The following is a 57,671-nucleotide window of genomic DNA, read 5'->3' as shown; positions in this document are numbered from 1 at the left end:
CGAACTCAGGTACACCCATGTTCACCGTAACTTCACCATCGTCTTCAACATCAAGAATCATCTTACCTTTCTTGGTGCTCACGCTGATGCTGTACTTGTTGGTCAAGCCTTTCAAACGGACGAAACGTGCGAAACAGCGAGCGCCATTACCACACTGCTCAACTTCACTGCCATCGGCATTAAAAATGCGATAATGGAAGTCGCTTTCAGGATCATAAGGCGCTTCAACCACGAGCAATTGGTCAAAACCAACGCCCGTGTGACGATCCGCCAAACGACGGATCAAATCTTGCGAGAAAAACACGTTCTGGGTAATGCAGTCGACGACCATAAAGTCGTTGCCCAAACCGTGCATTTTGGAAAAGTGGAAATGCATTTGTTGTGTGTTACTCCGGTAGAATCTGTTCCAGCTGCCACAAACTGGTCAGCTCCTCACGCTGGCGAACAAGGTGGCTTTGATTGCCATCCACCATCACTTCCGCCGCTCGGGTACGAGTATTGTAGTTCGAAGACATCACAAAACCATAGGCGCCTGCAGAGCGAACCGCGAGTAGATCACCTTCTTGCAGCACTAGTGCTCGATCTTTGCCCAAGAAATCGCCCGTTTCACAGATAGGACCAACTAAGTCGTAAGTCTGTGCTTCACCTTCACGTGGTGCAACAGGAACAATATCTTGCCACGCTTGGTAAAGCGCAGGACGCATTAAATCGTTCATTGCCGCATCGATAATCGCAAAGTTCTTGTGCTCTGTGTGCTTTAGGAATTCCACACGCGTTAGCAAGATACCAGCGTTAGCTGCAATCGCACGGCCTGGTTCGAAAATCAGTTCAAGGTCTTGATGGTTCTCAAGACGACCTAACAGCGCTTTCGCATAGTCAGAAGGCTGTGGTGGCAATTCATCACGATATACCACGCCCAGACCACCACCAACGTCCAGATGACGAATGTTGATGCCTTGTGCTTTCAGAGCATCAATCAACGCTAGTAGACGATCTGTTGCGTCGATGAAAGGTTCAATCTCAGTCAGCTGAGAACCGATGTGGCAGTCGATACCTTGAACGTTTAGGTTTGGTAGGCTCTGAGCAAATTTATATACCGCAGGCGCACGGTCAAACGCGATACCAAATTTGTTGTCACGCAGGCCAGTCGAAATGTAAGGGTGAGTCTTTGCGTCTACGTCAGGGTTAATTCGTAGAGAAATCGGAGCAACCACACCTAGCTCGCCCGCGACTTTGTTCAAGCGCTCAAGCTCAGGTTCTGATTCCACGTTGAAGCATTTAATGCCCAGTTCCAGTGCGCGTTTCATCTCTGCAGGCGTTTTACCAACACCTGAGAACACCACCTTCTTCGCATCACCGCCAGCCGCGATAACACGCTCAAGCTCACCACCAGATACGATATCAAAGCCTGAGCCCAAACGAGCCAGTGCGTTCAATACGCCAAGGTTTGAGTTTGCTTTTACTGCGTAACAAACAAGATGAGGATGCTGACCCACAGCGCTGTCAAACGCATTCCAATGGCGCTCTAACGTCGCGCGTGAGTAAACATAAAGAGGAGTGCCATGCTGCTCGGCAAGAGCTTGAAGTGAGACGTCTTCGGCCCAAAGCTGGCCATCATCCTGATAGTTGAAGTAATCCAAAATTTGCTTCCCTTAATTAATTCGACTGCTAAACCCTGATTTCACCCTAAGGGTGGCTAATTATTGTGACTGCTCGTTCTGCTGAGCGTCATCTGGGATGTAAAGTGAACCTGATTGACCGCAACCAGCAAGTGTCGCTGCAACCATCACAAACAACACAGTAAGTAATTTTTTCATTTTGCATATCGTGATTATTAAACCAATGCCCCCTATAATCGCACCACACTCAGGAAAAGCAATAGGATAGACGGATGAACGATACTGAATTTCATCAACTCGTGGATGCGCAGATGCAACTCATCGAAGAATCCATCGATGATTCAGGTGCAGACATTGACTACGAAGTCACTGGCAACGTAATGACATTAGAGTTTGAAGACCGCAGCCAAATCATCATTAACCGCCAAGAGCCAATGCATGAGATCTGGTTGGCATCGAAGTCTGGTGGCTTCCACTTCAAGCTAGTCGACAACAAATGGACTTGCTCTAAAACGGGCATGGAACTGTTTGAAATGGTGAAAGAAGAGTGTGAAAAACACGCTGGTGAAACGATCGATTGGGCATAAGCCAAATGGGTCTTCTTGACGACCAGTCACCTAAACGAAAAAAGAGCACCGAGGTGCTCTTTTTTGTTATTCATTTTACGCGTTCACCGCTTTGGTTGGGCGAGTCGGCGTATAACCATCATTACGGTAAGGGATAATGTAGGTGTTCCCTTCTTCTGGATGAATAATTTGGTAGTACTGCGGCAAATTAAAGTTAATAAACTTCGACGATACACGGTTATCATCTTTCACCGAGGTGTAGAAGCTGTTCACTGACGCAATCATTTCATCTTTCGAACCACTGAATTGATGATAAACCTCAACTTGGTTTGACTCATCCAATACGTAGATATTGAAACCATCGTCAGTGTCTTCAAAGAAGAACTGCACCAAACCTTCACTGGCAAAGCCATCCACTACTTCTGGTAGTTGGTACTCTTGTTCGCGGTCTAGCATCAACAGCGGTGAACCTTTCAGCTTGTTGGTTGAAATGCTGCGGTAGAAATCGACCGAGTTTTCCAGTTTCTGAACCGATACACCACGACGCTCAAAGAACAGACCGTAAGTTTGGTTAGCGAGACGCATGGCTTTAAAGCGACGGCGTTTCTCTTGCTCAACCGGCTTCAAACGTAAGTCGATACACTCTGCCAATAACTGATACACCATATTGCGCATCACGCCACGCATGTTCTTCGCGTAGCAGAATACATCCACCGACTCTGGCGGAATCGCATCTTGGTGCATTTTGCCAAGAATGGTCTTCAATGCATCCAACATCGCGGTTTCACCTTTGAAGTGCAGGGTTCGCACTTCGTGCCATGAGTTGCGATAAACCAAATCGACACTGCCGACCAAGTTAATTTGCTCAGGGCCAAAGCTGAAGATATCGGTGTTCTTCACATCCACTTTGAGTGAGCGACCAGACAGCTCTGCAGTCGGGTCATTTTCAAAGTTGATGAACATCGCCATCTGACTAATTTCGCACGGGCTACCCAACGCTTGCATAGTTGGGCGACGCTTGCGTAATGAGAAGGTGTTACGTAGATCGCTTACCATTTGGTAGAACTTGTCGATGTCTAACTGCGCCTCTCGCACCACCGCGTGCAAACGTGTTGACTCGGTAATCAAACCGTTGAAGAACGCCCAAGAAACCAACTTACTCAAGTACTCATGATGCTCAAGACAAGGTTGACCAAGAATACGGTGCGCAATCAGTGGTTGCTTGTACAAGTACCAACCTGACTTGTTTACCCCACCCTCTTTTACTTCAATAAAGCTTAAGTCGGGTTCGTGCAAATCTGGCGAGATCTGAGGGTTAAGCAAGGTAACTTTACCTGGCAGCACTTCGAATGCCGCGTACAGCTTACGAGCAAGAATGCTAATATCTTGCGGGCTGATCGCCGAAGTAATGTCGTTACGACGCGCAAACTGAATCAAGTTACGGTAGCTTTGCATCAAAGCATCCAACAATGCATGGTGCACCACTTTCACTTGCTCTACTTTCCAGTTACGGCGATCGTCGAGCTCTGCTAATACCGCTTCATCCCAATCCCATTTCGCAATCATGTCGCTCAAGGCTTCACGACGCCAAGCTACAGAACCTACATCAGGTTCGCGAGACAGTTTTTCATGGGTTTTAAGGTAGAAACAGCGGCGAACTAAATCCAAACGTGTGTCGTCTTGGATTCGCTCTAGGTAACGCGTTACTTTCTCTAGCATCAAGTAATACGCATCCATGCCGTACAAGTCAGGCTCGTGGGCAAAGAAGCGACGTTTGGTGTCGATACTAAGAAGTTGTGTGTGCGGGTATTCCCACGAGTAAGCTTCAAGCAGGATCGCTTTCAACACGGACTTGTAAGGGGAATCGATACTCTTGTACAGCTGCCACAAGTTCGAACCGAAGTATTCTTCAGCAGGAATGCGGTTAAGCTGACCAAAGTTGATCCACTCATCACAGTTGATGTAGCCATCTTTACAAAGCTGTGCAACGTACTCGTCGTAACACTCTTCCATTTCTGGTGGCACTATTTGCCACAACAAACGCTGTCCTGCCAGACGAACCGCAGAACGGTAGAATTCATCCAGCAGTAATAGGTGCTGAGAAGAACCACAGTTATCGCCGGTCATCTCTTCAGAACGGTTGCTACGAAAACGCTCTTCATCCATTAAGAAGAAGTTCGCTTCTACACCTTGGCTTTGTGCCCAATCGGTGATCAGCAAGCATTTGTTGGTCAGCAGTTCACGTTGGTCGTTATCCATCTCCGGTGAGATACACACCCAAATATCCAAATCACTTGAAGTACTTTGACCAATAGAAGAGGTACTGCCCATGGTATACAAACCTAAGATCGCAGGTTGCTCTGCCGTCTTAAGCGGTTGACCGATTGTCAGTTGGGTATCATCAAGGAATTGCTGTTGGAGATCGTTCAGCTCTAGACCAAACACACCATAAGGGACGTCTGCATCATAGTAGCCGGGAATAACAGGATGGTTGTAGTTCAACAAGGCAGGAATCAAGTGGAAGACTTGCTGGCTTTGCGAATCCATAAGCGCCAGCGCACGGTCGATCCGTTGCTGGTTCAGGTTATCTAATCGCTGAATAAGTTTTTGGGTGTAAGCCTGCAAGGGAAGTTCCTTGGTTGAACAATCACGAAAATCTGCTGATGTTTTAAACCAAAACGGTGTAAAAACGTGATCAATTTAACACTTTCATCAGGGTTGGTAAAGATTTCCACCCGCAAATAGTTGTGGTCTGAAAACCCCACACTAGTCGCAAAAATCGATAGCGCAGTAGTGTCGCTTGTATTCACCTATAACTAATAATAGTCCTTAGCCTAAATGAGAATCCAGTCACACTATTTTCATAACGTCATGTAATTCGATTCATGACACCAAGAGAAGCCTAACTAACATTAAGACTTTCACGCGTTGAGTGGTAGGATTAGGCAAAACTAAAACAGCATTGAGAAGACCATGACACAATCTACGCCAATTCGCATTGCAACTCGAAAAAGCCCTCTTGCCCTGTGGCAAGCTCACTATGTAAAAGACGCACTTCAAGCCGCTCATCCAGGTCTGGAAGTTGAGCTGGTTACTATGGTGACCAAAGGCGACATAATTTTGGATACACCGCTAGCCAAAGTCGGTGGTAAAGGCTTGTTTGTGAAAGAGCTAGAAGTGGCAATGCTTGAAGGTCGCGCAGACCTTGCGGTGCACTCAATGAAAGATGTACCAGTAGACTTCCCTGAAGGTCTTGGCTTGGTAACGATTTGTGAACGTGAAGACCCACGTGATGCATTCGTTTCTAACACTTACAACAACATTGATGAACTGCCACAAGGCGCAGTGGTAGGTACTTGTAGCCTGCGTCGTCAGTGTCAGTTAAAAGAATACCGCCCAGACCTAGTTATCAAAGAGCTGCGTGGCAACGTAGGTACTCGTCTAGGTAAGCTAGATGCAGGTGAATACGACGCAATCATTCTTGCAGCGGCAGGTCTGAAACGCCTTGAGCTAGAAGAGCGCATCCGTAGCTTTATCGAACCAGAGCAATCACTGCCAGCAGTAGGTCAAGGCGCAGTAGGTATTGAGTGCCGTGTGGATGACGAACGTCTACTTAAACTGCTTGAGCCACTAAACCACCAAGATACGGCAGATCGCGTACGCTGTGAGCGCGCGATGAACCTCACCCTTGAAGGCGGTTGTCAGGTGCCAATCGGCAGTTACTCACTGCTTGATGGTGACAACATTTGGCTACGCGCATTGGTTGGCGAACCAGACGGCAGCCTAATTGTGCGTGGTGAAATTCGCGGTCACCGCAACGATGCCGAAGCGCTCGGTGTTCAACTGGCTAACGAGCTACTTGAAAACGGTGCGCGCGACATCCTAACCAAACTGTACGCAGACCACGAATAATCATGGCAGTGTTGGTCACTCGTCCGGGAGAGCAAGGCATGGCGCTTTGCTCTCTGCTCGAAAGGCACGGCAAAACTGCAATTCATCATCCTCTGATCGACATCGTCACCGATCTCAGCGACACACAACTCTCCAAATACATTGAAACCGCTCAAATCATCATTGCTGTTAGCCAACATGCGGTGCAATGCGCAGAGCAAATCTTGCAGAACCACGCTAAATCATGGTCTAAGCAGGCTATATACCTTGCCGTTGGTCAAAAAACAGCACACTATTTGAGCAAATGTACCCAACAGAAAGTACACTATCCACAAGTCAGTGATAGTGAGCACTTGTTGCAGCTTCCCGAACTAAACAATGTAGAAAAACAAACAGTTCTGATCCTTCGTGGCAATGGTGGTAGAGAGCTGATAAAAGATGCATTGGTGAGACGTGGAGCAAAAGTTCACTATAGTGAGACTTATAAGAGAGAATTTATCCCATTCGATCCAGTAAGCTGTGTCTCACTATGGAAAACCCAACAAATCGACCAGATTATCGTCACCAGTGGTGAACAACTGGATTATTTGTGCAGCCAATTGACGTCAGAGCAATTGACTTGGCTTAATCAACAAGAGTTGTATATCCCCAGTCAGCGAATCGCTGACATCGCAATTCAACGGGGCTTCACTCAGGTCAGGTGCACAGGAAGCGCATCCAACCAAGAATTACTGGCTGCTCTCCAGCCCTAGCTACACAGGATATAGGCATGACAAGTAAAAATAACGACCAAAAGAATAACGATAAAAACCTTTCCGAAGAAACCACATCGGCACCGCTAGCTGAAAAAGACACGCCTAAGAAGGAATCTGAACCAAGCAAGGCAGAATCTAAGCCTGCTGAGCCAACCAAACCAGCAGAACCAAACAAAGTTGAATTTGAAGAGAAGCAAGGCAAACGCGGCGTGAAGCTGGGAACTGTCGCTATCGTCTTATCACTGATTTTTGGTGGCGGCCTCACTTACAAAATGCTTGAGCAGCAATCTGAATACCAAACTCAGATCGCACAGCTTCAAAGCCAACTTGAACAAGCTCAATCAGCAATGAAGCAAGAGCTTAGCCAAGTAAAAGAAGAAACCATTGAAAAAGCGACCACTGTCACTCATAAAGCAGAAGTGGTACTGGGTCAGCAACAAAAGAGCATCGAAAGCCTGCAACTGGCTGTCGCTGATGTGAAAGGTCGTCGTCCAAACGACTGGCTACTGGCAGAAGCTGACTACCTAGTAAAACTGGCAGGTCGTAAATTGTTCCTAGAGCACGATGTAGAAAGCGCGACTCAATTGATGGAAAGCGCGGACCAACGTATCGCCGCACTCAACGATCCAAGCTTGGTCGGTCTGCGTAAAGCTATGGCAAACGACATTACTAAGTTGCGTGTTGTTCCTTTAGTAGACCGTGATGGCTTGGTGTTGCGTCTAACCGCGTTACAACAGCAAGTCGACAAACTGCCACTTGCGAATGCTTTGCTACCAGAAGCAGCAGCGGTAGAGAAGCAACAAGTGTCTGAAGATATTGCAAACTGGCAAGATAACCTGATGACGTCATTAAAAGACTTCTCAGAAAACTTCATCACCTTCCGCACTCGTGACGGCAACGTAATCCCTCTATTGTCACCACAACAGCACTTCTACTTGAAAGAAAACATCAAAGCGAAGTTAGAGACGGCAATTAAAGCAGTTTACCAAGAGCAAGGTGAAATCTACACCACCTCTTTAGAAACAGCAGACAAGTGGGCAATAGCATTCTTCAACCAAGATGACAACTCGGTGAAAGAATTCAACAAGACACTGAGCCAACTGAGCAAGCAAGACATTCAAGTTGAATACCCTGCGAAGCTAGAAAGCCAAAACCAACTTTCTGACGTGATTCGTGAACGCCTACGTCGTGAAGTGACCACTATGACAGGTACGGAGGATAAGTAATGGTTCGTCTTATTTTCCTATTTGTTGTTCTTGGTGCTGGTCTATTCGTTGGCACTCAGTTCTCAGGTCAGCAAGGTTATGTCCTGATCTCAATCGCGAATACAACGATAGAGATGAGTGTCACTACTCTAGTGATCTTTGTGATTGCCGCGTTAGCAGCGTTGTTCTTCTTAGAGTACCTAGTCAAGAAGTTGGTGTACGCAAGCTCAAGCACTTGGAACTACTTTAGTGTGCGCAAAATGCGTCGCTCTCGTCGTTACACCAACGAAGGCATCATCAAGCTACTTGAAGGTGACTGGAAAGGTGCAGAGAAGAAAGTGACACGTTGGGCAAACCACCACGACATGCCTCTCCTGTGTTACCTAGTGGCTTCAGAAGCAGCACAAGGTCAAGGTGACAAAGCGAAGCGTGACCAGTACCTAGAGCTAGCAAGCCAGCAAGAAAATGCGCACCTAGCAGTAGAACTGACTCGTGCAAAACAGTTTATTCGTGATAACGAATTCGAATCTGCATTCGACACACTGCAAGCACTGAAAGGTCAGTACGCGAATAACTCGATTGTTCTTAACCTGCTTAAAACCACTTACATGCAACTTAAGCTATGGCAACCACTGATCGATCTGATGCCTCAACTAAGCAAAGCCAAGCTGGTAACAGAGGAAGAGCAAGCGGATCTGGTTCAGAAAGCACAATGCGGCTTGCTACACGAAGTGGCTCAGCAGCAAGGCAGCGAAGGTCTTATCTCACACTGGAACGGTTTGTCACGTAAGGTAAAACAAGACGCTCATTTGATCGGTTGTTTTGCTCACGAGCTCATCTCACGTAAAGCAGATAATGAAGCATTCACAGTAATCAAAGAAGCACTGAAGAAAAGCCCAACACCAGAGCTGTACCAGTTACTGCCAGAGCTAAACCTACCAGACAGTCACCCAGTCATCGTATTCTTGGAAGGTGTCTTGAAGCGTGAACCAGAAAACGCAGCGGCACAAAGTGCATTAGCGCACTTCTTCTTCCGCCAAGAAAAATGGCAAGAAGCACAAGAGCACTTCGAGGTTGCGCTAAAACTTCGCTCAGACGTTTCTGACTATGCTTACCTAGCAGACACACTAGAGAAGCAAAACCTGACAAAAGCGGCTCACGAGGTCTCTCGTAAAGCGCTAACGCTAGTTCAAAACAACTAAGCGATTCAGAAAATAGAAAGCCGGCAGTTTACTGTCGGCTTTTTTATTGCCTGCAATTCCTCATGCCCTATCATCGAACCAACTGGCTCCCCCAAGAGCAGAGAACCCTCTACTGCCTACACCTGATTAGAAATAAGCTTTAAAGCTTCTGTCGTTCATTCCAAGCTGCTCTTCTTCGTGTGACTAGGAACCCCGCGAGCACTTCCTACAAGATAGAGAGATTGGTTCTAAATGGTTAGTCCTTCAAGAACACAGTAAAGCGTAGTAATGGTAAAAGAAATAATTAGAGTAATGTTATGCACTCATTTCAATTAGAAAGGGCCCATACAGCGCTTGGATAGCGTTTGTTATAAGAGCTAGAGCAATGAGTCATGTTCATCGGTAGTAAGTATTAGAAGGAGCTCAGAAGCGCTAATACACATTGAATACTACAGCGAGTAGAAACTCTCTTTTGTTGAGAGGATAGGGATAGGAATGGCGAGGAGAAAGCTCAATCACTTTCGCTAGACGGTGGCTTCTATAACCCTTCAAGACAAAGAAAATAGAAGGCCTCAAAGTACGGCTTAACACTGGGCTGCTTATTGAGTGGAGAGCAGAAGCGCTAGTTTGGAGCTGTACTCGGTTAGGAGGTTGATTCAAATCGCTTCACCTATTTGCAAGCTCCAGAAACGACAAAAACCCGCTGATTTTTCAGCGGGCTTTCTTTGTAGTGACTGAGTTCGAGGACGATTAATCCTAAGTCGCGACTGACTTCGGACTTAATGCAAATCCCGTCTAATTCTCAAACGTCAGAAATGAAAAAAGCCTCGCTATTTCTAGCGAGGCTTCTTAATAGTGGCGGAGAGATAGGGATTTGAACCCTAGATACGCTATTAACGTATGCCGGTTTTCAAGACCGGTGCTTTCAACCACTCAGCCATCTCTCCACAAATTGTTACTAAAATTTAGTCTTACTTAAATAATGCTAAATCTCAGTTTTGCCTTTAGATTTTTTAAAATCTAAAAACAGTAAGCAAGCCTGGCGATGTCCTACTCTCACATGGGGAAGCCCCACACTACCATCGGCGCTAATTCGTTTCACTTCTGAGTTCGGAATGGAAATCAGGTGGGTCCAAATCGCTATGGTCGCCAAGCAAATTCTTTAATCTGGAAAGCTGTTTTTCGTTCTATTTACACATTCAATGTTCTTGCATTGAGTCCATCAAAACCCCTTGGGTGTTGTATGGTTAAGCCTCACGGGCAATTAGTACAGGTTAGCTCAACGCCTCACAACGCTTACACACCCTGCCTATCAACGTTCTAGTCTCGAACAACCCTTTAGGATACTTAAAGTATCAGGGAAGACTCATCTCAGGGCTCGCTTCCCGCTTAGATGCTTTCAGCGGTTATCGATTCCGAACTTAGCTACCGGGCAATGCGTCTGGCGACACAACCCGAACACCAGAGGTTCGTCCACTCCGGTCCTCTCGTACTAGGAGCAGCCCCCTTCAATCTTCCAACGCCCACGGCAGATAGGGACCGAACTGTCTCACGACGTTCTAAACCCAGCTCGCGTACCACTTTAAATGGCGAACAGCCATACCCTTGGGACCGACTTCAGCCCCAGGATGTGATGAGCCGACATCGAGGTGCCAAACACCGCCGTCGATATGAACTCTTGGGCGGTATCAGCCTGTTATCCCCGGAGTACCTTTTATCCGTTGAGCGATGGCCCTTCCATTCAGAACCACCGGATCACTATGACCTGCTTTCGCACCTGCTCGAATTGTCATTCTCGCAGTCAAGCGGGCTTATGCCATTGCACTAACCTCACGATGTCCAACCGTGATTAGCCCACCTTCGTGCTCCTCCGTTACTCTTTGGGAGGAGACCGCCCCAGTCAAACTACCCACCAGGCACTGTCCGCAACCCCGATTAGGGGTCAACGTTAGAACATCAACACTACAAGGGTGGTATTTCAAGGACGGCTCCACAAATACTGGCGTACTTGCTTCAAAGCCTCCCACCTATCCTACACATGTAGGGTCAATGTTCAGTGCCAAGCTGTAGTAAAGGTTCACGGGGTCTTTCCGTCTAGCCGCGGGTACACTGCATCTTCACAGCGATTTCAATTTCACTGAGTCTCGGGTGGAGACAGCGTGGCCATCATTACGCCATTCGTGCAGGTCGGAACTTACCCGACAAGGAATTTCGCTACCTTAGGACCGTTATAGTTACGGCCGCCGTTTACCGGGGCTTCGATCAAGAGCTTCGACCGAAGTCTAACCCCATCAATTAACCTTCCGGCACCGGGCAGGCGTCACACCGTATACGTCATCTTACGATTTTGCACAGTGCTGTGTTTTTAATAAACAGTTGCAGCCACCTGGTATCTGCGACTCTCGTCAGCTCCATCCGCAAGGGACTTCACCATCAAGAGCGTACCTTCTCCCGAAGTTACGGTACCATTTTGCCTAGTTCCTTCACCCGAGTTCTCTCAAGCGCCTTGGTATTCTCTACCCGACCACCTGTGTCGGTTTGGGGTACGATTCCTTACAATCTGAAGCTTAGAGGCTTTTCCTGGAAGCATGGCATCAATGACTTCACTACCGTAGTAGCTCGACGTCGTGTCTCAGCCTTAAGAGAAACCGGATTTACCTAATTTCTCAGCCTACGCACTTGAACCTGGACAACCGTCGCCAGGCCCACCTAGCCTTCTCCGTCCCCCCATCGCAATTGTAAGAAGTACGGGAATATTAACCCGTTTCCCATCGACTACGCCTTTCGGCCTCGCCTTAGGGGTCGACTTACCCTGCCCCGATTAACGTTGGACAGGAACCCTTGGTCTTCCGGCGAGGAGGTTTTTCACCCCCTTTATCGTTACTCATGTCAGCATTCGCACTTCTGATACGTCCAGCATGCGTTACCACACACCTTCAACCGCTTACAGAACGCTCCCCTACCCAATGCACAAAGTGCATTGCCGCAGCTTCGGTTTACTACTTAGCCCCGTTACATCTTCCGCGCAGGCCGACTCGACCAGTGAGCTATTACGCTTTCTTTAAATGATGGCTGCTTCTAAGCCAACATCCTGGCTGTCTGAGCCTTCCCACATCGTTTCCCACTTAGTAGTAATTTGGGACCTTAGCTGGCGGTCTGGGTTGTTTCCCTCTCCACGACGGACGTTAGCACCCGCCGTGTGTCTCCCGGATAGTACTTACTGGTATTCGGAGTTTGCAAAGGGTTGGTAAGTCGGGATGACCCCCTAGCCTTAACAGTGCTCTACCCCCAGTAGTATTCGTCCGAGGCGCTACCTAAATAGCTTTCGGGGAGAACCAGCTATCTCCAGGTTTGATTGGCCTTTCACCCCTAGCCACAAGTCATCCGCTAATTTTTCAACATTAGTCGGTTCGGTCCTCCAATTGATGTTACTCAATCTTCAACCTGCCCATGGCTAGATCACCTGGTTTCGGGTCTATATCCAGCGACTGAGTCGCGCAGTTAACACTCGCTTTCGCTACGGCTCCCCTAGATGGTTAACCTTGCCACTGAATATAAGTCGCTGACCCATTATACAAAAGGTACGCAGTCACACCACGAAGGTGCTCCTACTGCTTGTACGTACACGGTTTCAGGTTCTATTTCACTCCCCTCACAGGGGTTCTTTTCGCCTTTCCCTCACGGTACTGGTTCACTATCGGTCAGTCAGTAGTATTTAGCCTTGGAGGATGGTCCCCCCATATTCAGACAGGATATCACGTGTCCCGCCCTACTCGATTTCACTTTATATGCGTTGCCGGTTACGGGGCTATCACCCTGTATCGCACAACTTTCCAGAAGTTTCACCTGACGCATAAAAAGCTTAAGGGCTAGTCCAATTTCGCTCGCCGCTACTTTCGGAATCTCGGTTGATTTCTTTTCCTCGGGGTACTTAGATGTTTCAGTTCCCCCGGTTCGCCTCGCTGCGCTATGTATTCACGCAGCGATACTAGCTTATGCTAGTGGGTTTCCCCATTCGGAAATCCCAGACTCAAATGGTTTTTACTACCTAATCTGGGCTTATCGCAAGTTAATACGTCCTTCATCGCCTCTGACTGCCAAGGCATCCACCGTGTACGCTTAGTCACTTAACCATACAACCCGAAGGAGTTTCGAGTTGATGAACAAGTCACCAAAGTTGTCTGCAATTTTTATACATGATGCAGACTCGATTTTGCCGGACTCAAATTCCAAGAACACTTGAATGTGTTTTATTGGTGTTTGTCTTAAAGACAAACATTGAGAACTTTACAAACAATCTTAAAGATTGTTTTGTCAGCTTTCCAAATTGTTAAAGAGCTAGATTTTCTGATGAAAACCATTTTTAAACACACTCGTAAGAATGCTTAAAGATGGTGGAGCTATGCGGGATCGAACCGCAGACCTCCTGCGTGCAAGGCAGGCGCTCTCCCAGCTGAGCTATAGCCCCATCAAGGTATCGATACTGCATACCAACTTCAAAAGAAATTGGTGGGTCTGAGTGGACTCGAACCACCGACCTCTCGCTTATCAGGCGAACGCTCTAACCACCTGAGCTACAGACCCAGTATCGTCTCTTTTACTTATAAACCGTATCAATCTGTGTGGACACTCATCGTGTATAATCATCGTTTAAGGAGGTGATCCAGCGCCAGGTTCCCCTAGCGCTACCTTGTTACGACTTCACCCCAGTCATGAACCACAAAGTGGTAAGCGTCCTCCCGAAGGTTAAACTACCTACTTCTTTTGCAGCCCACTCCCATGGTGTGACGGGCGGTGTGTACAAGGCCCGGGAACGTATTCACCGTGGCATTCTGATCCACGATTACTAGCGATTCCGACTTCATGGAGTCGAGTTGCAGACTCCAATCCGGACTACGACGCACTTTTTGGGATTCGCTCACTATCGCTAGCTTGCTGCCCTCTGTATGCGCCATTGTAGCACGTGTGTAGCCCTACTCGTAAGGGCCATGATGACTTGACGTCGTCCCCACCTTCCTCCGGTTTATCACCGGCAGTCTCCCTGGAGTTCCCGACATTACTCGCTGGCAAACAAGGATAAGGGTTGCGCTCGTTGCGGGACTTAACCCAACATTTCACAACACGAGCTGACGACAGCCATGCAGCACCTGTCTCAGAGTTCCCGAAGGCACCAATCCATCTCTGGAAAGTTCTCTGGATGTCAAGAGTAGGTAAGGTTCTTCGCGTTGCATCGAATTAAACCACATGCTCCACCGCTTGTGCGGGCCCCCGTCAATTCATTTGAGTTTTAATCTTGCGACCGTACTCCCCAGGCGGTCTACTTAACGCGTTAGCTCCGAAAGCCACGGCTCAAGGCCACAACCTCCAAGTAGACATCGTTTACGGCGTGGACTACCAGGGTATCTAATCCTGTTTGCTCCCCACGCTTTCGCATCTGAGTGTCAGTATCTGTCCAGGGGGCCGCCTTCGCCACCGGTATTCCTTCAGATCTCTACGCATTTCACCGCTACACCTGAAATTCTACCCCCCTCTACAGTACTCTAGTCTGCCAGTTTCAAATGCTATTCCGAGGTTGAGCCCCGGGCTTTCACATCTGACTTAACAAACCACCTGCATGCGCTTTACGCCCAGTAATTCCGATTAACGCTCGCACCCTCCGTATTACCGCGGCTGCTGGCACGGAGTTAGCCGGTGCTTCTTCTGTCGCTAACGTCAAATAATGCAGCTATTAACTACACCACCTTCCTCACGACTGAAAGTGCTTTACAACCCGAAGGCCTTCTTCACACACGCGGCATGGCTGCATCAGGCTTGCGCCCATTGTGCAATATTCCCCACTGCTGCCTCCCGTAGGAGTCTGGACCGTGTCTCAGTTCCAGTGTGGCTGATCATCCTCTCAGACCAGCTAGGGATCGTCGCCTTGGTGAGCCATTACCTCACCAACTAGCTAATCCCACCTAGGCATATCCTGACGCGAGAGGCCCGAAGGTCCCCCTCTTTGGCCCGTAGGCATTATGCGGTATTAGCCATCGTTTCCAATGGTTATCCCCCACATCAGGGCAATTTCCTAGGCATTACTCACCCGTCCGCCGCTCGACGCCGTTATCGTTCCCCGAAGGTTCAGATAACTCGTTTCCGCTCGACTTGCATGTGTTAGGCCTGCCGCCAGCGTTCAATCTGAGCCATGATCAAACTCTTCAATTTAAGATTTTGTTCGGCTCAATGAATACTGAACATTACATAAGTAATGTTTGAATTGACTGTGCTGAATCTTTCGATTCAATGGTCACTTCGTTTCATTGAAACCTAATTTGATACCGCTTTCCGTTAAGAAAGAAATATCTAATTGGATTATCATCAACGAGTGCCCACACAGATTGATAGGTCTATATTGTTAAAGAGCTTGCTTATCGAGAAGTTTTTCTCTCAAAGCGGAGGTGCATTCTAGCGATATAATTGAGAGTGTCAAACACTTTTTTCAATTTATTTTCTCAGAAGCTTTTCACCTCTCCGACCCTGCTGAAGCCTTATCGCGTCTGCCGTGTCGGTGGATGCGCATTATAGGGAACTCAGATCCGTTCGCAACCCTTTTTTGAAAAAAAATGGAAAAAACTGACTGTTCGATGACTATTTCATCAAAAAAGCAAAAAAGAGGGTAAAAAACCCTCTTTTTCTGCCTCAAAAGCCGTATTTAAATGAATGCGTACGCGTCTGCGAACATACGTTCGCTCTTCGCTTTCTTGTTCTGAGTGAACTGTTCACGTGCTGCACCTGCCATTTCAAAGCGGCCTGCAATATAGATATCGTAGTTTTCTAAGCTTTCAAAATCTTCAGCTACTGCTTGTAGCACGTTACCAACCTTACCTTGCCAGTCTGCAGGTGCTTCTTCTACTACTGGAACAAAGTGAACGTTAGCAAACTTATCGGCAATCTCGGCCAGTTCTTCTTTAGCGTAAAGCTGGCAATTGTCTCGTGCACCCCAGTATAAATAGATTGGGTTGGTTTTGTTCTGTGCAACACAGTGATCCAGAATCGAGCGCACGTAACTAAAGCCAGTACCACCAGCAATCAATAATAGCGGGCGTTCGCTTTCTTCTTGAACCCAAGCATCACCATGTGGTGCATCAATCTCGATATGACCATCAGTTTCTAGGGCTGCTTGCATTGCTTCAACAACTTCTAGTGCATAAGCATTGTGTTCCGCCGCACCGATGTGCAGTTCAAGCTCACCTTCATGACGACAAGGACTGCTCGCAATAGAGAAAGGACGTTTGTCTTTTTCACCCATCACGACCATTAGGTACTGACCCGCTTTAAAAGGCACTGGTGATTCTGGGTGAAGAAGGATTTGGTAAGTATTACAAGCTAACGGCTGAATAGACTTTACTTTACATTGGATGGTCATGGTGTTCCTCTCGCTTACTCGTCAAAAGTAAGCACTAAATTACTTTCTGTATAGGCTTGGCAAGGGAATATCCAGCCTTGCTGTTGCTCTTTTTCGGTTAGCATAGGTTCGAGGTGATAGCTCACCTCTCCCGTTAGCTTTTTACACATGCACATGGCGCAAGCGCCAACTTGGCAACGGTGCGGGAAGCGAATATTGTTGTTGAGCGCAGCTTCCAACACCGTCTCCCCTTCTTTTACTCGGAACGTAACGTCCATTGGTAGAAGGTGGATTTGATGACTCATAGAATACCTAACTGGTCCCAAATCTCATCGACTTTAGCCACAAGTTTAGGATCTTTTTTGATAGGCGTGCCCCACTCGCGCGTGGCTTCAGATTCAAACTTATTGGTCGCATCGAGCCCAAGTTTAGATGAACTACCCGCCTTACCACGAACTTGAGTGGTATCTCTGTCTGGATCCATTCGAGTTGTCACAGCCCAAATGATGTCATTCCAATCTTGTGCATTGACGTCATCGTCGCACAAAATAATGAATTTGTTATCCGTGTACTGAGCAAAGAAGTCCCATAAGTATTCCATCAATGCTTTAGATTGACCGGCTTGGTCTTTCTTCATTGTTACAACAGCAAATTGGTTGTTTGCTGTGGCTGGTAGGTAGACATCGACAATTTCAGGACGCAGCTGTTTCAACTCATTCAGCTCTGCTTCGGTAATCGCTTTGCTGTCTCGTTCAGTGACCTCGGTTCGTGTCGCCAGCTCGGCATCCCACTTAATGGTTGCATCTAAGCCCATTTTGGAGCCAAGCCCAACCACAGGTGAAGCAAAGTCGAGCGAGTCGATTGGCGTGTTATCTATCATCAAAGTATCACGCACAGGATCCATATGCTCTGACATGGCTTTCACGACATCATTCCAATCTCGTGCGTTTACCGATTCATCGCACACAATAACAAACTTGGTATACATGAATTGACGCAAGAAAGACCACACACCCATCATTACGCGCTTGGCATGTCCTGGGTACTGCTTCTTCATGGTGACGACTGCCATTCGGTACGAACAACCTTCTGGCGGTAGATAGAAGTCTTCAATCTCTGGGAATTGCTTTTGCAGAATCGGCACAAACACTTCGTTTAATGCCACACCCAATACAGCTGGTTCATCTGGCGGACGACCTGTGTAGGTGCTGTGATAAATAGGGTCTTTACGCATTGTAATGTGCGTAATGGTAAATACGTGGTGCTTTTCTTTTTCGTTATAGTAGCCAGTGTGGTCACCGTAAGGGCCTTCATCAGCAAACTCGTTCGGGTCGATATAGCCTTCCATCACGATTTCCGCGCTCGCTGGCACTTCCAAATCATTACTGACTGACTTCACGACTTCCGTTTTGCTTCCACGCAGCAAACCTGCAAATGCGTATTCCGATAGCGTATCTGGCACTGGTGTTACTGCACCAAGAATGGTGGCGGGGTCTGCACCAAACGCGACCGAAACGGGGAAAGGTTTACCTGGATTGGTTTCCATCCAATCGCGCAGGTCAAGCGCACCACCTCGGTGGGCTAACCAACGCATGATGATTTTGTTCTTGGCAATTTTCTGTTGACGGTAAATGCCTAGGTTCTGGCGTTTTTTGTTTGGACCTTTGGTTACGGTTAAGCCCCAAGTAAGCAGCGGCGCAACATCTTCTGCCCAACAGCTCATTACCGGAATCTTATCCAAGTCGACTTCATCACCTTGCCAAACAATGTCTTGGCATGGTGCTTTACGTAAACGCTTAGCCGGCATGTTCAATACTTGCTTGAACACAGGCAGCTTTTCTAAAGCGTCTTTGAAGCCTTTTGGTGGCTCAGGTTCTTTTAAATAAGCCAGCAGCTTACCGACTTCTCTTAATTCTTTAACGTCTTCGCGTCCCATGCCGATTGCGACACGCTCTGGCGTACCAAATAGGTTCGTCAAAACAGGCACGTCGTAGCCGATTGGGTTCTCAAACAACAATGCAGGACCACCAGCACGCAAAGTGCGGTCACTGATTTCTGTCATTTCGTAAGCGGGATCGACGGGGTGAGTGATGCGTTTAAGTCGACCTTTCTGTTCTAGGTGGTCGATAAATTCGCGTAAATCCTTAAAACTCATAGGCCTTCATGCTGGCTGATTAAACTGTTTGCAGTATAACAAATAGGAGGACGCTAAGATCCTCCTATTTTGTGTGGGTATGTGAGCTAGATTGCTTCAATAGAAACAACACGAAGAAACGGTCTTTTGAAGTGTCATTACTTCAAGAATTCCTGAATTTGCCGCGCCTTCACTTGGCGATTGCTTGAGACAAGCTCTTCCAACCAAGATTGATGCCCTTGCTTCGCTAGCTCCCTTGCAACCAAAGTAGCTTCTTCTGAAAGCGCCATCTTGGCTACTAGGAATTGTTTTACGTTCGGAGTAAGTGGATTGGATCTTGTGAGCAACTCAATCGCGTAAGGTTTTAAGGTTGGATTGACGGTGGCATTCATCAATTGTTGTAGTGAGAACTCATCGCTCACCTCAGCCAGTCTTTCAAGCTCTGTCTGACTATTGTAATCTGCGCGCATTCGCCATAGCAGATCATACATGGCCTCATCTTGGCTGACTTGCGCCAAACGCACCACTACGGCCGTTGAAGGTAACCAGCTGGTGACGTTTGCATGGGTTAACTGCTTGGTGAGCGCTTCAAGTGCGTTGGGAGACAAGCTGTCTAGCTCGCGAATAAGTAACGCTTCTCTGGTTTGCACTTGCTGTGACGTACCAGTAAGCCAATCTTTCAAATCAAGCTCTTGTCGCTCTGCCGCTAAAACAAACTCCAACGTACTTTGGTCTTGCTTCCAGCGCTTAATCAGACGACTGGCGATCGCAGGGAAATTAAACGCAGGCACACTAAACTCGTAACCATCGCCACGTTCAAGTACTTGGTAAGTCGGCGTAATACTGATCTGAGATTCGACAAAAATAGCCATTCTCGGCGTGAGGATGATTTCTTGCTGCTCTAGTTTTTCGAGCAATAGGAAACGAACGACTTCTTGTTGAGGAAAAGCCAATCGGTCGAGGGCGAATTTGAGAGAGTCGACTTCGTCTCTGACTGCATAATCGAGCAATTCAGATACTTTGGTCTGTATATGGGTATCCTGAAGCCACTGTTCTACTACGGTTTCCTGCATTTCCTTGGCAGATAACGTCGCGGGTATTGTGATAAGTGACAAGCTCAGGAGTAATGACGACAACATTCCTTGTTGCATGTTAACCTCCCGATAACATTTCCTTCATTCTGATACTTCTATCGGGAGAAAGCAATAAAAAAGCCACCGATATACGGTGGCCCTTCGCAGAATTACTTATCTGAGACTACTGACGACGCATTGCATCAAAGAATTCGTCGTTAGTCTTCGTCATCGCTAGCTTATCGATTAGGAATTCCATTGCATCGATTTCGCCCATTGGGTGAACAATCTTGCGTAGAATCCACATCTTCTGAAGCTCTTCGTTCTTAGTTAGAAGCTCTTCACGACGTGTGCCACTGCGGTTGAAGTCAATCGCTGGGAATACACGCTTCTCTGCGATCTTACGGTTCAAGTGGATTTCCATGTTACCAGTACCCTTGAACTCTTCGTAGATAACTTCGTCCATCTTCGAACCAGTATCAACTAGAGCAGTAGCAAGGATAGTTAGGCTACCACCTTCTTCTACGTTACGTGCTGCACCGAAGAAACGCTTAGGACGGTGTAGTGCGTTTGCATCCACACCACCAGTTAGTACTTTACCTGATGAAGGCACTACGGTGTTGTATGCACGAGCTAGACGAGTGATAGAGTCAAGCAGGATAACCACGTCTTTCTTGTGTTCAACAAGACGTTTTGCTTTCTCGATTACCATTTCCGCTACTTGTACGTGGCGAGAAGCTGGCTCATCGAACGTTGACGCTACTACTTCACCTTTAACTAGACGCTGCATCTCTGTTACTTCTTCTGGACGTTCGTCGATAAGAAGTACCATCAACTCACACTCTGGGTGGTTGTATGCGATGCTTTGAGCGATGTTTTGCAGAAGCATTGTCTTACCCGCTTTAGGCGGAGCAACAATCAGACCACGTTGACCTTTACCAATTGGCGATGCCAAGTCTAAAACACGTGCTGTGATGTCTTCTGTAGAACCGTTACCGCGCTCCATTACCATACGCTCGTTAGCGTGTAGAGGCGTTAAGTTCTCGAATAGGATCTTGTTACGAGCGTTGTCTGGTTTGTCGTCGTTAACTGTGTTGACTTTTAGCAGGGCAAAGTAGCGCTCACCGTCTTTTGGTGGGCGAATTTTACCAGCAATTGAGTCACCAGTACGTAGGTTGAAGCGACGAATCTGACTTGGCGAAACGTAGATATCGTCTGGACCAGCAAGGTATGAGCTGTCCGCGCTACGTAGGAAACCAAAGCCGTCTTGCAGAATCTCCAGAACCCCATCGCCAAAGATGTCTTCGCCGCCTTTTGCGTGCGCTTTAAGAATTGCGAAGATGATGTCTTGTTTTCTTAGACGAGCTAGGTTCTCAAGACCCAGGCTTTCGCCAAGCTTTACAAGGTCAGACACAGGTCTGTTCTTCAGTTCAGTAAGATTCATGGTGGTGGATGCTTGTTTAGTCAAAATAAGATCTGTTTTCTAGTTAAGATGGATTTGGTCTCAGGATCGACCAAGAAGAGAAATTTGTTCAATTAACGCGCGATAAGTTAGCACTAATTAATATTCTAGTCCAGAGTTAGAAAAACAAAACCGCGCATTGTCATATTGCACGGTTTTGTTTGTAATCACTTGGTGATTATAGGTTTGCGTCTAGGAACTCTTTTAGTTGAGTCTTAGACAAAGCACCAACTTTCGTTGCCGCTACGTTACCGTCTTTGAATAACAGTAGCGTTGGAATACCGCGAATGCCAAACTTAGGTGGTGTACCTGCGTTATGGTCAATATTTAGTTTACCGATAGTGAGTTTGCCTTCGTACTCGTCAGCGATTTCGTCCAGGATAGGAGCGATCATTTTACAAGGACCACACCATTCTGCCCAAAAATCAACTAGAACCGGGCCTGCAGCGTTGATTACATCGTTTTCAAAACCGTCATCAGTAAGCTGCAAAATCTTATCACTCATCTTCCACTCCAATGTGTTTTTCGAAACTGGTTGGATGATAACCAGTAAATAGATGCCCTATTGGAATGTATTTACTTTCTTATTGCAAGCTTTAGCTGATATTCTATCGCTATGAAAAAGACGCATATCACAGAGCAAAAGTTCGCCGATTTGGATTTAAAGCCCCAAGTTATTGAAGGATTGGAAAAAAAAGGGTTCGAATATTGTACCCCTATCCAAGCCTTGGCGTTGCCGGTACTGCTCACCGGCCAAGACATTGCAGGCCAGGCCCAAACGGGTACTGGTAAAACCCTCGCGTTTCTTACTGCTACCTTCAACCACCTTCTAACGACACCAGAGCACGAAGGCCGCAAGCCAACTCAGCCGCGCGCGATCATTATGGCACCAACGCGTGAGCTAGCGATTCAGATCTTTAACGATGCTGAACCTTTGATCGCGAGCACAGGTCTTAAAGCCGCTTTAGCTTACGGTGGCGAAAGCTACGACAAGCAACTTGCTAAACTGCAAGATGGTGTAGACATTCTTATCGGCACCACAGGCCGTATCATCGATTTCTACAAGCAACGCGTATTCAACCTAAACAACATTCAAGCGGTTGTTCTGGATGAAGCAGACCGCATGTTCGATCTTGGCTTTATTAAAGACATTCGCTTCTTGTTCCGTCGTATGCCTGAGCCAAAAGAGCGTTTGAACATGCTGTTCTCAGCAACGTTGTCTTACCGCGTACAAGAATTGGCATTCGAACACATGCACAACCCTGAGCATGTTGTGGTTGAGCCAGAGCAAAAAACCGGTCACCGCATCCAAGAAGAGCTTTTCTACCCTTCTAATGAAGACAAGATGGCACTGCTTCAAACGCTTATTGAAGAAGAATGGCCAGACCGTGCGATCGTTTTTGCTAACACAAAGCACAAGTGTGAGTCGATTTGGGGTCACCTAGCAGCTGATGGTCACCGTGTTGGTCTACTGACTGGTGATGTACCACAGAAGAAGCGTGAAAAGATTCTTGAGCAATTCACTCGTGGTGAAGTTGACCTACTCGTAGCAACCGACGTTGCAGCTCGTGGTCTACACATCCCTCAAGTAACACACGTATTCAACTTCGACCTACCAGATGATTGTGAAGATTACGTTCACCGTATCGGTCGTACTGGTCGTGCTGGCGCAAGTGGTCACTCTATTAGCTTTGCTTGTGAAGATTACGCAATCAACCTGCCACCAATCGAAGAATACATTGAGCACGCAATTCCAGTTTCTGATTACGATGCTTCGGCTCTAATCCAAGACTTGCCTGCACCACTTCGTATGCGCGCGCCTCGTACTCAGCAACGTCGCACCAACACAGGTGGCACTCGCTCTGGTAACCGCAAGCCGCAAGGACGTCGTCCTCGTCAGCCGCGTCAATCAGCGCCAAAACAATCATAAAAGGAAACTGAAGTCGTTTATGAGTCAAGCAGGATCATCACCGCTATACGCCGCCATCGACCTCGGGTCGAACAGTTTTCACATGCTCGTTGTGCGTCACATCGATGGCAGCGTTCAAACTATGGCTAAAATTAAGCGCAAAGTTCGTCTAGCCGCGGGCTTAGATGAACATAACTCTCTTAGTATGGAAGCTATGCAGCGAGGATGGGACTGCTTAAGTCTATTTGCAGAACGCTTGCAGGATATTCCTAAACAGAACATCCGCATTGTGGGTACCGCGACATTGCGTACCGCGACCAATGTGGATGTTTTTCTAGAGAAGGCGAACCAAATCTTAGGTCAGCCTATCGAAGTGATTACTGGCGAAGAAGAAGCCGCCACTATATATAAAGGTGTTGCTCACACCTCCGGTGGCAGCGGTCGTCGCCTTGTGGTCGATATCGGCGGTGCGAGTACCGAACTGATTATCGGTGAAGGTTTCGAAGCCAAAGCACTAACCAGTCTAAAAATGGGCTGTGTGACTTGGTTAGAGAACTTCTTTAAAGACCGCCAATTAAATGCACGTAACTTCGAAGCCGCAATTGAAGGTGCGAAGCAAACTCTGATGCCAATCTTAGAACAGTACACCAACCTAGGTTGGGATGTGTGTGTTGGGGCATCGGGTACCGTTCAAGCACTACAAGAGATAATGCTAGCGCAAGGTATGGACGAAGTGATTACTCACTCCAAACTTAAGCGTCTGCAAAAGCAGGCGATGCTTGCTGATCACTTGGAAGAGCTCGATATTGAAGGCCTTACCCTAGAACGTGCTTTGGTATTCCCAAGTGGCTTATCCATTTTAATTGCGATCTTTGAGCTACTAGAAATCGATGCTATGACACTGGCTGGCGGCGCGCTACGTGAAGGCTTGGTGTACGAGATGGTTGACGAGCTTCGTCAAAACGACATCCGTGCACGCACTATTTGCAGCGTACAAAGTCGTTACCAACTCGATTGCCATTACGGCGAACAAGTCGCAAAGCTTGCAGGCAAACTACTTGAGCAAGTTGGCGGTGAAGCGTGGGTTACAGAACCTCAAGGTAAAGTGCTGCTAGAAACAACAGCGAAGCTGCATGAAATCGGTCTGACGATCGATTTCAAAAAAGGTGGTGCACACAGTGCTTACCTGCTTCAGCACTTGGATTTGCCTGGTTACACGCGCGCACAAAAGTTCTTTATCGGTGAAATTGCTCGCCGTTACCGTGAACAGCTAACCTCACTGCCGGAGCAACATGCTCTGTCAGGCACCAGTGGTAAACGCGTGCTGCGTTTATTGCGTCTCGCGGTTCTACTCAGCCATCGTCGTAACCCTGATCTGGAGCCAAATGTGACTCTAACAGCAGAAGGCGACAAACTGATGCTCAACATTGATGCGCAGTGGCTAGAGGCAAATCCACTGACTGCCGCTGAGTTGGAAATTGAATCCAACCGTCAGACAGACATCGGCTGGCCGTTAAGCGTCGTAGCAATATAATCGACCACTTCTGTCATAACGTATTAAGCCCAAGCACTCGCTTGGGCTTTTTGTATCGAACTTTTACCCCAACAAAACGTGCTGCTCAGCAAAAATCTTAGCTTCTCCGCTCTACATCGAAAAACAGCCATGCTTTATTGATAAATACGATTTAGCCAACCAAGATGCACCATAATGAAAACCGTTTTAATGACTGGCTTAACTGGCACCCTCGCCCCTAAAGTTGCTCATCAGTTCCACCTCCGCGGCTGGAATGTATTGGAATGGAATCACCATCAAATCCCGCCGGATGATCTACAGCAAAGTGAGCAATTTTGGCAACAGCACCATATTGATGCGGTGTGCCATATGGCGATGGGGAGTGAAGCGTGGGCAGCGTGGCTTGGTGAGCACTGCAAACAGCGCAACATTCCTTACCTATTTGTCAGTACAGCAATGGTATTTGATGCCCCAAAAAATGGGCCTTATGGCATCTTTGAAGAAAGAAACACCCAAGATGATTACGGCAAATACAAAGTTCGTTGTGAAGATGCAATCTGGCAAGCAAATCCAGATGCGATGATTGCTCGAATCGGTTGGCAACTCCATCACCAAGCAGAAGGCAATAACATGTTGGCGCATCTCGACCGCCAACATGAAGAGAACGGCGTTATTACCGCTAGCACGGCTTGGTATCCCGCGACTTCTCATATGGACGATACTGCACTCGCCTTTTTGCAGCTTATTGAGCGGAACGAAGCCGGTTTATATCACCTTGATAGCAACTTAAAGGATAAGTGGAATTTCTACGAACTCGTTTGTGCACTCAAGCAGCATTACAACAAGCCATGGCAAGTGCTGCCAAGCAATGACTATCACCATGACCAACGTCTAACAGATGAACGAATTGCCTTGCCGCCATTGAGTGAACGTTTCAACAAGCCAGAGCAAATCCAGCAAGCCGGCATCATAGGAATCAACTGGGGACGCACGCACATTCCCCACTATCGAAACAATGGTGTTGCGGTCACGACGTTATGTGCCAAGCAAATAGAACCGCTTCAGCAAGCGTGCAGTGAAGAAGCAATCCTAAAGGCAGAAACGAACGTCAGCGCACTCAAACAACTCGATGTCGTGACAATCGCGACACCTGCGCATACTCATGCAGAGATCATAAAGACGTTGGGTTCAACCAAGCTGATTTGTGAAAAGCCCTTGGTGGGATTGAATTTCGACATCACTCACTGGCAGCAACCGAACGCCAACCTATTGGTTAATTACGCCTTTGCTCAGCTAGAGACAGCCAAGACGATAGAGAAGTGGCTCACTTCGCAAACCCAACCCTGTGTGGTCAATCTAATCACCCAAGTAAACCTACCGGGCACCTTCACACTCAAAGAGTGGTTTCTTGAAACAGCCAGTCACCCTATTTCTTGGTTGCTGCACTGCTTCGGAGACTATTCTCAATCAACACTGATTGAGGAAAACGGCCAACTGATCGTTGAGCTGCAATGTGGCGACCACCAGCTAAGGTTTGTATTTGAATTAACAGGTGAGCCGGGCATCGAGCACATTCTAACGATTCAATCCAACCAGACCTTAACCAGTAAAGGCTACTACCGTGTCGGCGAAAAATGGCGTTTCGAGCCCATTCTCGTTAATGGCAATGCAATAAATAATGGAGAGTACAGCGAATCTGATTGCTGGCAGGACGCCAATCAACGCAGTGTCGGTTTGATGTTGGCGATGTTCAATCAAAGCATCAGTTGGGAGAACGGCCTGCAACTTGGCGCCTTCGATGCGCAAAAAGCCATTTTGATTGAGAAGATGCTCCGTTAGCCATTTCACCAGCGAACTTCCTCTACGTTCCGTATCTTCGATTAAAAGGTCTCACTCGGGACCTTTTTTATTGCTCATTTTTACCTTCGTACAGCTTAGGGAGCTTTTGGACACTCATGATCTAATTACTCCCCACGCTGTACAAAACGCTCTAAACCCAAGTAAACAGGTACAAAAAAGCCGCTTGATTTAAGCAAGCGGCTTTCGGGGTTCCCACTGATATTAAGACTGAACGCTTGTCGTCACCTTAAAGTCAGGGTTCACCGCAGTCAGCTTCTTAATTAGGTAATTCAGTAGTACGCCATACATAGGAACGAAAAGACCAAGACTGATAATCAGTTTGAAGCCGTAATCCACCAGCGCGATTTCCGTCCAATGCTCCGCCATAAATGGATCTGGGCTTTGGTAGAACGCAATGGCGAAGAAAGCGATAGTATCAAGTGCATTACCGAAAAGCGTTGAACACGTTGGTGCCACCCACCATTGCTTCATTTGACGTAGGCGGTTGAACACGTGCACATCCATGATCTGACCAAGTAGGTACGCCATGAAGCTAGCAATCGCGATACGAGCAACGAATAAGTTAAACTCCCCTAGGTGACCAAAACCTTGGAATTGACCTTCGAAGAACACCACCGATAAGAAGTAAGACACTGCCAAAGCAGGCAACATCACTAAGAAGATAATCTTACGCGCCAACTGAGCACCGAAAATACGCACGGTTAAGTCAGTCGCTAAGAAGATAAATGGGAAAGTGAATGCACCCCAAGTGGTATGGAAACCGAAAATAGTAAACGGTAGCTGAACTAGGTAATTGCTAGATGCAATAATGACTAGGTGGAATAGAACCAGATAGATAAGGGCGTTGCGCTGCTGCGCAGGGGTAAAGTTACTCATGCGATACCTTTTTAGTTTGGTTTGGGGGTGAGGGAACCCAAATCGAGTCACTGAATAGAGTGGCTCTTACCAACAATGTAAAATGAAAAATAAACTGGCTTGGCTCATTCTGAGCGAAGCGGTGGGCGATTATACATTAACCACTTTTCGCCGCAAGTCGTCTGTTTTACGCAAACGTTTGAGCATAAAAAAGGGTGTTTCATGTGAAACACCCTTTCTAAAAAAATTCTATTTTTAGAAGCCGCGCTGGAACAATCCTGCAAGATAATCCAACTCTTCCCTGCTCTCTTCAATCGCTAACGCTTCAAACCAAATCGCTTCGCTGTAATGCTCTGCTTTCATAAACAGTTGGCAACCTTCAAAGTCGATCAGCCAAGAGTGAATGTCCGCATCCCATTGCTTTTCCACCACAGTTGCAGAAAGCAAGCCGACTAAACGCTCACCTAAGGCAGGAAAGCTATCAAGGTCAAAGCTCGGCGCGGTAATGATTAAGCGCCCTTCTTGTGCCAGGTAGTCCGCTAAGCCAAATTCCTTTTGCATCTTGGTTCCTTATCCGTGGTGAGTAATATGTTCTTGAATCAAATCGAGGAATGGGTCGGCGTACTTCTCCAGTTTGCGCTGACCAACACCGCTAACTGCCAGCATTTCGCCGTAAGACGTTGGCAGAATTTCCGCCATATCAATCAGAGTCGCGTCACTGAAGACCACGTATGGTGGCAAACCATCTTCATCAGCAATCGACTTACGCAGCTTACGTAACTTAGCAAACAGCTTTTTGTCGTAGTTCTTGCTGGTCAGTTTATCTGATTTCGCCGCACGTGCTGCAGTGTCTAAACGCGGAACTGCTAACTCCAGAGTCACATCACCACGCAACAGCGGACGCGCCTCTTCAGTAAGTTGCAGCGTTGAATTGCGCGTAATGTTTTGGAACAGCAGCCCTTTGTGAATTAACTGACGGAAGATACTCACCCAGTAATCGTGGCTGTGATCGCGCCCTATCGCGTAGGTAGAAATCTTATCGTGCCCGTTTTCACGTACACGAATGTTTTGCATACCACGTAGCACCTCTACCACGTAGCCCATACCAAAGCTCTGATTAACACGGTACACACAAGACAACGCCTTACGTGCTTCTTCCGTGGCATCAAAGTGTTTCGGTGGATCTAAGCAAATATCACAGTTGCCACATGGCTTCTCGCGATACTCACCAAAGTAATTCAGTAGCACCTGACGACGACAAGTCTGCGCCTCAGCAAAGGCACTCATCGCATTCAGTTTATGGGTTTCCACCTGCTTCTGTGGACCATCGTCTTTCTCATCCAACATACGGCGCAGCCAACTGATGTCCGCTGGGTCATACAACATCATGGCTTCCGCAGGCAAACCATCACGCCCTGCACGACCCGTTTCCTGATAATAGGATTCGATATTGCGCGGGATATCAAAGTGAACCACAAAACGCACGTTTGGTTTGTTGATGCCCATACCGAATGCCACAGTCGCCACTACGATTTGGATGTCATCACGTTGGAAAGCTTCTTGAACGTAAGCGCGCTCATCGGCGTCCATACCTGCGTGATAACCAGCAGCACGAATGTGGTTGTTGCACAGCTTCTCGGTCACCATCTCAACTTTCTTACGGCTACCACAATAGATGATGCCGCAATTACCTTTTTGGGTTTCAAGATAACGAACGATTTGCGAAACCGGCTTGTGCTTCTCAACTAAGTTGTAGCGAATGTTAGGACGGTCGAAGCTGCCTAGATAAACCTCTGGATTATTCAGTTGCAGACGCTCAAGAATATCTCGGCGCGTTGCGTCATCCGCCGTCGCCGTCAGCGCCATAAATGGCACATGGGAAAACTGCTGCTTAAGTTGACCAAGCGCGGCGTATTCGGGACGGAAGTCGTGTCCCCATTGGGAAATACAATGCGCTTCATCGACAGCAATCATCGATAGCGGCAAGTTTTCCAAGCGCTCAATGAAGTCACGCATTAATACGCGTTCTGGCGAGACGTACACCAACTTAAGATGACCAGTGTGCATGCGGTTATACACGCTGAGCAGCTCTTCACGAGGCATGGTCGAGTTAATGCACTCAGCCGCTACACCGTTGGCTTTAAGCTGGTCCACTTGGTCCTTCATCAGCGAGATAAGCGGAGAGATCACCAAAGTAATGCCAGAGCGAACCAAAGCAGGAATTTGATAACACAGCGACTTCCCGCCACCAGTAGGCAGGATAACTAAGCTGTCGCGACCTTCTACTGCAGCGTCAATCACCAACTGCTGACCATCACGGAACTCTTGGTAACCAAACACATCCTCCAACACACGTTGAGGCGTTACAGGCGAGTCTGATTGTTCGGCTAACAAGGTAGAGGTCATGAAAAATCTCAGATTGGGTCTTAAAAAGAGGTGCTTATGCATGCCACTAGCACGCAAAGTGAGGGCACATTGTAATGGGGTTTCATGGTGAATAAAACCGCAAATTGTTAGGTGATTCAGCTCACGACTCGTATACTGATTTTCTGCTCTATAAAAACTCAATTAGGTGACATCCCATGACACCAGAAGAACAACAACGCTCACGGCAAGGCGTCTTGCTTGCTATTGGCGCGTACACCATGTGGGGCATCGCACCCATTTACTTCAAATCGATTGCTGAAGTCTCGCCACTAGAGATCTTAAGCCACCGAGTGATTTGGTCTTTCTTTTTGCTAGCCGCACTCCTCCATTTTGGTCGCCATTGGCGCTCGGTTCGCGACATCATTAAAAACAAAACCAAGATGATGTTTCTGGTTTCTACTGCCATTTTGGTCGGTGCAAACTGGTTGATCTTCATTTGGGCGGTGAACTCGAATCACATGCTCGATGCCAGCTTAGGTTATTACATTAACCCACTGATCAACGTCTTACTCGGGATGGTCTTCCTTGGCGAGCGTCTACGTAAGCTTCAGTGGTTCGCGGTTGTCCTTGCGGCTTGTGGCGTATTGGTTCAGCTGATCGTCTTTGGCTCGGTGCCTGTGGTCGCTATAGCGCTGGCAATGAGTTTCGGCTTTTATGGCTTGCTGCGTAAGAAAGTCAGTGTGGAAGCACAAACCGGACTATTCATTGAAACCCTGGTGATGTTACCTGCTGCAGCAATTTACTTGCTGTTTATTGCGAGTTCACCGACGTCCAACATGCTAGATAACCCAATGCAGCTGAATACCTTGTTGATTGCTGCAGGCGTGATCACTACCCTGCCGCTACTGTGTTTTACTGGCGCAGCAACCCGTCTAAAGCTATCGACGTTGGGCTTCTTCCAATACATAGGTCCGAGTTTGATGTTCTTGCTTGCGGTGCTGATTTACGGCGAACCGTTCACCAGCGATAAAGCCATTACCTTCGCCTTTATTTGGGGTGCTTTGGTGGTGTTTAGCTTTGATGGTCTGCGTAATAACCGCAAGTCACGCAAAGCGGCTCAAGCAGCCTGATCGTTTTTTACAAGACATTTAAGAAATTGATGGATAAGCTTGGTCATAATGTGACCAAGCTTTTTTTATTTAATGGAACATATTCAGTACTACGCAACCGACCATGACAACTTGAGTCTGATAGAGGCGAAATACCAGAAATTTGCTTTTCAAAGGCATTACCACCTGGATTTTCATCTCGGTCTGATCACGCATGGTGCGCAGAAGTTCCAATACCAAGGTAACAGCCACCAAGTTGGTCACGGGCAAATTGTGATAATGCCGCCAGATGAGCTGCACGACGGACAATCTAAGCTCGAAAGTGGCTATGAAGTGAATGTATTTGCGATCGAACCTCACCTATTGAGCGATCTGGCTGATCTTAAGCAAGACGGTCAAATAATACACTTCAACGAACTGATCATCTCGGATCCACAGATATTTTCACAACTTAGTAACTTACATGGGCTACTTCGTCGTGAAAACCTCAGCCAACTCACCAAAGATTGCCTTCCTTTTGAAGGATTTAACCAGCTTTTTGATCGCTACGGATCGCTTGAGCGACAAAAAGTTGTGCCGTTAGGAAATCAATCACTTGGAACGTTAAAAGATTATCTAATGGCAAACCTTGACCAAGCAGTGCGTTTGGATTCGCTATCAGAACTGTGCCAACTGAGCCCAACTCAGTTCCAGCGCCACTTTAAAGCGCAAACTGGCATGACGCCTTATGCATGGTTCGCACGCCTGCGCCTTGAGCAAGGCATGAAGTTACTGCAATCAGGTCAATGTGGTACCGACGTCGCCCATCAGATCGGTTTCTACGACCAAGCGCATTTCAGCAAAGCGTTTAAGCAGACCTACGGTGTTTCCCCTTCTCAAGTGACTCGTTAATTTCATTTACCGAGAAAGCTGTCAGTTTTTTACAAGCGCCACAGGTGACTTGCCACGACAATAGCCGTATTGGTTATATTTGAGATGTGTTATGAATGAATCCACCATATTGCTGACGCTCGCCAGCATTCACTTTATTGCCCTAATGAGTCCCGGTCCCGACTTTGCGCTGGTCGTACAAAACGCGACGCGTCATGGTCGTCAAACTGGCTTGTACATTGCGCTGGGATTGTCTGTCGGTATTTTGCTGCACTCTTTGTTCAGCCTGACAGGCGTGAGTTATATCGTCCACCAGCACCCAGTGTTGTACTCGGTGGTGCAACTGCTCGGTGGTAGTTACCTGCTCTACTTAGGTATTGGTGCATTGCGCGCCGTGATCTCAATGATCAAAAATCCAATGGCGGATCAACCTAAGAAGCAAAACAACCTAGTGATCAGCAATAAGCGTCAGGCATTTGCGAAAGGATTTGCAACTAACATCCTTAACCCGAAAGCCTTGGTGTTCTTTATCAGTTTGATGTCGAGCTTAGTCCCTGCAGGTATGTCGATCACTGGCAAAGGTATTGCTTTGGTCATCCTGTTTGGCTTGTCGCTATTCTGGTTCTCTAGCCTTGCATGGATGCTGTCGACGCAGCGCTTACAACGTAAATTGCAACAAGCTGGCATCTACATCGACGGTCTGTGTGGCGTGGTATTTACTCTCGTGGGCGGCAGTATTTTGTACCAAACCATCAGCACTTTTATCGGATAAAGTACTGATTTAAAAGCGTAGCACAATCGACATTTCTAAGATTGCTGACTCGACGTGACTCTTCATGACTGCCAAGCTGAAAGCACAAAACTGGCAACATGGAGAGTCATCATGCATTGGACGTTCAACCGACTCGTGACCACGGGTCTTTTTCTTACTTCCCCACTCGTCTTATCTACCTCAGCCTTTGCTAACCAAGCAGCAGATGCCGTTGCGCCGGAGCACAGCACTGGCTTCGAGCAAAAGCAATTGGTCAAAGCCAAAGACTATATGGTCACCGCAGCCAACCCACTTGCCACCCAAGCCGGGGCGGATGTCCTTGCTCAAGGCGGTAATGCTATTGATGCCATGGTTGCCGTACAACTGATGCTGGGCTTGGTAGAACCGCAATCTTCAGGCATTGGTGGTGGCGCCTTCTTAGTGTATTGGGACAGTGAGAAACAAAAACTGACTACGTATGATGGACGCGAGACTGCACCGCTCGCCGCGACACCGAAACTCTTCCTAGATGACAAAGGACAACCTCTGCAGTTTTACGATGCGGTTGTCGGTGGGCGCTCCGTTGCCACTCCTGGCACTGTGAAACTACTGTGGGACACGCACCAGAAATACGGCAAGTTGGAATGGAAAAAGATCATCCAACCTGTGATTACCTTGGCTGAGCAAGGTTTCGAAGTAAGTCCTCGCCTCGCGAGTCTGATTGAGAAAGATGCCAAGCGCCTATCACGCTTCCCTGCGACTAAGGCTTACTTCTTTAATCCAGATGGCTCACCAAAAGCCGAAGGCACATTGTTGAAGAACCCTGAATACGCGCAAACTCTGACGGCAATTGCAGAACAGGGGGCAAAAGCTTTCTATCAAGGCGATATCGCCACAGACATCATCAAGACAGTACAGAATGCACCGGGCAATCCTGGCGTATTGGCACAACCTGACTTTGATGCATTCCAAATCAAGCAACGTGAACCGGTTTGTGCGGCTTACCAAAGCTATGACATCTGCGGCATGGGACCACCTAGCTCTGGCGCATTGACGGTTGGGCAGATTCTAGCGATCACCGAGCAATACGATCTGAAAGGTTGGGGAGCCGAAAGCGCAAAATCATGGCAAGTGATCGCTGATGCATCTCGTCTTGCGTTCGCGGATCGCGGTAAATACATGGCTGACCAAGATTATGTACCAATGCCAACCGAAGGCTTGCTTGATAAAGATTATCTCAAACAACGCGCTGAGCTCATTCAAATCGGTAAAGCATTGAGTAAGGTTGAAGCCGGCAATCCTCCTTGGTCACACGCGATGAACCTAAGCATGGACCAATCAATCGAGCTGCCTTCCACCAGCCATTTCAATATCGTTGATAAGCAAGGCAATGTGGTTTCAATGACAACGACCATTGAGAACGCTTTTGGCTCACGCTTGATGGTGCGCGGCTTCTTGCTCAACAACGAACTGACCGATTTCTCTTTCCGCACCCATCAAGATGGTGTGCCAATCGCGAACCGCTTAGAACCGGGCAAACGCCCACGTTCATCCATGGCTCCGACCATTATGATGAAGGATGACAAACCTTACATGGCAATTGGTTCACCGGGTGGCAGCCGTATCATTGGTTACGTCGCACAAGCCATTATCGCCCACACGCAATGGGATATGGACATCCAAAGCGCGATTAATCAGCCACGATTACTGAACCGTTTTGGTACCTTAGATATTGAGCAAGGTACCGCTGCAGAAGGCTTACAGCCTGAGTTGGAAAAGATGGGTTTTAAAACTGATGTTCGCGATTTGAACTCTGGACTGCATGCGATACGTATAACAAAAGACGGTCTTGAGGGCGCAGCCGATCCAAGGCGTGAAGGTGCAGCTATCGGGCAGTAAGAGTCTTTCGCTCGACCCCTTGTGCGAGATCTCTCACAAAGGGTTGAGCAAACCTCTCTTTTTTAATGGTAAAACCGTACAACAAAGAACATAAGTCATTGAATTTAATATTTATGTATCTTTTTTGAACGCAAGGAGAGTGAAAAAATGTGAGATTAGCCCGTTGTTGGAAATCGTTAAACACGTAATATTAAACCTGTCGGAAGGATGCTGACACGGAACAGGAAACACCACGGACTTGGTGAACTTCAGGAAGAAGAAACGGTTGTTCAGGATGAATAGTCGGGCATGGATTGCAAAATTGGACATTGAACGGAATCAATAGTGACTAGGATGGTTGCTACTAAGGACGGGAAATGGACACCTCTGGACGAGGCAAGGATTTGAACATCAGGATGATGTCAGGGACACCGCTCAGGGAACAAGTGATGAGAGCTAACGAGGATGGTTAGCAGACCAGGATAAGGTCATTAAGGACACCGCTAGGAAGGCGACGTAAGGATTAAGCTGACGGATTCAGCACACTATCATGGATTAGATGCATGGAGCACTCTTAGTAGCCGGATTGCTGCGAGTAAGACTATAACCCCGATGGGCGCAAGCCCTCGGGGTTTTTCTTTGCCTAAAATTTTTCTCAGCAGCTAGCTCTGCTGAAAACAGACATTCACCAACAACACCAAACTTTCCCTTCAAACAGCATCGTTAAATCGCGCTTTCGCACTCCATTTATCATTCCATTTTTTACTGCATTAGCGACACAAAAACAGCACAAACAAAAAGAGCCGCCGAAGCAGCTCTTAAGTTGATCAGTTTTGGTCAAGCCTTACAGTTTCTCTAGTCGTGCGTAAGCAGTCACCAACCATTTGATGCCCTCACCATTAAAGGCAATCTGTACGCGACTCTGTGGACCACTGCCTTCGAAGTTGATGATGGTGCCCTCACCAAACTTAGGATGCATCACACGAGAACCTAGCGTAAAGCCAGTTTCATTGAAGCTCTCTTTCACCGCCGTTTGGCTAAATCGACCACTACTTGCAGGGCGGCTAACTTGCGCCTTCATGCGTACTTCGTCTAAACAAGTTTCTGGCAGTTCACGGATAAAGCGAGACGGTTTATGGTACTTATCCTGACCGTACAAGCGGCGCATTTCAGCATAAGTGATGTACAGTTTCTGCATCGCACGGGTCATGCCTACGTAACACAGACGACGCTCTTCTTCTAAACGCCCTGCTTCTTCTGCCGACATTTGGCTTGGGAACATGCCTTCTTCTACACCAACCATAAACACCAACGGGAACTCCAGACCTTTCGCACTGTGCAGCGTCATGAGCTGAACCGCATCTTCAAACTCATCCGCTTGTCCTTCGCCCGCTTCTAATGCTGCGTGGGTTAGGAATGCCGTCAGCAAGGACATGTCTTCCGCTTCTTCTGGTTTCTCGAATTGGCGAGTTGCGGTCACCAATTCCTCCAAGTTCTCAATACGCGCCTTAGACTTTTCGCCCTTCTCTTGCTCGTACATCGCGAACAAGCCCGAGTATTTGATCACATGGTCAGTTTGGTGATGCAGTGGCATCTCGATGGTGTCGTCTTCTAGTGCCGTAACAAGCTCGATAAAACGGCTCAGAGCACCAGCAGCACGACCTGCAAGCACCTTCTCATCCAACATAGCCACACTCGCTTCCCACATGGTGCAACCACGGTCACGAGCCGCAAAACGGATGGTTTCAAGCGTCTTATCACCCAAACCACGCGTTGGCGTATTCACTACACGTTCAAATGCCGCATCATCATTACGGTTGGCAATCAAACGCATGTAGCTCAAGGCATCTTTGATTTCCTGACGTTCGAAGAATCGCATGCCGCCGTAGATACGGTAAGGCAGACCAGCTTGGATTAGTGCTTCTTCAAGAACACGCGACTGGGCGTTATTACGGTAAAGCATTGCAGCGTCATTCAGAGCACCGCCCTTGTCTTGCCACTCTTTGATTTTGTTTACCGCAAAACGGGCTTCGTCTAGTTCGTTGTAAGCGCTATAAATCGAGATAGGCTCACCGACAACGCCATCTGTCCAAAGCTCTTTCCCCATACGCTCGGTGTTATTCGCGATCAGAGCATTGGACGCTTCTAGAATGGTCTTGGTTGAACGGTAGTTTTGCTCAAGACGAATGGTATTCACGCTTGGGAATTCCAGCGTAAACTTCTCAATGTTCTCGACTTTTGCACCACGCCAGCCGTAAATCGACTGATCGTCATCACCTACGATCATCACGTGACACTCAGGCCCCGCCATCATACGTAGCCAAGCGTATTGGATGTTGTTGGTATCTTGGAACTCGTCCACCAAGATATGCTTAAAGCGTGCTTGGTAGTGTTCACGAACGAACTTGTTATCACGCAGTAGCTCATGTGCGCGCAGCAAGATTTCCGCAAAATCGACTAAACCAGCACGATCACACGCTTCTTGGTAAGCGGTGTACAACTGCAGATATGTCTTGGTCACTGGATCGTGGTACGCATCAATGTGCGAAGGGCGCAGACCTTCGTCTTTCTTACCGTTAATCCACCATGCCACTTGGCGTGCCGGCCACTGCTTCTCATCGAGGTTTTGCGCTTTGATCAAACGCTTTAGTAGACGCTGTTGGTCGTCACTGTCGATGATTTGAAAATCTTCCGGTAGCTTGGCATCAAGATAGTGCGCACGCAGAATACGGTGACAAATGCCGTGGAAAGTACCATTCCACATGCCGCCTGCACTGCCCATCATTAGCTCTTCGATACGTCCACGCATCTCTGCCGCCGCCTTATTGGTAAAGGTTACCGACATGATTGAGAACGGAGATGATTGCTCGACCGACATCAACCAAGCGATACGGTGAACAAGAACGCGTGTCTTACCACTCCCTGCACCAGCAAGGACGAGCAAGTTTTCTAGAGGTGCTGCAACGGCTTCACGTTGTTTGTCGTTCAAACCGTCGAGTAATAGAGATGGATCCATCATGATGAGAGCTACTGGTTATTTATACATAAAAATAGATTATAACCTAAACAACCTCTTCAGATTAGACAAAAATTCATAAAAAATTCGTCGTTTTTTTACTCTACACATCAATAAGTTATATAAATTCCATTCTTTAAAACCATTTGTTTCGAAAATTTTTCTGAAAGTTTTTTAGCCAGTTTCCTATCTTTTAAGTTAAGCAAGTTGATAACAAAAACGCCAAAACAGGCGATTCATCTTGCCAACTTAAAGTAAAGGAAATCATTCAGAGGAATTTATTATGAAAAAGTCGAATCTAGCTGTTACTGCTGCTGTTACTGGTCTTCTAGCTCTTGGTGGCACAATGCTAACTGCAGCTCCAGCTGTCGCTGCTGATAAAGAGAAGTGCTACGGCGTTTCTAAAGCAGGTAAAAACGACTGTGCAACGAAAAGCAGCTCATGCGCTGGTACTTCTAAAGAAGATAACCAAAAAGACGCATTCGTAGTCGTACCAAAAGGTCTATGTGACAAGCTCGTTGGCGGTAGCACTTCTTCTTCATAATCTTTTATCGCTAGCTACTGCAAGGATGCGTTGACGCTCAACCGGCGCATCCTTATCTTCCCGCCCGCTTTGAAAAGGAGTTTCACGTGAAACACCACACCTTCCACGACCTTGTTGGAGTTGGATTGAGAACCCCTCACCTCGATTACTTTAGCCAAAACAAACCCGTGTTATCTTGGTTAGAAATCCACAGTGAAAACTATTTTCAGCCCAACGCTGCAGAGCGCAATCAATTACAAGCGTTACGCGAGCAGTATCAAATTAGCTGCCACGGCATTGGTCTGTCACTAGGTTCGGTGGAACGTGTGAATCAAAAGCACCTTGCTCAACTTAAAGCGCTGATTCACTCAATCGACCCGATTCTTGTTTCTGACCATTTGAGTTGGAGTGAAAACGGCGGTCACTACTTTAATGATCTGCTTCCACTTCCGTATACGGAAGAAGCGCTCAAAGTGTTCACTCGTAACGTAAATGAAGTGCAGGATTATTTGCAACGCGAGATCTTGATAGAGAACCCATCTAGTTATGTGAAGTTTCAACATTCGACCATCAGCGAATGGGAGTTCCTTACCGAAGTGCAAAAGCGCACTGGCTGTCGTTTATTGCTCGATCTAAACAATGTTTATGTTTCGGCATTCAACCACGGTTTTGATTGCGACACATACCTAGATGCAATTCCAGCCGACAAAGTGGATGAGATTCACTTGGCAGGTTTTACCATCAAACAACTCGACAAAGGTGAGATATGGATTGATACCCATAGCCGCCCAGTTAGCGATGAAGTTTGGCAACTGTTCGCGCAGTGGACAAAAAAACATGGTCCACGTCATGCATTGATTGAATGGGACTTGGATATCCCCGCGCCAGAAATCTTATTAGGAGAAGCGCAGAAAGCATCGCAACTGCTGTTGCAAGGCACACTTCCAAGTGAACAAAGCGAACCAAGGAAGGCATCATGAATCTAGCCACCTTACAAAGCCAGTTTGCTAAAGCCCTACACTATCAAGCACTCGGTGAAGATTGCGATATTGCCAATGATGAGTTTACCGCTGATGAACGCATGCAGATTTACCGCAATAACTTTATCGTCAGCTTAAGCGAGGTGTTATCCGCGACCTACCCGATGGTTGAAGCGCTGCTTGGTGAAGAGTGCTTTGAACAGATGGCTCGTCAGCACGTTCTCACTTATCCATTAGAAGAAGGAAATGTGGTGCATTATGGCGAAGGCTTTCAAGACACCATCATGCAGTTTAGTCAGGTGATCGCACAAGCACCTTACAGCCCTGAAGTCGCACGCTTCGAGTGGCATATCGACCTCGCTCGTCAAGCACAGTATGAACAATCCAATGCGGCACAATTAAAACCGCTTGCGTTACTTGGCGAAGTGAGTGAAGAGCAACAACCCGCTTTGGTTTTGCACCTTAAACAAGGCTGCCGCAGCTTTGACTCCAGCTACGCAGTATTTGATTTGTTTAGCGCGATTCAAACTGGGCAATTCGAACAACTTAATATCAACCAATTACAGCAAGGTGTCATCTCGATTCAAGCCAATGGAGAAGCCTTGTGTCACGCACTCGATGCCGATGTGTTCCAACTGCTGCAATGTTTAGAGCAGAAACAGAGTTTGAGCGAAATACCTGAAGTTTTACTCGCTCATCTCAATAGCATCACGGCACTCGATCTCGTTGACGGCTTTACATTGAAATCAATCTAAGGAGCACTCTATGACGGATACGGTTAAAAACTTAGTGAATCGGTACGACGATTTAATCAGTACCCTACAAGCTGGCTTTGTCCCTTTACTACTTCTCTTTTGTCGCTTGTGGGTTGCATGGGTGTTCTTCAATTCAGGGCTAATCAAACTCTCGTCTTGGGATAGCACACTGTATTTATTTGAGCTGGAATACCAAGTGCCAATACTGCCATGGGAATTGGCGGCTTACCTAGGTACGGCTGCGGAATTGGTTCTACCGGTGTTCTTGGCACTAGGATTGATTACCCGTCCGATGGCTGCGATTCTGTTTGTGTTCAACATCATCGCCGTGGTCTCTTACCCACTGTTGTGGGAGAAAGGTTTCTATGATCACCAACTTTGGGGATTGATGATTCTTGTAGTGATTGTGTGGGGACCAGGGCCATTGTCCCTCGACCACATACTGAAGAAGAAAATCACTCACTAAAAAAATCCCCGCATGATGCGGGGATTTTTTTATTATTTGTTCAAGTAAGCCAGTAGCTCTTCAGCTGAGATACCTTGCTTCGCGAGGTCTTTTGCCATCTGCTCTACTTGCTCGCCTTTACGTGATTCAATCACTTGCTGAAATTGATACACAAGATCACGTAATACCGGCACTGGAACTTGTTTTGCCGCGCTACGAATGCGCTCAGAGCTTTGGTTACCTAATTCGTTAAGCAACTTACCAAACATCACCTTTTCTGGTGACTCTTCCATTTGCTCTAGGATACGAGCCATTTCATACGTGGTTAACGACATTACTTTATGAGTTCCGTTATGGTGTCGAGAAAAGTTTGAACGACAAATATACACGCGTTAGGTACATTGGAAAATACTAAATTACCGAGTTTTACGCATTCGCCAATTTCGCATGCCAGTTCTTACCTGCTTTGCTAAACAGAATCACCAAAGCTGGAAGCAATACCCACATATGAATCGCGATCAGAGTTTGTGGATCCAGTGATAAACGCTGTAGCGTACCCACCAACAAACCAGATCCACTCATTTGGAACAAACCAAGTAGTGCAGCCGCAGTACCCGCTTTATCACCAAACGGTTCTAACGCTTTACCAGCTGCCGCGCCAAGAATCCAAGCAAAGCCAACCGATGAGATAAAGATTGGTAGCATGAAAGACAGCGCCGTGTTGTGCTCTTTCATCACCATCATGATCACACCAGAAATCGCCAGTAAGCTGATACCAACAACCAGTGAATTGTGTGTGCCCCAACGATCCATGAACTTAGGCGCAAGCATACAAGCCGCAATGTTGAACGCTGCATTCAGACCAAACCAGAAGGTGAATTCATTCATCGACAAGCCCATGCCTGTCATTAGAACGCCAGGAGCTGAAGTCACGTAAGCAAGAATGACTGCCATCGCCATCAAACACAGTGAAGCGTGGAAGATGAATGATGGTGTGCTCAAGACTGCCCAGTAGCGGCTTAGTTTAAATACCGCCTGCTTTTCTGTTGCAGGGTTGGTTTCCTTCATTCCAAGGAACATCATCGCACCCGCAATCACAGCGAAACCGGCCATAAAGCTGAAGTTTGCACGCCAATCAAATTGTTGGGTTAACCAGCTACCAAGAATCGGTGCCAGTGCCGGGATAAAGCAGATCGCGCCGTTAAGGTAGCTGATCATTTTGCCGCTTTTTTCCGGACCAAAGATATCGCGAACTGTTGCAAAGGCTGCTACAGATGTTGCACATGCACCTAAGCCTTGTAGCAAGCGAGCCGCCAACATCCACTCAATATTTTGAGCACTCCACGCCAATAAAGCGCTCAATGCGTAGATGGTGATGCCTCCCAATGCAACAGTTCGACGTCCGAGTTTATCTGCCAAGGGACCAGCGAATAGCTGACCAACACCCATAGCAAATAGGAACCAAGTGATGGTGTCTTGTGCCAATGCATTTTCTACCTGAAAAGTGGACGCGATAAGAGGCAAAGCAGGTAGATAGATATCAATCGCAAGCGGACTGAACAGAACTAACATGGTCAACAGCGCCATCTGTTTTTTGCTATTTGTAATATGGCTAGACACAAAACACTCCAAATTGAACAAGAACTTTTGAGCAAAGCTTAATCATCTGATGATATGAATGGAAATGATGTATACTCATGACCATTATTCCAATAGGGAAAATCACTGTGAACGTAGAGAAACTGGCACGCATCGACCTCAATTTGCTGGTCTGTTTTAAAGTGCTGATTGAAGAGTTGAATGTCACCCGAGCCGCCCACCGACTGTGCTTGAGTCAGTCTGCTGTAAGCAAATCCTTAGCGAAATTACGTACCCAATTTGATGATCCCCTATTCACTCGAAACTCACACGGATTGACGCCAACACCGCGCGCATTGTTCCTTAAACCGAAACTGGATCTGTTGATAAACCAACTTGAGGTACTGACTCAACCCGAAGAGTTCTCGCCACAAAGCAGTGAGTACCGTTTTCAAATCGCAGCAGTGGAGAGTGTCTACCCGCTCATTCTGCCCCACTTCTTGCCAGCAATATTCCAACAAGCACCAGGCGTGACCATAAGCACCCACTCTTGGTCGGAACAAACGTTCAAGATGATTCAACGCGGTGAAATCGATTTAGGCATGACAGGTCGAGATATCGACATCAACGACGCTAAGCTGACTATGCTGCCGCCAGATGACATTTGTGAACAGGAGATCTATCGTGACCACCAAATGTGTATCGTGCGTAAAGACCACCCGGCTTTGCGTGGTAATTGGAACTTAGAGGCTTATCTAGCCCTGCGTCATGTACAGGTGCGTTGTGATGGCAACGACCGTTGGTTGCTCGACTATCGTTTAGCCGACATTGGTCGCGAACGTGATATCGCAGTCACCGTACCGGACTTTAACAGTGCCGCCAGTTTGTGTTCTTACACTGATTTTGTGTTTACCGCGCCAAGCCACTTTGTGAAGCTGGCTGCCAAACAACACGACATGGCATTACTACCGCTGCCACTCGAATTCCCGCCAATGGCTTACACTTTGTTCTGGCACCGAGACAGAGAAAATGACCCAGCTTTAACTTGGCTACGTACCATGATCACGCAAAAAACCGATCATCTTAGATAAAAATCCCGGACGTGATTTGCGCTCTTACGGTAAAATGAGTAGCTTAACAGTCGATAGTCCTTTTTGGCTCATCTATGGCCTGTTGTACTCCGACTCTATTGAAGTGATTGCGAACCTCAATGGAATCGTAAACTGCATGAAGCAGATGGAAACAGCTCCCACACCTGAGCATGAAGGAGCGGTAATTTGAAGGAATAACACAGATGCACAACGATACCCAAAGCCGCGTGAATGCAATTCGCGAATGGCTAGCACAACATAATATTGATGCCCTACTTGTCCCACATGAAGACGAGTACTTGGGCGAATACGTACCAGCGCACAACGAGCGTTTACACTGGCTAACTGGTTTTACCGGTTCTGCTGGTGCTGCGGTGATCACCAAAGACAAAGCCGCTATCTTTGTTGATGGTCGCTACACGGTACAAGTCACTAAGCAGGTTCCTGCTGATCTATTCGAATACCGTCACCTGATTGAAGAGCCTGCACTAGATTGGATTAAAGACCACCTTACAAAAGGCGCGTCTGTTGCAATCGACCCTCGCATGCACAACTCTGCTTGGCTAGACATGGCACAAGCAAAACTTGCAGGTGCACTTGAGCTTAAGATTCTCGACAGCAACCCAATTGATGAGCTGTGGCACGACCGCCCTGCACCTGTGGTTTCTGATGTTCGCCTAATGGCAACAGAAGCGGTTGGTCAATCAAGTGAAAGCAAGCGCCAAGAAATCGCAGAGCTCGTGAAAAAAGCCGGCGCAGACAGCGCAGTGATCACAGCACTTGATTCTATCTGTTGGTTGCTCAACGTTCGTGGTCTTGATGTATCACGCCTACCAGTTCTGCTTTCTCACGCGATTCTGCATTCAGACTCAAGCGTGGAATACTTCCTAGATCCAGCACGTCTACCTGCTGAGTTTGACGCTCACGTTGGTTCTGGCGTAACAGTTCATCACCCAGAAGCATTACAAGCACGACTAGAAACTCTAACTGGCAAGAATGTACTGGTTGACCCTGCGACAAGTAACGCATGGTTTAAGTTGGTTCTACAAAATGCTGGCGCATCAGTGGTGAGTAAAGCTGACCCATGCCTAATGCCAAAAGCGGCGAAGAACGCAGTTGAAATCGCAGGCATGAAAGCATGTCATATCCGTGATGGCGTTGCGATGAGCAAGTTCCTATCTTGGTTAGATGCTGAAGTCGTTGCTGGTAACCTGCATGATGAAGCGACGCTGGCAGACAAACTGGAAGCGTTCCGTAGCGAAGACCCGACACTTATGGATCTTAGCTTCGATACCATTTCAGCTGCGGGCGGCAACGCGGCAATGTGTCACTACAACCACGAAAACCAACCTGAACCTGGCAAGCTAGAACTGAACACACTTTACCTAGTGGATTCAGGCGGTCAGTACCTAGATGGTACGACAGACATCACGCGTACAATTGCGATCGGTCAGCCTTCACAAGAGATGATTAAACAATTCACTCTCGCACTAAAAGGTCACATCGGTGTTGCACGTGCACGTTTCCCGAAAGGCACTCGTGGTTACCAAATCGATACGCTAGCTCGTCAGCACCTATGGGCGGAAGGCTACGATTACGATCATGGTACTGGTCACGGTGTTGGTCACTTCCTAAGTGTTCATGAAGGTCCAGCGAGCATTTCGAAGAAGCAAATCGATGTGCCTCTAACAGAAGGTATGGTGCTATCCAACGAGCCAGGTTACTACCGTGCAGATGCGTTTGGTATCCGTATCGAGAACCTAGAGCTTGTTGTTGAAACTCCGACTAACGGTGACTTCCCTGTTCTATCATTTGAGTCGCTAACACGCTGTCCAATCGACAAGCGCAACATCAACGTTGATATGCTAACTCGTCCAGAACTTGCTTGGCTGAATGATTACCATCAGAAGGTATGGGATGAGATCAGCCCGCTAGTTGAAGGTGATGTGAAAGAGTGGCTTCGTCAAGCAACGCTACCAGTAGCACACAGCTAGAAGCTAGAAGCTAGAAGCTAGAAGCTAGAAAAAAGTAGAGGGTTGATGTTTTGCATCAACCCTCTTTTTTTGCCTATGTTTCACGTGAAACATAACGATGACCAGTGGCTTTCTTTGCTACTTAACCAGAATACGCTGAGTGCCAATCTCGCCATACTGGGTCAAATCCTTTCGCTCGAATCATATCTTCCACAGAACCCGCGCTTCGCTCATCGCTGATCTCAAACTGCTCGAGTTCAACATCATCCATCGCATAACCACCCGGCTGAGTTTTCGATGCCGCAGACATACTGGTAATACCTAACGGTAATGCGTTGTCTCTGAACTTCGGTGATTCACGAGTCGATAATGACAACTCAACTTCTGGATTCAACAAACGATAAGCGCAAATCAACTGAACAAGCTGCTTATCCGTCATGACTGATTTTGGTTGGAGCGCGCCCTCACAAGGACGTAAACGCGGGAAAGAAATCGAGTAACGAGTCTGCCAATATGTGCGCTCTAGATAGTCCAAGTGCGCTGCCACATAAAAGCAATCGGTACGCCACTCTTCCAAACCTATCAAAGCACCGATACCGATCTTATCAATACCCGCTTTTGCAAGACGATCGGGTGTATCCAATCGGTATTCGAAATCCATCTTGTTGCCACGCAAATGGTGCTCGGCGTAAGTCGAAGGATGATACGTTTCTTGATAGACCATCACCGCATCCAAACCCAATGTCTTGAGCTCTGCGTATTCGCCTTGATCTAGCGGCTGCACTTCCATCGCCAAGTAGTTAAAACGCTTCTTAATCATCGGCACCATTTCGCGGAAGTATTTCATGCCCACTTTGGTTTCGTGTTCGCCAGTCACCAGCAATACGCTATCAAACTTCATGCGCTTGATGGCTTCAACTTCTGCTGCCACTTCGTCCCGATTCAAGGTACGACGCTTGATTCTATTCTCCATTGAGAAGCCACAATAAGTACAAGCATTGGCGCACAAGTTAGAAAGGTACAGTGGAATGTAAAGCGACATGGTATTACCAAAACGCTTGCGAGTTGCCGAGTATGACAGCTGCGCCATTTGCTCTAAGTACGCTTCAGCCGCTGGTGAAATTAGCGCTTTAAAGTCTTCCAAATCACGCTTGGGTTTATTCAATGCTCGCTCGACATCTTGTGCCGTTTTCGCGTAGATCGACATCGAAATGTCATCCCAATTCAGCTGCTTAAATTGTTCAACGAAGCTCATGTTTTCCTCGCTTAATAGCTAAACCAATCTAGGACTAAAGCTCATCTAGGAATGACGTCAGTGGACTGGACGCAACCGCATGAGAAACCTTACCAGCAAGTCCGGCTTCATAAGCCATACGCCCCGACTCTACCGCCAACTTAAATGCCTTTGCCATCGCAACGGGATCGCTCGAAGCTGCAATCGCAGTATTGACGAGCACGGCATCCGCTCCCATTTCCATCGCACGCGCGGCATGTGAAGGTGCACCGATACCCGCATCAACAACCACTGGAACATTAGCTTGGTCGATGATGATCTCTAGGAAATCGTGAGAAACTATCCCTTTGTTGGAACCGATCGGCGCACCTAATGGCATGACCGCGGCACAGCCTACTTCTTCCAATCGTTTACACAGAACCGGGTCAGCATGACAGTAAGGAAGGACGATGAAGCCTTCACGAACCAGTTGCTCAGCGGCTGCAAGTGTCTCAATTGGATCGGGCATCAAGTACTTCGGGTCTGGATGAATTTCCAGTTTTAGCCAGTTTGTACCTAACGCTTCTCTCGCCAATTGTGCTGCAAACACAGCATCTTTAGCATTCTTTGCACCTGAGGTGTTCGGCAATAAGTTCACGCCCGCTTGTACTAACGGCAGCAAAATATCGTCTTGTTGGTCGTTCACATCCACACGCTTCAACGCCATGGTCGCAAGTTGAGAACCCGATACTTGAATCGCTTCTGCCATTAATCGGCTGTTGGCAAACTTCCCTGTTCCCGTGAACAGTCTTGATTCGAATTGTTTATCACCAATTTTAAGCATCGACTTTAACCCCCTGCGATCGCTTGAAACAAAGAGATGCTATCTCCCTGTGAAAGAACTGTGCTAGCCCACTCACTGCGCGGCACAACATTGTTATTAATTGCAAAAACACAGCCCATTTCAGGCAGCGCAAATTGACTAATGATTTGCTGTAGATTTGACTCACTGGCAACTTGATGTGACTGGTCATTGATGACAATAGTGATCACATCTAAGTCAGCAGCGGTCATTTGTGTTGTTTGTTGTTCTGATAACGTCATCGCTTCCAACTCTCTTAATTCTGCCCATTACTCGTAAACTAAATCTGAGCACACACTTGGCACTGTTTATCTTTACTTATCGCCATGGTTTGCCATTGCAGCTTCAATCCATCGAACAGGTGTAACTTGGCCGTCTCGACATGAAACTTTCCCGTCGCCAGTTTTTGAATTGCCGCTATCGCTTGGTAGTTGCCAAGTGTACCCACCACCGGACCGACGACACCGCTCTCACTGCACTTTTGCGTTTGCGGTAATTCGTCGAACGGATACAAACAGCGGTAACAGGCTTTACTCTGCGCTTCTTGTTCACTTGGTGTTTGGTAATCAAAGACAGCGAATTGGCCTTGCCAACCAATTGCCGCCGCCGAGATGAGCGGCGTATTTTGCTCGAAACAAACTTGGTTAATTAGCTGGCGCGTTGGCATGTTATCGGTGCAGTCGAGCACCACATCCGCCAGCATCACCTCAAGCTGGAGCTGTGCTTTGTCTAATCGCTTATTGAGAGCACGAACTTGGACCATAGAATTAAGTTCATTGAGTTGCTTTACAGTCGCTTTTGTTTTCGCAACTTGGAGGTCTTGTTCACGATAAATGATCTGACGTTGTAGGTTACTGCTATCAACTTCATCGTCATCGACCACAACCAATTTACCAACACCCGCTGATGCCAAGTACAAACTCGCTGCGCTCCCTAACCCACCACAACCGATGATCAGCACATGCGATTTGCTCAAACGCTCTTGCCCAATTTCGGCAATTTCAGGCAGAGCGAGTTGGCGCTGATAGCGAAGGAACTGCTTATCCGTGAGCATGCTCGCCTCTCTTGGTATCCGCCAATTCACTATTCTGATCAGTAAACGTTAGCTGTCTTTCCTTCATCAGTTGTGCGAAGAACTCGATGACCGATTGAGGTGATTCTGCCAACGTAATAGCACGCACAACTGCCAAACTAGAAACACCTGTTTGCCAAACTTGGTTTGCATTAGATTGGTCAATGCCACCAATCGCGACCGTCGGAAAGCCAAGCACATAGTCACTATCTGCTTTTTCTTTTGCAGGATGGAAAACCGACTCTGTGTTTCCGTAAGGAATGCTATCAATCAGCTTTTGATAAAGTGCCAAGCGCACCAAGCCTTGTGGTTTCGATGGCATCTGTTTTGTGGTGGTTGGACAAATATGCCCTAGCGCGATGTAGCTAGGATGAATTTGTACGATGCGCAGTAGTTCGTAATAACCATGAGTAGAAAGACCAAGACGAATACCGGCTTTAGTTAGCTGAGCCAAATTCGATTCTTCTATGTCTTCTTGTCCTAGGTGAACGCCATAAGCGCCATGCTTGATTGCCAACTGCCAATAGTCATTGATGAACACTTGTGCTTGATACTGACGACCTAGCTCAATTGCTCGAATGATCTGTCGTTCTAAATCGGCTTGTTGTGGGTTCTTGATTCGCAGTTGAATAGTGTTGATGCCTAGTGGCAATAGACGTTCAATCCAAGCAACATCATCAACGACTGGATAGAGCCCTAAACTTTGCTTAGTCAGAGTTGGAAAGCTAACGCTCTCGCCTTGTGCAGACCAACCAACTTGAATACCTAGTCGGTTATCTTCCAGTACAGGTGTGGGGAAATCATCAAATTGGTCAGCCCACTGAGTAGATCTTCCCTCGTCAAGATTGTCATTCAACAGTGTTTCACGTGAAACATTCGCTTGTTGAGTTAACATTCCTCGAGCAAGTGTTAACGCATCTTCGATAGGAAAATCGAGTACTGTCAGCGTTACTATCCAAGCAAGGTGATATTTGGGAGCGAACATTGCGTTGAATTTGGACTTAACGGAAAGCGCTCTCACTTCGTTGTTAATTGGGTGACGCCAGATATCAAGCTGAAGCACTTTCTCCTTTTCATCGGAAACCTGCGTATCAGCAATGCCAATATAAATCGCTTTCGACGGTTGCTTAGCACACGCTTCTACCGATAAAGCAGAGCGGTAATAGAGCACAAATGAACTCTCATTCTCAGAGTCATAACCATCAATAAGGTCTGTCGTTATGCGTGTGGTCTGTTGGTCGCGAACAAGCTGAATAGATTGAGTTGGGCTCACACCCAACTCAATGTCTTCGATGCTAAAACCCTGTTCTTTCGCCAACAACAAACATTGCTGAACTAAACCAGTCAGTTCAATCAATGATGACGGAATAAGGATTTTGCTCATTAGTCACTTACCTCGGCATGTGCTGCTGGGTGGTATAGCTCAGAACCTGACTCTCTAAATTCTTGCGATTTCTGACGCATCCCCTCAAGAGGATCATCCAGCATTTTGATCGATATAGCTTGGTCCGCAGCAACTTGCTCAGTGTCTTTCGCATACTCTCGTACCTCTTGCGAGATCTTCATCGAGCAGAACTTTGGTCCACACATCGAACAGAAGTGAGCAACTTTGCCGGACTCTTGAGGCAAGGTTTCATCATGGAAAGCACGAGCAGTATCTGGGTCGAGCGACAAGTTAAATTGGTCTTCCCAACGGAACTCGAAGCGAGCTTTAGAAAGCGCATTATCACGAACTTGTGCACCAGGATGTCCCTTCGCCAAATCAGCGGCGTGCGCAGCAAGCTTGTAAGTGATCATGCCTACTTTCACGTCTTCTTTGTTTGGTAAACCAAGGTGCTCTTTAGGAGTTACGTAGCAAAGCATTGCACAGCCATACCAACCAATCATGGCAGCGCCGATGCCTGAAGTAATATGGTCGTAACCTGGAGCGACGTCTGTCGTCAATGGACCAAGGGTATAAAAAGGAGCCTCATGACAGTGCTCTAACTGCTCTTCCATGTTCTCTTTGATCATATGCATTGGAACATGACCAGGGCCTTCAATAATCACCTGTACGTCGTATTCCCACGCAACCTTGGTCAATTCGCCAAGAGTACGAAGCTCTGCAAATTGCGCTTCATCGTTAGCATCAGCAACCGAGCCAGGACGCAGACCATCACCAAGAGATAGTGCGACATCGTACTTAGCACAGATTTCACAGATCTCTCGGAAATGGGTGTATAAGAAACTTTCTTGGTGATGCGCTAAACACCATTTCGCGATGATAGAACCACCACGAGAGACGATGCCAGTAACGCGTTTTGCAGTCATTGGCACATAGCGAAGTAGTAAACCCGCATGGATAGTGAAGTAGTCAACACCCTGCTCTGCTTGCTCAATCAGAGTATCGCGCATCACTTCCCAGTTAAGGTTTTCAGCAACACCATTCACTTTCTCAAGCGCTTGATACATAGGTACGGTACCGATAGGAACCGGACTGTTACGTAGAATCCACTCACGAGTTTCGTGAATATTACGTCCAGTAGAGAGATCCATAACGGTATCGCCACCCCAGCGTGTCGCCCACACAAGTTTCTCTACTTCTTCTTCAATCGAAGAAGTGACCGATGAGTTACCAATGTTGGCGTTCACTTTGACCAAAAAGTTACGTCCAATGATCATTGGTTCGGATTCTGGGTGGTTGATATTAGAAGGGATAATAGCGCGACCTTCGGCGACTTCTTTACGCACAAACTCGGCGGTAATGTCTTTTGGAAGATTCGCTCCGAAGCTTTGACCCGGATGTTGTTGATTCAGCACTTCATCGCGGTATTGAGCGCGGCCCATATTTTCACGTAGAGCGATGTATTCCATTTCTGGGGTGATAATACCTTTGCGAGCGTAGTGCAACTGGGTCACACACTGCCCATCTTTAGCACGTCGAATACGTGGTAGATTACCGTAACGAAGATCGTCTAGCGTTTCATCTTCTAGGCGCTCTTTGGCGTATACCGAGCTTACTTCATTAAGTAGCTCAGTATCGGCACGCTCTTCAATCCACCCTTCTCTCAGCTTAGGTAAGCCGTTGTAGAGGTCTATGGTGTGTTCTGGATCTGTGTATACACCCGAGGTATCGTAAACGCGTACTGGCTCATTAGGCTCGAAAATAGGCGCTTCCTTTGTGCCTCCGATAAGACTATCAGCGAGTGATATTTCACGCATTGGCACACGAATATCAGGACGTGAACCTTCTACGTAGACTTTGGCTGAATTTGGGTACGGTTGTACCGAGAGTGTATCAATGAACTGTTTTGCTTCCAGTCTCGCTTGCTTGCGACTCGACATAGCATTTTTCCTTGCTTTGTTATGCTTAGATAAAAAGTATTGGGATAAAAATGCTTGGCGGATAGATGCGACAAGAGGAATCGAATTAAGGACAGATTGAGCAAGTACTCTTCGTCTATAACAACATTCGACTATTTGATAGGTCAACCAGATAGAACCCTGGTGTAGATATCTTCTCTTGTTCCCTTCGCAGATTCTAATCTGATCAGGTTCAACGGATCCCGAATTAACGGTCTCAGCCTTATGGCACTCCGACAAGTAAAATCAGTATATAAAAACGGCTTGGTTAAACCAAGCCGACCTGATTAAGATTTGAGTATTTTTGCTAGCTACGCATCAATAATTGGAAACCAATCCACGCAGCTGAAATGCTTAACACGACATTCAGTAGTACGTTCAATCCCATCTTAAAGAAAGCGCCCTGCTGCATAAGCAACACGTTATCCATCGAGAAAGTAGAGAATGTGGTTAATGCGCCCAAAAAACCAAGACCGATGATTTGACGCCATGGGTCAGTGACCATCAACTCAGTTTCAAACGCAGCAATCAGTAGACCCATAATAAATGAGCCAACAACGTTCACGGTCAATGTACCGTACGGAAAGCCACGACCGAGTAGCATCACACAAAGTTCAGAAATTAAGTAACGAGAACATGCACCAAATGCGCCACCCAATGCAATAAAACCCAAAACGGATAGTTGTCCCATAATTCCCCCAGAAAAGTTAATGGCGACATTGTAATCAAATTTACGGCAATAGTGATTATACAATCTTAGAATTCAGCAAAGTATAGCGCTTAAAACTTATCAAGATTTAAAAAGTTACAGGAGTCACTTTACTTCAATATAACCCATCAACCCCGTCTTCATGTGTTCGATCACATGACAATGGTACATCCAACGTCCTGGGTTATCTGCAACAAATGCCGCTTTCGCACTGCCGTTTTTTCCAAGCAAGACCGTATCGGTATGAAACGGTTCATCGAGTTTTTTGCCATCTAACTCAAGAACAGTAAATGTGTGTCCATGAAGGTGAATAGGATGATGATATTGGGTGACGTTCTTAAGGTTGAAAATATAGGTTTTTCCCATCTCCAATGTTGAAAGCGGTGCTGGAATATTATCTTTACTCATTCCCTCCCAAGCTCGTTTATTCATCAGCCAAAACTTAGGTATCGCTTTGCCCGATTTATCGGCAGGAGTGACCGCCCCCTCCCATTCAAACACATAATCAATTTGCTCAGCATTTTCCAAATCAAGATCAGGCACAGGGTTAAGAGGCAATAAAGGCAGTTTCTGATTACTCGGCAGGTCAGACTCAACAATATCAAACTCACACAAAGGGAATGGGAAGCGTCCTTTCATTTGACGCACATAAACACGTTCTCCAGCCTTCGGAGCAATCAATCCGACATCTAACCTCATTCCCGGACCAATTTTGTGCTGAGTGAGCTTATAAGGCGTTTTAACAGGATTACCATCTATAGCAATAACCCAAGCCTCTGCACCTTCTATAGCGATCGGGTAAGTAATGGTGTTATCGACATTAGCAATTCTTAGTCGCGTTGTTGCATTCTGCTTCAACGCATAAACAGGTTCATGAACACCATTGACGCTACTCCACTCTCCTGGGGTTCCCATACGAGCACTCAAGCGCGGCACCATAAGGTTCTTCCACTGACCTTGCTTGTCTATATGCCAATGTTTGAGGACGACTTCATGCTCTTCATCAAACTGATCAGGCTCTGCCTCTTCAACGATGATTAGCCCAACTAAGCCCATACCAAGCTGCTTTACACTATTCATATGTGGGTGATACCAAAATGTACCGGCATCTGGCGGTGTAAATTCATAAACGAATGTTTCACCCGGCATGATAGGCGGCTGGCTCAAGAAAGGGACACCATCCATTTCAATAGGGATTCGCAAGCCATGCCAGTGGATTGTAGTCGGCTCTGAAAGCTTGTTAGTAAACCGAATAATAACTTTCTCGCCTTGGCGACAACGAATCGTAGGCGCTGGAATCGAGCCATTAAACGCAAGTACATCCGTGGTAAAACCTGGTACCAATTCAGCAGTAGAAGGCTCTGCAGTGATGTCGTATATACGCTGACCTTGTTTGTTAGTGCTCTTAGATAGAGAACATGCAGGCAGAACGGTAAGCGCAGAGATCGCTAGGGAAGATTGAAGAAAGCGTCGACGAGATATATCCATGTATTTAGTCACTCATTATTCCAATTGATGTGAGTGTAACTAAATATTAATAATGATTCTCAGTTATCTTTTAAAGATGTGCAGTCATAATGCTTAGATTCAGATATTATAAAGGAAGATCTATACTTAATGGCCACTAACAAGATAGTGAGCACCTACACACGTATAGCAAGCAAGTAAAAGAGATCGGTTTAAGAAGGAGGGAGCTTAATGGTAAATAAGGCTAGAGCAAGTAGGAGATTGAAAACTCTAGAAACGACGAAAGCCTTGCTATTTCTAGCAAGGCTTTCTAAATAAGTGGCGGAGCGGACGGGACTCGAACCCGCGACCCCCGGCGTGACAGGCCGGTATTCTAACCAACTGAACTACCGCTCCGCACTGGTTAGACATTTAAGTCTAAATTTAAAGCCTGGCGATGTCCTACTCTCACATGGGGAAACCCCACACTACCATCGGCGCTAATTCGTTTCACTTCTGAGTTCGGAATGGAAATCAGGTGGGTCCAAATCGCTATGGTCGCCAAGCAAATTCTTTAATTCGGAAAACTGATGTTAAGTTCTATTTACACATTCAATGTTCTTGCATTGAGTCCATCAAAACCCCTTGGGTGTTGTATGGTTAAGCCTCACGGGCAATTAGTACAGGTTAGCTCAACGCCTCACAACGCTTACACACCCTGCCTATCAACGTTCTAGTCTCGAACAACCCTTTAGGATACTTAAAGTATCAGGGAAGACTCATCTCAGGGCTCGCTTCCCGCTTAGATGCTTTCAGCGGTTATCGATTCCGAACTTAGCTACCGGGCAATGCGTCTGGCGACACAACCCGAACACCAGAGGTTCGTCCACTCCGGTCCTCTCGTACTAGGAGCAGCCCCCTTCAATCTTCCAACGCCCACGGCAGATAGGGACCGAACTGTCTCACGACGTTCTAAACCCAGCTCGCGTACCACTTTAAATGGCGAACAGCCATACCCTTGGGACCGACTTCAGCCCCAGGATGTGATGAGCCGACATCGAGGTGCCAAACACCGCCGTCGATATGAACTCTTGGGCGGTATCAGCCTGTTATCCCCGGAGTACCTTTTATCCGTTGAGCGATGGCCCTTCCATTCAGAACCACCGGATCACTATGACCTGCTTTCGCACCTGCTCGAATTGTCATTCTCGCAGTCAAGCGGGCTTATGCCATTGCACTAACCTCACGATGTCCAACCGTGATTAGCCCACCTTCGTGCTCCTCCGTTACTCTTTGGGAGGAGACCGCCCCAGTCAAACTACCCACCAGGCACTGTCCGCAACCCCGATTAGGGGTCGACGTTAGAACATCAACACTACAAGGGTGGTATTTCAAGGACGGCTCCACAAATACTGGCGTACTTGCTTCAAAGCCTCCCACCTATCCTACACATGTAGGGTCAATGTTCAGTGCCAAGCTGTAGTAAAGGTTCACGGGGTCTTTCCGTCTAGCCGCGGGTACACTGCATCTTCACAGCGATTTCAATTTCACTGAGTCTCGGGTGGAGACAGCGTGGCCATCATTACGCCATTCGTGCAGGTCGGAACTTACCCGACAAGGAATTTCGCTACCTTAGGACCGTTATAGTTACGGCCGCCGTTTACCGGGGCTTCGATCAAGAGCTTCGACCGAAGTCTAACCCCATCAATTAACCTTCCGGCACCGGGCAGGCGTCACACCGTATACGTCATCTTACGATTTTGCACAGTGCTGTGTTTTTAATAAACAGTTGCAGCCACCTGGTATCTGCGACTCTCGTCAGCTCCATCCGCAAGGGACTTCACCATCAAGAGCGTACCTTCTCCCGAAGTTACGGTACCATTTTGCCTAGTTCCTTCACCCGAGTTCTCTCAAGCGCCTTGGTATTCTCTACCCGACCACCTGTGTCGGTTTGGGGTACGATTCCTTACAATCTGAAGCTTAGAGGCTTTTCCTGGAAGCATGGCATCAATGACTTCACTACCGTAGTAGCTCGACGTCGTGTCTCAGCCTTAAGAGAAACCGGATTTACCTAATTTCTCAGCCTACGCACTTGAACCTGGACAACCGTCGCCAGGCCCACCTAGCCTTCTCCGTCCCCCCATCGCAATTGTAAGAAGTACGGGAATATTAACCCGTTTCCCATCGACTACGCCTTTCGGCCTCGCCTTAGGGGTCGACTTACCCTGCCCCGATTAACGTTGGACAGGAACCCTTGGTCTTCCGGCGAGGAGGTTTTTCACCCCCTTTATCGTTACTCATGTCAGCATTCGCACTTCTGATACGTCCAGCATGCGTTACCACACACCTTCAACCGCTTACAGAACGCTCCCCTACCCAATGCACAAAGTGCATTGCCGCAGCTTCGGTTTACTACTTAGCCCCGTTACATCTTCCGCGCAGGCCGACTCGACCAGTGAGCTATTACGCTTTCTTTAAATGATGGCTGCTTCTAAGCCAACATCCTGGCTGTCTGAGCCTTCCCACATCGTTTCCCACTTAGTAGTAATTTGGGACCTTAGCTGGCGGTCTGGGTTGTTTCCCTCTCCACGACGGACGTTAGCACCCGCCGTGTGTCTCCCGGATAGTACTTACTGGTATTCGGAGTTTGCAAAGGGTTGGTAAGTCGGGATGACCCCCTAGCCTTAACAGTGCTCTACCCCCAGTAGTATTCGTCCGAGGCGCTACCTAAATAGCTTTCGGGGAGAACCAGCTATCTCCAGGTTTGATTGGCCTTTCACCCCTAGCCACAAGTCATCCGCTAATTTTTCAACATTAGTCGGTTCGGTCCTCCAATTGATGTTACTCAATCTTCAACCTGCCCATGGCTAGATCACCTGGTTTCGGGTCTATATCCAGCGACTGAGTCGCGCAGTTAACACTCGCTTTCGCTACGGCTCCCCTAGATGGTTAACCTTGCCACTGAATATAAGTCGCTGACCCATTATACAAAAGGTACGCAGTCACACCACGAAGGTGCTCCTACTGCTTGTACGTACACGGTTTCAGGTTCTATTTCACTCCCCTCACAGGGGTTCTTTTCGCCTTTCCCTCACGGTACTGGTTCACTATCGGTCAGTCAGTAGTATTTAGCCTTGGAGGATGGTCCCCCCATATTCAGACAGGATATCACGTGTCCCGCCCTACTCGATTTCACTTTATATGCGTTGCCGGTTACGGGGCTATCACCCTGTATCGCACAACTTTCCAGAAGTTTCACCTGACGCATAAAAAGCTTAAGGGCTAGTCCAATTTCGCTCGCCGCTACTTTCGGAATCTCGGTTGATTTCTTTTCCTCGGGGTACTTAGATGTTTCAGTTCCCCCGGTTCGCCTCGCTGCGCTATGTATTCACGCAGCGATACTTACTTATGTAAGTGGGTTTCCCCATTCGGAAATCCCAGACTCAAATGGTTTTTACTACCTAATCTGGGCTTATCGCAAGTTAATACGTCCTTCATCGCCTCTGACTGCCAAGGCATCCACCGTGTACGCTTAGTCACTTAACCATACAACCCGAAGGAGTTTCGAGTTGATGTTCAAATCACCAAAGTTGTCTCTCATTATTTGAATGAGCGAGAGACATTTCGATTTTGCCGGACTCAATTTCGAATAATCACTTAAAAGTGATATTCCCAAGAACACTTGAATGTGTTTTTTGGTGTTTGTCATAAAGACAAACATTGAGAACTTTACAAACAAACTTAAAAGTTTGTTTTGTCAGCTTTCCAAATTGTTAAAGAGCTAATCACTTCTTATGAAGTAACCATTTTTAAAAACTCTCAAGAGAGAATGTTTAAAGATGGTGGGCGATACCGGGCTCGAACCAGTGACCCCCTGCTTGTAAGGCAGGTGCTCTCCCAACTGAGCTAATCGCCCACATAAGTTTTTCGTCTTGTGGTAGACGTCAAGAATGGTGGAGCTATGCGGGATCGAACCGCAGACCTCCTGCGTGCAAGGCAGGCGCTCTCCCAGCTGAGCTATAGCCCCATCTTGAGAGTCATTCTTAAAGAATGGTGGGTCGTGCAGGATTCGAACCTGCGACCAATTGATTAAAAGTCAACTGCTCTACCAACTGAGCTAACGACCCAATGGTATCCCGTAGGGGAGTCGAACCCCTGTTACCGCCGTGAAAGGGCGGTGTCCTAGGCCTCTAGACGAACGGGACACTGGATTGAAGATATTGGGATATCTTCGTCTCTTTTACTTATAAACCGTATCAATCTGTGTGGACACTCATCGTGTAT

General features: G+C 47.3%; 42 protein-coding genes, 8 tRNA genes, 5 rRNA genes and 1 riboswitch (1 of these 56 running past the window's edge). Of the genes, 18 read left to right on the top strand and 37 right to left on the bottom strand.

Going from position 1 to position 57,671, the window contains the following annotated elements; all coding sequences use genetic code 11:
* The 3 genes in view from dapF to lptM are tightly spaced (at most 60 nt apart) and all read right to left on the bottom strand, a layout consistent with a single transcriptional unit that may run on beyond the window.
* A protein-coding gene (gene dapF, locus ACLIIY_RS15870; protein ID WP_005438548.1) for a diaminopimelate epimerase crosses the window boundary here: on the bottom strand, positions 1-376 show its 5' end (the start). Its footprint begins 455 nt before the window's first position; only the first 376 of its 831 coding nucleotides appear in the window; it begins with the start codon at positions 374-376; its stop codon lies beyond the left edge, outside the window.
* Between the two features lie 10 nt (positions 377-386).
* Complete coding sequence (gene lysA / locus ACLIIY_RS15865) at positions 387-1,640, bottom strand: diaminopimelate decarboxylase (RefSeq protein ID WP_434150203.1); 1,254 nt, start codon at positions 1,638-1,640, stop codon at positions 387-389.
* Between the two features lie 60 nt (positions 1,641-1,700).
* A complete protein-coding gene (gene lptM / locus ACLIIY_RS15860) occupies positions 1,701-1,817 on the bottom strand; it encodes an LPS translocon maturation chaperone LptM (protein WP_005533626.1) in 117 nt (38 codons plus the stop codon).
* Positions 1,818-1,891: 74 nt separating this feature from the next.
* Here lptM and cyaY point away from each other — a divergent pair, with 74 nt between their 5' ends.
* A complete protein-coding gene (gene cyaY / locus ACLIIY_RS15855) occupies positions 1,892-2,206 on the top strand; it encodes an iron donor protein CyaY (protein WP_005438551.1) in 315 nt (104 codons plus the stop codon).
* 75 nt (positions 2,207-2,281) lie between these two features.
* Here cyaY and ACLIIY_RS15850 read toward each other — a convergent pair whose 3' ends face one another.
* Positions 2,282-4,810 (bottom strand): class I adenylate cyclase, encoded by a 2,529-nt coding sequence (locus ACLIIY_RS15850; RefSeq protein WP_434527897.1) that lies wholly within the window; start codon positions 4,808-4,810, stop codon positions 2,282-2,284.
* A 348-nt stretch (positions 4,811-5,158) separates the two neighbouring features.
* Here ACLIIY_RS15850 and hemC point away from each other — a divergent pair, with 348 nt between their 5' ends.
* The 4 genes from hemC to ACLIIY_RS15830 are packed head-to-tail and all read left to right on the top strand — an operon-like array spanning position 5,159 to position 9,238.
* The gene (gene hemC / locus ACLIIY_RS15845) at positions 5,159-6,097 is read left to right on the top strand and encodes a hydroxymethylbilane synthase (protein ID WP_005438556.1); all 939 of its coding nucleotides are present in this window, start codon (positions 5,159-5,161) and stop codon (positions 6,095-6,097) included.
* A 2-nt stretch (positions 6,098-6,099) separates the two neighbouring features.
* The gene (locus ACLIIY_RS15840; protein ID WP_434527896.1) at positions 6,100-6,828 is read left to right on the top strand and encodes a uroporphyrinogen-III synthase; all 729 of its coding nucleotides are present in this window, start codon (positions 6,100-6,102) and stop codon (positions 6,826-6,828) included.
* A gap of 17 nt (positions 6,829-6,845) precedes the next feature.
* Complete coding sequence (locus ACLIIY_RS15835; protein WP_434527895.1) at positions 6,846-8,057, top strand: uroporphyrinogen-III C-methyltransferase; 1,212 nt, start codon at positions 6,846-6,848, stop codon at positions 8,055-8,057.
* On the top strand, positions 8,057-9,238 hold the full coding sequence (locus ACLIIY_RS15830) for a heme biosynthesis protein HemY (RefSeq protein ID WP_434527894.1): 1,182 nt from the start codon (positions 8,057-8,059) through the stop codon (positions 9,236-9,238). The genes ACLIIY_RS15835 and ACLIIY_RS15830 overlap by 1 nt, the downstream gene beginning before the upstream one ends.
* An 835-nt stretch (positions 9,239-10,073) precedes the next feature.
* On the opposite strand, the gene ACLIIY_RS15825 is transcribed toward ACLIIY_RS15830, so the two are convergent.
* The 12 genes from ACLIIY_RS15825 to trxA form a co-directional block, all read right to left on the bottom strand.
* Positions 10,074-10,164 (bottom strand) — tRNA-Ser (locus tag ACLIIY_RS15825).
* A 90-nt stretch (positions 10,165-10,254) separates the two neighbouring features.
* Positions 10,255-10,371 (bottom strand): 5S ribosomal RNA (rrf, locus tag ACLIIY_RS15820).
* Positions 10,372-10,460: 89 nt separating this feature from the next.
* A 23S ribosomal RNA gene (locus ACLIIY_RS15815) occupies positions 10,461-13,350 on the bottom strand.
* Positions 13,351-13,609: 259 nt separating this feature from the next.
* Positions 13,610-13,685, bottom strand: a tRNA-Ala gene (locus ACLIIY_RS15810).
* Positions 13,686-13,724: 39 nt separating this feature from the next.
* Positions 13,725-13,801: transfer RNA gene (locus ACLIIY_RS15805), tRNA-Ile, on the bottom strand.
* Between the two features lie 67 nt (positions 13,802-13,868).
* Positions 13,869-15,421, bottom strand: a 16S ribosomal RNA gene (locus tag ACLIIY_RS15800).
* The 16S, 23S and 5S rRNA genes sit together here with 3 tRNA genes alongside, the layout of an rRNA operon.
* 487 nt (positions 15,422-15,908) lie before the next feature.
* Positions 15,909-16,622, bottom strand: a complete 714-nt coding sequence (gene fre / locus ACLIIY_RS15795; RefSeq protein WP_434527893.1) for an NAD(P)H-flavin reductase — start codon at positions 16,620-16,622, stop codon at positions 15,909-15,911.
* A gap of 14 nt (positions 16,623-16,636) precedes the next feature.
* On the bottom strand, positions 16,637-16,906 hold the full coding sequence (locus ACLIIY_RS15790) for a 2Fe-2S iron-sulfur cluster-binding protein (protein WP_434527892.1): 270 nt from the start codon (positions 16,904-16,906) through the stop codon (positions 16,637-16,639).
* A complete protein-coding gene (gene ubiD, locus ACLIIY_RS15785; protein ID WP_434527891.1) occupies positions 16,903-18,756 on the bottom strand; it encodes a 4-hydroxy-3-polyprenylbenzoate decarboxylase in 1,854 nt (617 codons plus the stop codon). The genes ACLIIY_RS15790 and ubiD overlap by 4 nt, the downstream gene beginning before the upstream one ends.
* Positions 18,757-18,893: 137 nt before the next feature.
* Positions 18,894-19,886 (bottom strand): hypothetical protein, encoded by a 993-nt coding sequence (locus ACLIIY_RS15780; RefSeq protein WP_434527890.1) that lies wholly within the window; start codon positions 19,884-19,886, stop codon positions 18,894-18,896.
* Between the two features lie 106 nt (positions 19,887-19,992).
* The gene (gene rho / locus ACLIIY_RS15775; protein WP_005440042.1) at positions 19,993-21,252 is read right to left on the bottom strand and encodes a transcription termination factor Rho; all 1,260 of its coding nucleotides are present in this window, start codon (positions 21,250-21,252) and stop codon (positions 19,993-19,995) included.
* 196 nt (positions 21,253-21,448) lie between these two features.
* Entirely contained in the window at positions 21,449-21,775 is a 327-nt protein-coding gene (trxA, locus tag ACLIIY_RS15770; protein WP_004745500.1) for a thioredoxin TrxA, read from the bottom strand.
* 111 nt (positions 21,776-21,886) lie between these two features.
* Between trxA and rhlB the strand changes: the two genes are divergently transcribed.
* The 3 genes from rhlB (at position 21,887) to ACLIIY_RS15755 (ending at position 26,531) form a co-directional block, all read left to right on the top strand.
* On the top strand, positions 21,887-23,200 hold the full coding sequence (gene rhlB / locus ACLIIY_RS15765; RefSeq protein WP_005440041.1) for an ATP-dependent RNA helicase RhlB: 1,314 nt from the start codon (positions 21,887-21,889) through the stop codon (positions 23,198-23,200).
* A 19-nt stretch (positions 23,201-23,219) separates the two neighbouring features.
* The gene (gene gppA / locus ACLIIY_RS15760) at positions 23,220-24,713 is read left to right on the top strand and encodes a guanosine-5'-triphosphate,3'-diphosphate diphosphatase (RefSeq protein ID WP_434527889.1); all 1,494 of its coding nucleotides are present in this window, start codon (positions 23,220-23,222) and stop codon (positions 24,711-24,713) included.
* A 174-nt stretch (positions 24,714-24,887) separates the two neighbouring features.
* Positions 24,888-26,531: a sugar nucleotide-binding protein gene (locus ACLIIY_RS15755; RefSeq protein WP_434527888.1), complete on the top strand. Its 1,644-nt coding sequence runs from the start codon at positions 24,888-24,890 to the stop codon at positions 26,529-26,531.
* Positions 26,532-26,753: 222 nt separating this feature from the next.
* Here the strand turns inward: ACLIIY_RS15755 and ACLIIY_RS15750 are convergent, their stop codons facing one another.
* From ACLIIY_RS15750 to recQ, 3 genes are all read right to left on the bottom strand, one after another.
* Positions 26,754-27,428 (bottom strand): 7-cyano-7-deazaguanine/7-aminomethyl-7-deazaguanine transporter, encoded by a 675-nt coding sequence (locus tag ACLIIY_RS15750; RefSeq protein ID WP_005378770.1) that lies wholly within the window; start codon positions 27,426-27,428, stop codon positions 26,754-26,756.
* Positions 27,429-27,662: 234 nt separating this feature from the next.
* Positions 27,663-27,968, bottom strand: a complete 306-nt coding sequence (locus tag ACLIIY_RS15745) for a DUF3630 family protein (protein ID WP_434527887.1) — start codon at positions 27,966-27,968, stop codon at positions 27,663-27,665.
* Between the two features lie 9 nt (positions 27,969-27,977).
* A complete protein-coding gene (gene recQ, locus ACLIIY_RS15740) occupies positions 27,978-29,813 on the bottom strand; it encodes an ATP-dependent DNA helicase RecQ (RefSeq protein WP_005451195.1) in 1,836 nt (611 codons plus the stop codon).
* A gap of 176 nt (positions 29,814-29,989) precedes the next feature.
* On the opposite strand from recQ, the gene rarD reads away from it, so the two are divergent.
* The 4 genes from rarD (at position 29,990) to ggt (ending at position 34,403) form a co-directional block, all read left to right on the top strand.
* Entirely contained in the window at positions 29,990-30,904 is a 915-nt protein-coding gene (gene rarD / locus ACLIIY_RS15735; protein WP_050937618.1) for an EamA family transporter RarD, read from the top strand.
* Positions 30,905-30,976: 72 nt separating this feature from the next.
* Positions 30,977-31,774, top strand: a complete 798-nt coding sequence (locus tag ACLIIY_RS15730; protein ID WP_434527886.1) for an AraC family ligand binding domain-containing protein — start codon at positions 30,977-30,979, stop codon at positions 31,772-31,774.
* A 91-nt stretch (positions 31,775-31,865) separates the two neighbouring features.
* Positions 31,866-32,525, top strand: coding sequence for a LysE family translocator (locus ACLIIY_RS15725; RefSeq protein WP_009696781.1), 660 nt, complete (start codon positions 31,866-31,868; stop codon positions 32,523-32,525).
* Between the two features lie 111 nt (positions 32,526-32,636).
* Positions 32,637-34,403, top strand: coding sequence for a gamma-glutamyltransferase (gene ggt / locus ACLIIY_RS15720; RefSeq protein ID WP_434527885.1), 1,767 nt, complete (start codon positions 32,637-32,639; stop codon positions 34,401-34,403).
* Between the two features lie 823 nt (positions 34,404-35,226).
* Here ggt and uvrD read toward each other — a convergent pair.
* The gene (gene uvrD, locus ACLIIY_RS15715; RefSeq protein WP_005440023.1) at positions 35,227-37,401 is read right to left on the bottom strand and encodes a DNA helicase II; all 2,175 of its coding nucleotides are present in this window, start codon (positions 37,399-37,401) and stop codon (positions 35,227-35,229) included.
* 280 nt (positions 37,402-37,681) lie between these two features.
* On the opposite strand from uvrD, the gene ACLIIY_RS15710 reads away from it, so the two are divergent.
* The 4 genes from ACLIIY_RS15710 to ACLIIY_RS15695 all read left to right on the top strand — a co-directional run bounded on the left by ACLIIY_RS15710 (position 37,682) and on the right by ACLIIY_RS15695 (position 40,122).
* Entirely contained in the window at positions 37,682-37,942 is a 261-nt protein-coding gene (locus ACLIIY_RS15710) for a BufA1 family periplasmic bufferin-type metallophore (protein WP_005451246.1), read from the top strand.
* A gap of 86 nt (positions 37,943-38,028) precedes the next feature.
* Positions 38,029-38,901 carry an MNIO family bufferin maturase gene (gene bufB / locus ACLIIY_RS15705; RefSeq protein ID WP_434527884.1) on the top strand — a complete coding sequence of 291 codons (873 nt, stop codon included), beginning with the start codon at positions 38,029-38,031 and terminating at the stop codon, positions 38,899-38,901.
* A complete protein-coding gene (locus ACLIIY_RS15700) occupies positions 38,898-39,656 on the top strand; it encodes an HvfC/BufC N-terminal domain-containing protein (protein ID WP_434527883.1) in 759 nt (252 codons plus the stop codon). The genes bufB and ACLIIY_RS15700 overlap by 4 nt, the downstream gene beginning before the upstream one ends.
* Positions 39,657-39,666: 10 nt before the next feature.
* Positions 39,667-40,122, top strand: a complete 456-nt coding sequence (locus ACLIIY_RS15695) for a DoxX family protein (protein ID WP_009696777.1) — start codon at positions 39,667-39,669, stop codon at positions 40,120-40,122.
* A gap of 32 nt (positions 40,123-40,154) precedes the next feature.
* On the opposite strand, the gene tsrA is transcribed toward ACLIIY_RS15695, so the two are convergent.
* Positions 40,155-40,436 carry an H-NS-like global regulator TsrA gene (gene tsrA / locus ACLIIY_RS15690; protein ID WP_005443411.1) on the bottom strand — a complete coding sequence of 94 codons (282 nt, stop codon included), beginning with the start codon at positions 40,434-40,436 and terminating at the stop codon, positions 40,155-40,157.
* Positions 40,437-40,527: 91 nt separating this feature from the next.
* Entirely contained in the window at positions 40,528-41,721 is a 1,194-nt protein-coding gene (locus tag ACLIIY_RS15685) for a multidrug effflux MFS transporter (RefSeq protein WP_009705199.1), read from the bottom strand.
* Positions 41,722-41,828: 107 nt separating this feature from the next.
* Between ACLIIY_RS15685 and ACLIIY_RS15680 the strand changes: the two genes are divergently transcribed.
* Entirely contained in the window at positions 41,829-42,770 is a 942-nt protein-coding gene (locus ACLIIY_RS15680) for a LysR substrate-binding domain-containing protein (protein WP_005447244.1), read from the top strand.
* Between the two features lie 203 nt (positions 42,771-42,973).
* Positions 42,974-44,764, top strand: a complete 1,791-nt coding sequence (locus tag ACLIIY_RS15675) for an aminopeptidase P family protein (RefSeq protein WP_434527882.1) — start codon at positions 42,974-42,976, stop codon at positions 44,762-44,764.
* Between the two features lie 121 nt (positions 44,765-44,885).
* On the opposite strand, the gene thiH is transcribed toward ACLIIY_RS15675, so the two are convergent.
* From thiH to ACLIIY_RS15600, 15 genes are all read right to left on the bottom strand, one after another.
* Entirely contained in the window at positions 44,886-45,998 is a 1,113-nt protein-coding gene (thiH, locus tag ACLIIY_RS15670) for a 2-iminoacetate synthase ThiH (protein WP_050937759.1), read from the bottom strand.
* Between the two features lie 34 nt (positions 45,999-46,032).
* On the bottom strand, positions 46,033-46,800 hold the full coding sequence (locus ACLIIY_RS15665) for a thiazole synthase (protein ID WP_005397059.1): 768 nt from the start codon (positions 46,798-46,800) through the stop codon (positions 46,033-46,035).
* A 5-nt stretch (positions 46,801-46,805) separates the two neighbouring features.
* Positions 46,806-47,060 carry a sulfur carrier protein ThiS gene (thiS, locus tag ACLIIY_RS15660; RefSeq protein ID WP_005378804.1) on the bottom strand — a complete coding sequence of 85 codons (255 nt, stop codon included), beginning with the start codon at positions 47,058-47,060 and terminating at the stop codon, positions 46,806-46,808.
* A gap of 38 nt (positions 47,061-47,098) precedes the next feature.
* Complete coding sequence (locus ACLIIY_RS15655) at positions 47,099-47,872, bottom strand: HesA/MoeB/ThiF family protein (protein ID WP_434527881.1); 774 nt, start codon at positions 47,870-47,872, stop codon at positions 47,099-47,101.
* Positions 47,859-49,274 carry a thiamine phosphate synthase gene (locus tag ACLIIY_RS15650; protein ID WP_434527880.1) on the bottom strand — a complete coding sequence of 472 codons (1,416 nt, stop codon included), beginning with the start codon at positions 49,272-49,274 and terminating at the stop codon, positions 47,859-47,861. The genes ACLIIY_RS15655 and ACLIIY_RS15650 overlap by 14 nt, the downstream gene beginning before the upstream one ends.
* The gene (gene thiC / locus ACLIIY_RS15645; RefSeq protein ID WP_167415547.1) at positions 49,274-51,214 is read right to left on the bottom strand and encodes a phosphomethylpyrimidine synthase ThiC; all 1,941 of its coding nucleotides are present in this window, start codon (positions 51,212-51,214) and stop codon (positions 49,274-49,276) included. The genes ACLIIY_RS15650 and thiC overlap by 1 nt, the downstream gene beginning before the upstream one ends.
* A gap of 165 nt (positions 51,215-51,379) precedes the next feature.
* A riboswitch (TPP riboswitch) is annotated at positions 51,380-51,478 on the bottom strand.
* A gap of 61 nt (positions 51,479-51,539) precedes the next feature.
* Complete coding sequence (crcB, locus tag ACLIIY_RS15640) at positions 51,540-51,923, bottom strand: fluoride efflux transporter CrcB (RefSeq protein WP_005430379.1); 384 nt, start codon at positions 51,921-51,923, stop codon at positions 51,540-51,542.
* A 123-nt stretch (positions 51,924-52,046) separates the two neighbouring features.
* A complete protein-coding gene (locus ACLIIY_RS15635) occupies positions 52,047-53,429 on the bottom strand; it encodes a multicopper oxidase domain-containing protein (protein ID WP_434528560.1) in 1,383 nt (460 codons plus the stop codon).
* 298 nt (positions 53,430-53,727) lie between these two features.
* Positions 53,728-53,804: transfer RNA gene (locus ACLIIY_RS15630), tRNA-Asp, on the bottom strand.
* A gap of 32 nt (positions 53,805-53,836) precedes the next feature.
* A 5S ribosomal RNA gene (gene rrf, locus ACLIIY_RS15625) occupies positions 53,837-53,953 on the bottom strand.
* Between the two features lie 90 nt (positions 53,954-54,043).
* A 23S ribosomal RNA gene (locus ACLIIY_RS15620) occupies positions 54,044-56,933 on the bottom strand.
* A gap of 294 nt (positions 56,934-57,227) precedes the next feature.
* A tRNA-Val gene (locus ACLIIY_RS15615) sits at positions 57,228-57,303 on the bottom strand.
* Positions 57,304-57,338: 35 nt separating this feature from the next.
* A tRNA-Ala gene (locus ACLIIY_RS15610) sits at positions 57,339-57,414 on the bottom strand.
* A 24-nt stretch (positions 57,415-57,438) separates the two neighbouring features.
* Positions 57,439-57,514, bottom strand: a tRNA-Lys gene (locus tag ACLIIY_RS15605).
* A 2-nt stretch (positions 57,515-57,516) separates the two neighbouring features.
* A tRNA-Glu gene (locus ACLIIY_RS15600) sits at positions 57,517-57,592 on the bottom strand.
* Positions 57,593-57,671: the final 79 nt, after the last annotated feature.

The sequence above is a fragment of the Vibrio sp. K4 genome, from assembly GCF_051122595.1.
Taxonomy (GTDB): Bacteria; Pseudomonadota; Gammaproteobacteria; order Enterobacterales; family Vibrionaceae; genus Vibrio; species Vibrio owensii.
Note: the sequence above shows the minus strand (reverse complement) of the source record. Positions and strands in the feature narration are given on the sequence as shown.

Excerpts from the sequence above, each read along its gene's own strand:
- ACLIIY_RS15745 (WP_434527887.1), bottom strand. The coding sequence starts at position 27,968 with ATGCAAAAGGAATTTGGCTTAGCGGACTACCTGGCACAAGAAGGGCGC.
- ACLIIY_RS15840 (WP_434527896.1), top strand. The coding sequence starts at position 6,100 with ATGGCAGTGTTGGTCACTCGTCCGGGAGAGCAAGGCATGGCGCTTTGC.
- ACLIIY_RS15710 (WP_005451246.1), top strand. The coding sequence starts at position 37,682 with ATGAAAAAGTCGAATCTAGCTGTTACTGCTGCTGTTACTGGTCTTCTA.
- hemC (WP_005438556.1), top strand. The coding sequence starts at position 5,159 with ATGACACAATCTACGCCAATTCGCATTGCAACTCGAAAAAGCCCTCTT.
- ACLIIY_RS15695 (WP_009696777.1), top strand. The coding sequence starts at position 39,667 with ATGACGGATACGGTTAAAAACTTAGTGAATCGGTACGACGATTTAATC.
- thiC (WP_167415547.1), bottom strand. The coding sequence starts at position 51,214 with ATGTCGAGTCGCAAGCAAGCGAGACTGGAAGCAAAACAGTTCATTGAT.
- ggt (WP_434527885.1), top strand. The coding sequence starts at position 32,637 with ATGCATTGGACGTTCAACCGACTCGTGACCACGGGTCTTTTTCTTACT.
- ACLIIY_RS15725 (WP_009696781.1), top strand. The coding sequence starts at position 31,866 with ATGAATGAATCCACCATATTGCTGACGCTCGCCAGCATTCACTTTATT.
- ACLIIY_RS15830 (WP_434527894.1), top strand. The coding sequence starts at position 8,057 with ATGGTTCGTCTTATTTTCCTATTTGTTGTTCTTGGTGCTGGTCTATTC.
- ACLIIY_RS15780 (WP_434527890.1), bottom strand. The coding sequence starts at position 19,886 with ATGCAACAAGGAATGTTGTCGTCATTACTCCTGAGCTTGTCACTTATC.
- ACLIIY_RS15755 (WP_434527888.1), top strand. The coding sequence starts at position 24,888 with ATGAAAACCGTTTTAATGACTGGCTTAACTGGCACCCTCGCCCCTAAA.
- ACLIIY_RS15790 (WP_434527892.1), bottom strand. The coding sequence starts at position 16,906 with ATGAGTCATCAAATCCACCTTCTACCAATGGACGTTACGTTCCGAGTA.
- ACLIIY_RS15635 (WP_434528560.1), bottom strand. The coding sequence starts at position 53,429 with ATGGATATATCTCGTCGACGCTTTCTTCAATCTTCCCTAGCGATCTCT.
- ACLIIY_RS15700 (WP_434527883.1), top strand. The coding sequence starts at position 38,898 with ATGAATCTAGCCACCTTACAAAGCCAGTTTGCTAAAGCCCTACACTAT.
- uvrD (WP_005440023.1), bottom strand. The coding sequence starts at position 37,401 with ATGATGGATCCATCTCTATTACTCGACGGTTTGAACGACAAACAACGT.
- ACLIIY_RS15750 (WP_005378770.1), bottom strand. The coding sequence starts at position 27,428 with ATGAGTAACTTTACCCCTGCGCAGCAGCGCAACGCCCTTATCTATCTG.
- ubiD (WP_434527891.1), bottom strand. The coding sequence starts at position 18,756 with ATGAGTTTTAAGGATTTACGCGAATTTATCGACCACCTAGAACAGAAA.
- ACLIIY_RS15730 (WP_434527886.1), top strand. The coding sequence starts at position 30,977 with ATGGAACATATTCAGTACTACGCAACCGACCATGACAACTTGAGTCTG.
- lptM (WP_005533626.1), bottom strand. The coding sequence starts at position 1,817 with ATGAAAAAATTACTTACTGTGTTGTTTGTGATGGTTGCAGCGACACTT.
- recQ (WP_005451195.1), bottom strand. The coding sequence starts at position 29,813 with ATGACCTCTACCTTGTTAGCCGAACAATCAGACTCGCCTGTAACGCCT.
- rho (WP_005440042.1), bottom strand. The coding sequence starts at position 21,252 with ATGAATCTTACTGAACTGAAGAACAGACCTGTGTCTGACCTTGTAAAG.
- ACLIIY_RS15655 (WP_434527881.1), bottom strand. The coding sequence starts at position 47,872 with ATGCTCACGGATAAGCAGTTCCTTCGCTATCAGCGCCAACTCGCTCTG.
- crcB (WP_005430379.1), bottom strand. The coding sequence starts at position 51,923 with ATGGGACAACTATCCGTTTTGGGTTTTATTGCATTGGGTGGCGCATTT.
- thiS (WP_005378804.1), bottom strand. The coding sequence starts at position 47,060 with ATGACGTTATCAGAACAACAAACAACACAAATGACCGCTGCTGACTTA.
- trxA (WP_004745500.1), bottom strand. The coding sequence starts at position 21,775 with ATGAGTGATAAGATTTTGCAGCTTACTGATGACGGTTTTGAAAACGAT.
- ACLIIY_RS15675 (WP_434527882.1), top strand. The coding sequence starts at position 42,974 with ATGCACAACGATACCCAAAGCCGCGTGAATGCAATTCGCGAATGGCTA.
- ACLIIY_RS15650 (WP_434527880.1), bottom strand. The coding sequence starts at position 49,274 with ATGAGCAAAATCCTTATTCCGTCATCATTGATTGAACTGACTGGTTTA.
- ACLIIY_RS15835 (WP_434527895.1), top strand. The coding sequence starts at position 6,846 with ATGACAAGTAAAAATAACGACCAAAAGAATAACGATAAAAACCTTTCC.
- thiH (WP_050937759.1), bottom strand. The coding sequence starts at position 45,998 with ATGAGCTTCGTTGAACAATTTAAGCAGCTGAATTGGGATGACATTTCG.
- gppA (WP_434527889.1), top strand. The coding sequence starts at position 23,220 with ATGAGTCAAGCAGGATCATCACCGCTATACGCCGCCATCGACCTCGGG.
- fre (WP_434527893.1), bottom strand. The coding sequence starts at position 16,622 with ATGACCATCCAATGTAAAGTAAAGTCTATTCAGCCGTTAGCTTGTAAT.
- ACLIIY_RS15665 (WP_005397059.1), bottom strand. The coding sequence starts at position 46,800 with ATGCTTAAAATTGGTGATAAACAATTCGAATCAAGACTGTTCACGGGA.
- cyaY (WP_005438551.1), top strand. The coding sequence starts at position 1,892 with ATGAACGATACTGAATTTCATCAACTCGTGGATGCGCAGATGCAACTC.
- tsrA (WP_005443411.1), bottom strand. The coding sequence starts at position 40,436 with ATGTCGTTAACCACGTATGAAATGGCTCGTATCCTAGAGCAAATGGAA.
- rarD (WP_050937618.1), top strand. The coding sequence starts at position 29,990 with ATGACACCAGAAGAACAACAACGCTCACGGCAAGGCGTCTTGCTTGCT.
- rhlB (WP_005440041.1), top strand. The coding sequence starts at position 21,887 with ATGAAAAAGACGCATATCACAGAGCAAAAGTTCGCCGATTTGGATTTA.